Source organism: Dielma fastidiosa, assembly GCF_003475485.1.
In the GTDB taxonomy this organism is placed as follows: Bacteria; Bacillota_I; Bacilli_A; order Erysipelotrichales; family Erysipelotrichaceae; genus Dielma; species Dielma fastidiosa.
The window spans coordinates 688453-745212 of the sequence record NZ_QRQL01000001.1 but is presented as its reverse complement, the minus strand read 5'-3'; the positions used below and the strand labels follow the sequence as shown (position 1 = coordinate 745212).

Here is a 56760-nt window from a genome sequence, read left to right as displayed (position 1 = left end):
TTTTTTAATCAGGGTACGAATTTTTTCTTCATCATCTACGATCAGCAGCTTAGCCATTTTTTCACCTCATTCTTTTCTTAATTATGCCATAAATTTGTGAAGACTGGCTGAAATTCTTAAAAAAAGTCCAAGTTTTTAGTTTCTTTAGAGTATAATAAGTAATGAATACAGAGTAAGGAGCTATCATGGGGAAATTTTTGAAAGGATTCATATCAATATGCTGTTGTCTGATCTTCACTCAGCCATTATCAATTTCGGCTGATGAGATTGCCAGTCAGTATTATGTTCTGATGGATGCGAAAACATCAAGAGTGATTGAGGGCAAGGGTGAAGATGATCTTATTTATCCTGCCAGTATGACAAAAATCATGACGCTGCTTGTAGCGGTTGAACAGCTGAAGGATTTAGATGAAAAAATAACGATCACAGATGAAATGCTGGCGGGTTTGGCGGAAGCAAATGCCAGTGTAGCCGGTTTTGTCAGCGGTGAAACAGTCAGTGTCCGTGATTTGTTTTATGGCCTGATGCTGCCGAGCGGGGCTGACGCGTGTGTGGCATTGGCTGTGCGGATTGCCGGCAGTGAAGCGGCCTACGTGGAGCTGATGAATGAGCGGGCAGCTGAACTAGGTTTGACGCAGACGCATTTTGTCAATACGACGGGGCTGCATGAGGACGCGCATGTATCAACAGTAAAAGAGATTGCTTTGCTGCTGAAAGCGGCGCTGCGAAATCCAGTATTTAAAAATATATTTGAGACAAAGGAAATTATCACTGAAACAACATGGGCCCATCCTGAAGGCATCTATCTGATCAGTTCGACCTTCCGCTATGCAGATCCATCTATGGATTATCTAATCGGCGGCAAGACCGGTTTTACTTATGAAGCGGGGCTTTGTTTAGCCAGTGCCGCTGAAAAAGAGAATATGAGTCTGATTCTAGTGACGGCAAAGGCGCCGGTTGAACTGGGTTATCAGCCTATTCATATTCAGGATGCGAAGCTGATCTATGACAGAGCTTTTGATGAGTATCATCAAGTGGTGCTGTTAAGTAAAGATGAGGCATTGCCGGCACTGACAATTAAACAGAAATTCAAAGCGAATGAGCTTGATTTAAAGGCACCTGAGACAATCACAGCCATTTTGCCGAAGAACATCGAGCGGGAAAGCTGCAGCTATACTTATCTGAATGAGTCACTGACACCGCCGATAACTCAGGGGGAATTGATTCAGACACTGACGATAACATGTCAGGGAGAAGCGATTGCCAGTCTGCAATTTACGGCCGAGGAGAATATTGAAAAGGATTTGCTTTTCCAGTTGTTTACTAAGGAGAATACAGCCCTGCTGTTTGTCATTCTATGTGCGGTAACCGCATTTATATATCGGTTTTTACATCGCAGGGATAAAATAAATAATGAAGCATAAAAGACGCATCAAGTGTCTTTTTCTTTATTTATTGGTTTAATGTTTAACTGAAAATTTCAGTTTTTATCATAGATGCAGCGTGTGCCCTGACGAGCCTGCATGCCGCCCAGACATTTCTTGTTGCAGGCCATACAGTAATGAATTTCATTTTCACGGCCGGCATTGACTTTATTCAGCCATTGATCATCAGCTAACAGCTGCCGGCTCATCGCGGCTAATTGAATGCGTCCTTCAGACAGCTGTTTTTCAATCATATCAGGATGTGTCAGACGGCCGACGCCGCATAAGGGTTTATCACTTAGTTCACGCACCTCATCACAATACTTCAAAAAGCAGCCTTCCGTTTTGAAGTATGGGTGAGTTAAGGGCGGTATTGTATCAGATAAATCAGAATGATTTGCTAAAGCGACATGAAAAGCATCAGCACCGGCGGCTTCAAGCAGCGGCACGAAAACAGCTAATTCACTTTCTAATACACCGGCATTGCCGTAATGGGGATTTTCCTGACGGATTGCCAGCTTATAATCGATAGGCATATCGGGTACAGCTTCACGCACCGCCATGATTGCTTCACAGGCAAAACGGGCGCGATTTTCAGGACTGCCGCCATATTCATCAATGCGATGATTATAAATGCTTGAAGACATACTGCCGCACATGCGGTCGCCATGGATCTGAATGATGTCAAAGCCAGCTTTCTGCGCCAGTTTTGCCGCTTTGCCAAACTGTTTAACAATTGTATTGATTCGATCAATCGGCATTGAGGTTATATAATCCGCTGTCAGATCATTCAGTAAAGCGCGCAATTGATTTGGTGAATAACGGCCAGCTTTAATATCCGGCATATATTTCATCATACCCTTAATGTCAGAATCAGACATATGCAGCTGAGCAGCGGTTAACGCGCCATTTTCATGGATATGCGTTATCAGTTTTTGATAGGTCATAAAGCCATTTTCTTCAAATAGGGAAGACCCGCGCGCCGGTTCAATAGCAACATCGCCAAGAATGATCAAGGCAGCTCCGCCCTTGGCAATACGGCCCAGCTTTTCCATTGCTTCATCGGCTGAAAGTCCCAATGTCGTAGGGGCAAACACAAGCCGGTTTTTAAGTGTTACACCGCGCAGTGTAAAAGGTGAATTTAAAAAATCGTACATTCTTTATCTCCAATCCGCTGATCCTTTGATCAGAACTTTATTTATTGAGAAGTATTTGATTTTTATGAAGCAGAAGCTTGTCAATAAATACTTGACAAAGTCAATAATACACCTTTATATGACTAAGTCAAGTAATTTAAAATCGGATTGAAGAACAAGGGATTCTAAAGCTTAAAAAGGGATATCTACCGACAGTCGATTGTAATTTTTGTCTATGCACGGTACTATTTTAGCGAGGTGATACAATGGTACAGATCGACAATCAGAAAATCGGCGCTTTCATTGCGGCAAAGCGTAAAGAAGGGAATATGACACAGAAGGAGTTAGGGGATAAGCTGTTTGTATCCGATAAGACGGTAAGTAAATGGGAGCGCGGCTTAAGCATTCCTAATGTGGTTTTATTGATTCCGCTTGCCGAGGTCTTGCATGTCAGTGTTACTGAGCTTTTGCGGGGTGAACAGATCAATGAGGATCAGGTATTGAATGCTGATGAGGTAGAGCGTTTAGTTACTGATTCTTTGGACTTAACGCTGCAGCATACGATAAAACAAAGACGTCAGGGCTGGCGGCTGGCTTATTTGATCAGTCTTTTAATTGGGGCTGCTGAAATTACTTTACTGCTGCGGATCGGCTTGACATGGCATGCATTAGCGGAAAATGTTTTGCTGTTTATGGGCATGATGTATTTGTTTGCCGGCTGGTTCTGCTTCTTTGCCAAAGAACTGCTGCCAAGCTATTATGATGAAAATAAGATTAATTATTATGCGCAGGGTGTCTTTCGCATTCATCTGGCAGGTCTGCGATTTAATAATAGTAATTGGCCGATTATCAGCATTGTTATGAAAGCCGGCATGCTTTTAGGCGCGCTTCTTTATCCATTCATTTGCTTAGTGAGCGTCACATATTTTGGCATCGCTTTTTGGGATACAATAAAAATTTTTGTGATGTTTGGTTTATTGCTTGCATTGCTGCTTGCTGTTTATGCGGCTGGCAAGAAATATGAATAAGAAGGGCTGATATTTGAAGAATCAAAGGGAGGTGCTTGTGTCAAGCATCTTTTTGCTTTTCTGTTATAAAAAATCCGACAAACTTTACTGAGCGCTTCCATTATACTCATAAGGGAGGTGAAACATGGAAAGTTATGTGGAGGTTGCTTTCATTCAAGCGCTTCTGGTCAATCTGGTAAGCGTGCTGACTGCCCTCTATGCGGCGGCCTATCCGCTCGCCTTGAGAAAATGTGTGAGCTATGCGGTTTTACTTGCGGTCCTTGCCAGCTTTTGTTTCCATCCTTGGGCTGCCGCTTTGCTGCTGATCATCGAAGGGCTGTGCGCCTGGCTGTTTTTTCGATATCGGCTCAGCGCTTATTTCGCATCAATCGCTTTGCGCCTATTGATAACTGGTAGCTGTTTCAAGCTGGCCGGTGGCAGTATCTATAACTTTACATGGTTTCCGCCCCTTGATTATAATCCGTTTTTGTTCTGGCTGCTTTTGCTGATCATATTAGCGGCTTTGATTATGAAATGGGGACATACTTTGAACCAGCTGGCTTTTGTCTATGCGGTTGAATGCTGTTCACTGACGCTTCGCGGTTACTTAGACAGCGGCAATAACTGTGTGATTCAAGGCTATCCCGTCATGTTTGTACGTCCTAAAGTTTTTGAAAAAATCAAAGGCAGAGACATAATCAAGGGAAAAATGCATACATTGTCTAATGAAGTAGAAATAGAAGGAAAATTGAGTGATGTCAGGGTCAAAGGAGGAAACTGGATGAGTGTAATGGTAGTTGTTGGTGATCAGCATTTCCCGATGCAGGCAGACTGCTTGCTGAATCTGCGGCAGATAAGTGAGGTGGATAAACATGAAATTCATAAAACGAATCTTTGATTTTTTATTTCGGGAAAAGGCTGAGCAGGAGGTTTATTACATTCAGGGAAGTGATGTATTGCCGCAGCCGTTAAGCGCACAGGAAGAAAAGGAAGCAATCAAACGCTGGGAAGATGGCGATCTTGAAGCCCGCAATCTGCTTGTGGAACATAATCTTCGATTGGTTGTTTACATAGCCAAACGTTATGAAACCAACCCGATTTTTATGGAAGATCTGATCAGTATCGGTTCTATTGGTCTGATTAAAGCGGTGAACACCTTTAAGAGTGATAAAAATATTAAGTTAGTAACTTATGCGTCCCGCTGTATTGAAAATGAAATTCTGATGTTTTTGCGCAAGAAAAGCAAACGGCGCAGTGAAGTATCGCTGGATGAACCGCTGAATGTCGATTATGACGGCAATGAATTACTGCTGAGTGATATTATCGGTACAGATGATGATTTAGTAACTAAGGAATTTGAAAAGAATGAAAATAAACGTGAGCTGCTGAAGGCAATGGATTCCTTGAAGGACAGAGAAAAGCTGATTCTGCAGATGCGCTATGGCATTGAACATGATGAATGTACACAAAAGGATATCGCGCAAAAGCTTGGTATTTCACAAAGCTATATCTCCAGACTTGAAAAAAGAATTATCGCTCAGCTTAAAGTGCAGCTGAATCATACAAAATAGATTGTTGATCCCCTTATTTTGTGCTAAACTATTCGCAATATTATGCGGAGGTTAGATATGAAACAAAAGGGGATTTTTTATACGATATTATCAGCGGTTTCTTTTGGCATCATGCCATTGCTTTGCTCACAGGCTTATGATTTGGGAGCCAATGCGGAAACGCTTGTATTTTTGAGAAATGTATTTGCGATTATGATTCTTTTTGTGCTGATGAAACTAAAGCACATTTCCTTTGCTATCAGCCGCAAGGATTTTAAGAATACGGCTCTGGTTGGCATCTTTGGCATAACGCTTACCGCTTTGCTGCTGTATAATGCTTATTCTTATATCTCACTGGGAACAGCGACGACCCTGCACTTTCTTTATCCGGCCTTTGTAGCTTTGATTAATTATGTGTTTTATAAAGAACATTTAGCAAAGTCAACGGTGTTGGTGCTGCTGGCTGCAACGCTGGGTATCTTCTTCTTTTTTGAACCAGGCAACGGTAATTCTTCAATAGGTATCCTTTTAGCTATTGCCTCCAGTATCTCCTACGCGTTTTATATGACGGGTGTGGAGCGGCGCGGCTTAAATCAGTTAAATTCATACAAGCTGACATTTTATCTGGCGCTGATTGCCTGCTTTGTGATGTTTTTCTACAATTTAGTGTTAAATAAGATGGTTTGGCAGCTGCCGCTTGCCGCTTATGGGTATGCTTTTTTGATTGGTTTTGGCTGTTCGTTCTTCGCGGTGTTTACTTTACAGCTAGGCATTAAGTATCTGGGTGCTTCTACGGCGGCTATTTTCTGTATGTTTGAGCCAGTAACGGCAGTGCTTGCGGAATGGATGTTATTCGGCGAGGCATTAAGCGTTAGTAAAATCATGGGCTGTCTGTTGATTTTGGGAGCGGTGAGCGTACTGATTTTATTGGATAAAAAGCAGTCATCAGCAAGCCGGGAGGAGCTGATTGAACAATTTGCAGATTAAAACGCAACAAGGGGTTGCTTGCCGGGCAGCTTTGGCAATGATAGAATGAGATAAAGGAGGCATTATCATGGAAACAAAAAAGGTAATCCTTGATTTACGCAAAAAACTGAAATTGTCTCAGGATGAATTTGCGGCTAGATTATTTGTCACAAGACAGGCAGTCTCACGCTGGGAGACAGGCGAAACGATTCCCAATATTGATACGTTAAAGCTGATTGCGAAAACCTTTGACATCTCTGTGGATGAACTATTAGGTCAGCCAGTCAGCATTTGTCAAAGCTGCGGTATGACAATGACGAAGGAAAGTGATTTAGGGAGTGAAAGTGATGGCCGCTGTTCTCACGAATACTGCGCGTTTTGTTATCAGCACGGCGCCTTTACAGCAGATCTGACAATGGCTGAATTGGCTGAACAGAATTTACAATCACTGGCTGAATGGAATAAAGAAAACAACTTGAACCTGAATGTAGAAGAAGCGAGAGAACAATTATTGGCATATCTGCCGACATTAAAGCGCTGGCAGGGGAAATAAACTAATGAGAATGGGCATTTAATGCTCATTTTTTTGTGTTAACCGCTTTGATGCAGTATAATAAAAATATAGAAAACAATGAATGAATTATTATTGTTGGACAGTGGGAGGAATGTGTATGAAGAAGTACCTTATATTAAGTATTGCTGCAGTTATTCTATTTACCTCCGTATATTTCTACATCACGTTTAATCAAAATCCTATAACGCTTAATATTTATATTGAACCAACAAATATTTCTGAACAGAATATCAGTACGGTAACCTTTTGTACAGAGTATGATCAGAATGCGAAATTCAGTCAGACCATTGACGCGGATTTAATTCTTCAGCTGATGGAATTAGCACCTGAAGGCAACCCTAATAATCAGACGCCGTCAGCGAAAAATCATTGTACAAGTGCAACAAAGATATTAATTGATATGAACAAAACAACAAATGATGAGCTGATTGATCTATTAGCTCAAAAAGAAATTTTATATGGTGTTGATGATGAAAAGGGCACGATAGTTATCGGAAAAGATATGATTCACGTTTTGGATTAAATATAAAATATATTAAGATAGAGTATAGACCCTGAAAGGAGAGGGTTTAATGAAACGATATATTTTGGTCATGCTTGGCTTTTTGTTATTCAATTCCTCAGCATTATCTCAAAACGATCTACACAAGATTCATCCGGAAAATGATTATGTCTACTATTTAGATGCGGCAGTGCAAAACGAAATGGAAGGTGACTGGTTCAAAACAAGGACCGGTTCATTTTACTTGCCTTTTATCAATGTTGATAATGAAGAAATACACAAATTTAATCAGAATCTTGAATTATTGTATAATACATTTTATCCATATGTGGTAAATCATACTGATGATGAACAGGTGTATATTTTAGAAGCAAAGCAATTTCAATCAGAGGACATGGTAACTGTATTATTTAAGTTCATAAGAACTTACATCTATTATGATAGTATCATAGACACAGCTTTCACAATATTGCCTATTAATATTGATTTAAATAATAATCGCATACTTACCCAAGAAGAAGTATTAAAGCGTTCAGGCTACACTATGTCTGAAATGATTGACTATATCGAAAAACAGATTTTGTTGAAGGGATATTATATTAATGAAACAAATGTATTTCCTTTAGAATTAGAGGACGGAGTTTTGCTTTGGGATAAATATACTCACCACTTACAACAATCACAGCGGCTTGAGTATTTTAATAGTAGTCCTTCTACTATTCATTTGTTTTTTGATGATAACGGTCAGCTTAATATTATCGTGCCAATCAAGAGTATGCGTAATCAATTTATAGATCACCTGCCTGTTTATTATGAAAGCTTTGTAATGCCGCTGAAGGAGGAAGCAGAATGAAATATATAATGATTTTTCTGCTTCTGATGCTAAGCGGCTGTCAAAGTAGCGTAAATCATATAAATGTACGGCAGAAAGCTATTCAGCCAGTGTATGTATTATTAAACGTGGATAAAAACAAACGGCTTTCCAGTACAGAGATTACCCCGCAAAATCAGGTGCAGCTAATAAACTCTCCCTCTGAAAAAGATGCGGTGAAAATAATTCCTGATCAAGAATATGTGTTTGTTTATAATGTTGCACAAGAAAGTACAGGTGTCTGCGAGGATTGGCTGAATTGTACAACCGGTGCTTTCATCTATCCATTCATCAATATCAATAATGAAGAAGCTTCACAAGTGAATCAAATGACATATCGCAGAGTAAGCGGAACTTATCAAAAAGACAAATTTATAGAAAATGATATAAAGGCAGTCCATGAATTTAAAACATATGAGAATGATCATTGCTTATCTGTGTTATTGAAATGGCAGAGTTTCTATTCAAAAGCAGCTGGTGGTATGTCGAATATTGATGATGATCGAATTTTTATAGCCTATAATTATGATTTTAGCACGCATAAAACATTATCAAATCTTGATTTATTAGCTAAGTTTGGTTATACGGCGGAAACCTATGAACAGAAGATAACTGAACAATTAGCGGAAATGGAAATTAATGTAGTTGATATTCCATTGGGCGTTTTTGATAAAGATGTAGAAGAAAATGAACATTATGTTTACTATTCAACAGAAAAATATCAGTGGTTTGATCCGTATGGTGTACAGCTCAATGAAGAAAGTTCTTGCCTTTATATTGATGAAAACGGTAAACTATCTGTGATTCTTGGGGTGAATATTGGTGAAGATGTTAATAAGCGATACTATATCAAAATGAATGTCTAAGTGAATCAATAGACAAAAATGGTCAGCTAATATGCCTGACCATTTGTTATTTATGCTGTAAATAAAAGAAAATGCCCTGATTGAATATCCTTAGCAAGTTAGGTTTTTCAATCAGTCAAATAAATTCTTCATTTCTTAGTTTTAAAGTTTTTAACAGCTGTGCCTATCGCTATGCCAACAATCATCCCCAAAACAAGTCCTAAACACATAAATGTCCCCATCTTGCCGTGAGAAATGCCTGCAAAACAGCCTATTGCCAGTCCAGCCAGCATCCCTGTAAACATCCAAATTGTAACCAATTGATTATTGCTGTTCATAAACGCTCCTTTTGATTTATCAAGATTGCTTTACTTTAACGTTTTAAACAAATCTGATTGTGTTTTCTCAATTATATAACTGCTGAAACAATCCGTCAATTGCGGTACAGTTTGCATAAAAGGGTGATTTTGCATGTTTAGCTTTTACTATTGGTGCTATTTTGAATATTATATTTTACAAATAGTTCTCTACTGATTATCCAAGTTTTCCTGCGCAAAAAATATACCGTTTTAGACAGTGAGAATGCTGTCACACAATTTAGAGTTTTTATTTAGGCAGCAAACAGGCTAGCAGAGTATTTTTAGTTGTTTTTATATACTTATCTCTATTCAAGGCGCTTTGCTTAATTTAATCTTATTATACAATACTTAAAATAAATTTTATTTTGAGACAATATTGAGAAAAATTATAATTTTTATTATTTATAATATAAATATAAAGCCTATAAGTTAAAACTTATATACTGAAAGGGAGGAATGGGCTTATGTTTTTAACACTTGATATTATCGCAGAAACAGAACAAAGATTGGAAAAATGGGATGAATACAAAAAATTAAGTAAGTTGTTATTTGAAAATGATGCTGAAGAAGAAAAGATTAAAAATGAGTGCATGATACTGTATAATACAAGCGAAGACATGATTAAAAATTTGAATCGTGATTATTTGAATCTTAAAGTAAGCATTATTTTAGAGGAATTAGAACTAGGTATGAATTTATTAGACAAGCAGGAACAAGAATTAATTACCCTGACATATTTGAAAAAGCATACTTTGCCAATGATTTTCTGTGAAATGTATATTGATCGATCAACTTATTATAGAATCAGAAAAAGGGCTATAATAAAAATGAGTGAAGTACTTTCATATTATATTTAGTTCCTAACATAACAATAAAACATCAAGGAAATAAATCTTGATGTTTTATTTGTAGACGATGCTAATATTATAGAATATACTAAAATTAGGAAATAATTATATTGGAAGGGGAGGACATAATGAAACGATATATTTTGGTCATGCTTGGCTTTTTGTTATTCAATTCCTCAGCATTATCTCAAAACGATCTACACAAGATTCATCCGGAAAATGATTATGTCTACTATTTGGATGCGGCAGTTGAAAATGAAACAGAAGGTGATTGGTTCAAAACAAAGACCGGTTCATTTTACTTGCCATTTATTAATGTTGATAATGAAGAAGTATCCAAATTTAATCAGAATCTTGAATTGTTGTATTATACATTTTATCCATATGTGGTAAATCATATTGATGATGAACAGGTGTATATTTTAGAAGCAAAGCAATTTCAATCAGAAGATATGATGACTATATTAATTAAATTTTATACAAATTTATTTAATTACGATTATTCTGTAACTTCTCTTTTTACTCAACTACCGATTAATATTGACTTGAAAGAAAACCGCATACTTTCTCAGGAAGAAGTGCTAGAACGTTCTGGATACACACTAACTGAAGTGCTTGATTATATTGAAAGAATGACTAAGATTTTGGGGTATGAGAATTATGCAAGTAATGAAATTTTACCTGATGATGCTGTTTTATATTGGGAAAGATTAGAATATGTAAATTCAAGTGTTGAATGTGTTTTTCCACGAAATTCTTATTCAAGAATTGCATTTTATAAAGATAATAATGGAAATCTTAATGTGTTAGTACCAATTATTTCTCCTAAGACATGGAGCCATTTTCCAACCTATTATGAAAGCTTTGTAATGCCGCTGAAGGAGGAAGCAGAATGAAATATATAATGATTTTTCTACTTCTGATGCTAAACGGCTGTCAAAGTAATGAAAGTGTAAATAATATAAATGTACGACAGAAAGTTTTTCAGCCAGTGTATGTATTATCAAAAAAAGATAAAAACAAACGGCTTTCTAGTACAGAGATTACATCGAAAAATCAGGTGCAGTTAATTAATCCACCATCAGGAAAAGATGAAGTGAAGATAATTCCCAATCAAGGATATGTGTTTGTTTATAATGTTGCACAAGAAAGTACAGGTGTCTGCGAGGATTGGCTGAATTGTACAACCGGTGCTTTCATCTATCCATTCATCAATATCAATAATGAAGAAGCTTCACAAGTGAATCAAATGACATATCGCAGAGTAAGCGGAACTTATCAAAAAGACAAATTTATAGAAAATGATATAAAGGCAGTCCATGAATTTAAAACATATGAGAATGGTGATTGTTTGTCTGTGTTATTGAAATGGCAGAGTTTCTATTCAAAAGCAGCTGGTGGTATGTGGAATGTTGATGATGATCGAATCTTTGTAGCCTATAATTATGATTTGGTCACGAATAAAACATTATCAAATCTTGATTTATTAGCTAAGTTTGGTTATACTGTTGAAACCTATGAACAGAAGATAACTGAACAATTAATTGAAATGGGAATCAATGTAGTTGATATACCAATGGGCATTGGTAATATAAATGTAGAAGAAAATGAACATTATGTTTATTATTCAACAGAAAAGTATCTGTGGTTTGATCCGTATGGTGTGCAGTTCAATGAAGAAAGCTCCTGTCTCTACATTGATGAAAATAGAAAATTGTCTGTTATTCTTAAGGTGAATGTTGGTGAAGATGTAAATAATATATATTATATTAAAGTAGATGTTTAAACTTTAGAAAGAATCATAATAGAAAATGATCCAGTCATTAACTGGGTCATTTTCGTGTAGGTAAAGTATTGAGAGATTTGCTCTACTTTTTCTTTTGTTTATTTTTTAATTGATAACAATGGGGTCAAATAAGAATAGGTTTGTTCAAAATTTAAGTTAGTGCAAAAACCAGAACTATTAAAGGTATAGGATCTGCCACCGATTGTTTTGGTTGTATTTGCATACATAGCACCATCAGATCCCACATACATATATGCCTGATACATTCTGTCTCGAATCCATGTGTTTGATGCCATAATGCCATTTGCAGGATTTAAGTAGTACCATTTACTGCCAGAAGCTCTCCAACCTTTTTCCATAGCACCTGTTACTGGATTGCTGTAATACCAACTGCCGCTAGTATCTTGGAACCAGCCTTTTTTCGGAACAGTGTTTTGGATATAGTACCAAGTGTTATTTTTCTGAACCCAACCATTTGTTGAAGAATGTAAATCATAAATTACCCAATCAATATATGGCTGATATGGCACACCAGCATTATTATAAGTAATATTGTCACTTTCCTGTACAAAGAAGATTTTCTCAACGTTACAATCATTTATAAAGGCATACGTACTTTCAATGTTTCCTGATAAGGTTGGCATATCATATTGTTTTTCTAAAGAGAAGTTATTATCAAAATCTGTAGTATCATATGTACCCTTTTTAGCGTTTATATGGATATGTTCACCTACATTACCATCAGTACCGCTATGATACATCAGCCCTCCCTGACGGATAATGTCCCTTTCTTGCAGTTGAGTTAAAGTTGTTGAACCATCTTTTTCGATTAAAATTGAGTAGCCGCCATGTACCATTAAGAAGGTTACTTTACTATATGTACCATCGGCACAGAATACCGGGTTTAAGGATTCAAACACAGTCATCCATGCATCACCTTTTAGTTGATGTAAAACACATCTACAATCAAATGGTGCATAAGCAAGTCCATGTTTTTCACCTTCCAGTTTTGGTGGTACAATATCCATTGCCCGATAATACTGATGAGACATGCTGCATGTATCATTACCTAAGCCATTCCATGGATCAGTTGAAATAGCTTTCATGGTGTCTTCATCAGCTTTATCTGCGTGATACATATTGAAGTTTACACCACAAAATCCACAGTAACCTGGTCCTTGGGTAATTGTCATTCCATCAGTAGGCCATAAAGCTACCTGATAGGTTGTGCCATCTTTAATGATGGTCTTTTTTTCATGTTGTTTCATACTTTTTTCCTTTCTGAGTATTTTTTTTACTTCTAGTTTGTAATGTGCGTTGGCCAACTTGATTACACATATATTGTAAAGTATAAAATCATAATTTTATTCTCATACCCGTCGCATCCAAATCAATGGTTTAATTTATTGGATTGTTTGTATAATTGATTTGAATATACAGTCAATCCAGCTAATATTATGCCTTGTGTGATAGCAGCAAATATACATGAAAATATATCTTTATAATCTTCTATAACATTTGTTGAAAGACTATATATGCTTACTAACAGGACAGCAATAACCGTTAATATATAGGGTATTCTTTCATCCCTAATGCGGGAATTTTTTAAAGCTAAACCAATAAAATAAAGTACAGGAATCATAACACTTAATTCTGGTTTAATATATTCGATGAGTTTTTCCATATGTACCTCCTTTCTCATAACATTTTACCTTTTTGCATCGTTTAAAATATCTGACATATGTCGCAATTATCCTCTTTGAATTCGGTGCCTGCTGCCGCTGTAAATAAAAGGAAATGCCCTGCCTGCTGAATATCCCTAACAACTTAAGGGGACAATGAAATCATGCAGGAGGGATCGTTGTGAGTCGTTATAAAGTAGATATTTGTGGCATCAACACAAATGAATTGAAGGTTTTAAATAATGCGGAAATGGTACGTTTGTTCCAAGCCTTGCAGGCGGGGGATCTAAGTGCCAAGGAAACATTAATTCAAGGTAATTTAAAACTGGTATTAAGCATTGTACAGCGTTTCGCATCGCGCTGTGATAATATGGATGATTTATTTCAGGTTGGCTGTATCGGCTTGATTAAATCAATCGATAATTTTGATTTAAAGCATGAGGTGCGTTTTTCGACTTATGCGGTACCGATGATTATGGGTGAAATTAAGCGCTATCTGCGTGATAATCAGGTCATGCGGGTATCTCGTCACTGCCGGGATTTGGCTTATCAGATCTTCAAAATAAAAGAAGCCTATATGCATGAAAACAGCTGTGAACCAAGCATTGAATATCTGGCGCAGGCGTGTGAGGTCAAAGTCAAGGATGTTGTGGAAGCATTGGATTCAGTACAGAGTGTCGTTTCTATTTTTGAGCCGATGTATAACAGTGACGGTGATGAGATGATGCTTGTTGATCAGATTAAGGACAGCAAGGATGAAATTGCTTTGCTGAATAATCTGCTGACTTTAAAGAAGAGTATGAAAAATCTTCAGCCTAAGGAATTAGAGATTCTGCGTAAACGCTATTTTCTCGACAATACGCAAAGTGAAATAGCCCGCGAAATGGGGATTTCACAGGCTCAGGTGTCAAGGCTGGAAAAGAGTGCGATTGCCTGTTTAAGAAAAGAATTTGATTAAACAGGAACTTTTTTTAAATTTCACCATAGACTAGAATAGGTGATCATATGAAGCTGAATGAATTGCTGCACAAAAAAGTAATCAGTGTTGACGGCAAGGAGCTTGGCCTGATCAGTGATATGGAGCTGGATCAGTGTCTTTGTGTAAAAACGATTTATGTCTGTGAAATAAAACGGGGAATTGCACGTTTTTTGCCATGGCTGTTTAATGACTGCTGTGAAAAGATTAATGTCGAACAGATTACCAATATCGGAGAAGATGTCATATTAGTGAAGAAAGAACGTGTCTTTGTCGATAAAAGTCGATGAAAATTCTGTGAAAGAAAGGAAAGTTTTGACTTTTCCTTTTTTTTATTGGAAGGGATATGATATAATGAAAAAGCATATGGAGGAGTCATTATGGGAATCAAAGATAAATTTAAAGAATTTATAGCTCCAATGGATGAAGATGAAGTACTGGAACTAGACCCTGAGGAAGTTCAGGCAATCAGTAAATACGAAGCACCTAAGTCTAAAGTTGTTTCTAATGCCAGTTTTGATACAAAAATGGTATTGTTTGAACCACGTTCTTTTGATGAGGCTCAAGAGATTGGACGCCGTTTAAAGGATAATAAAGCTGCCGTGATTAATTTACATAAGTTACAGCGTGATTATGCTCAGCGTACGATTGACTTTTTGACAGGTGTTGTTTTTGCACTTGATGGAACGATTCAGAAAATTGGTCAGAATGTTATCCTGTGCGCGCCGAAATCAATTGGTGTAAACGGTAAGATCAACGTTGATGGTGAAGATGAACAATGATTGGCTGATTCATTTTAAAGGATATGAAGAACAAGCAAAACGGTTTGATGATCTAGTAGATGCGGTTGTGTTTAAGCATCGTCAGATTATCACACCTTTTTTAAATGAACCTGAGCAGGAAGTGCTGAAGAAGGTTGTTGGCAGCCGCTGTTTTATGAAGCTTGACGGCGGTTATCCAGAAGCGGAGAAAAAACGGGCGCTGCTATGTTTTGATGAATCAGAAGATCAAAAAGTCGATCTGACACTTTTGAAGGCGGAGTATGCTCAGACCTATGTTAAGCTGAGTCATCGTGATGCGCTGGGTGCTTTGCTGAATATTGGCCTGCGCAGCGATCAGTTTGGTGATATCAGTGTTAAAGAGGGTGTGATTTATGTATATACTGTCAGTGAGGTAGCACAATATATTATTGATGAATGCCGTAAGATTGGCCGGGCTTCAATCCGCTTTAAAGTCTGTGATCAGCCGGCTGTCATTGAAAAGGATATCCGCTGGATGCAGAAAATTGTCTCCGGCAATCGTTTGGATACCTTGGTTGCTGCTTGCTGCAATTTATCCAGAAGCAAGGCTGCGGCTTTAATTAAGGGCGGAAATGTGCAGGTGAATCATCTTCTGCTTGAAGATTGCAGCGCATTGTGCAATAATAATGCTGTGCTTTCAATCCGCGGATATGGACGTTTTATCTATAAAGGTATATGCAAGCAGACAAAAAAAGATAACTATGTGATTGAACTGGGACTATTTCAGTAAGGGGTGAGCACAATGTCAAAGATACAATTTGAAACAATGCGTAACGGTTATAACCGCTATCAGGTCGATGATTGCATCGGGCGCATGAGTGATGACCTTGACGAACTGAAAAAAAAGCTGGAGCTGTATACGGATCGCTGTGAAACATTAGAAAAGCAATGTCAGGATATGAAAGAAAAATATACGACATTGTCAGGTGAACTGCGGATGAAGGAACAGGCGGCTGAAGATATCGCACGGATTGCTTTGCGTGAGGCAAATGTGATCGTAGCGACGGCCCAGGATAATGCGGATGTGATCATTCAGGAGGCATTGGCTTCGGCTAGGCAGATTCTGCTTGAAGTCAGCAAGCTTGGTGAAGAAACCGGTGAGGTAAAAAGCCGGATGATGGAACAGCTTGAAGAACTGACGAATGCATTGGAATCGTTTGAAGTTCCGCCGCTGCCGGATTTGAGTTTATTAAAAGATTAAAAGTAAAAGCTGTGAATAAGACGTGCCTTATGAATGAATGCATAGAGATCTGATGGCTGGTGGAAATCAGAGTGAAGTTCATATGGAGATCACTTAGGAGCTGATTTTCTGAATTGAGTAGGGAAATCCGTAAAGCCTTGCGTTATAGGGGAAAGAGTGCACAGTGCAAGCTGTGAACTAAGGTGGTACCACGTTGTCAGCGTCCTTAGATGAGGACGTTTTTTTATGTTTCAGGGAGGAAAAGAGAAATGGATTTTAAAGACACATTACTGATGCCCAAGACTGAATTTGAAATGAGAGGGAAACTGCCAAGCAAAGAACCAAAATTTCAAGAGCGTTGGGAATCAATGCATCTCTATGAGAAGATGCTGGAAAAAAGAGCGGGGGCAGAGGATTTTGTATTGCATGACGGGCCTCCGTATGCCAATGGCGCTATGCATATCGGTCATGCGCTGAATAAGACATTAAAGGATATTATCAATCGTTCTAAGTTTATGGAAGGCTACCGCGTTGATTTTGTGCCGGGCTGGGATACTCACGGCTTGCCGATTGAAAATGCGATGCAGAAGCTTGGTTATGACCGTAAGAAAATGGAATTAGCTGAATTCAGAAAGCACTGCTATGATTATGCGATGGAGCAGGTAGCGAATCAGATGAAGGATCAAAAGGCACTGGGTACAGTCGCTGATTATGATCATCCTTATATTACATTACAGAAGGAATTTGAAAGCCGCCAGATTGAGATTTTTGGCAAAATGGCGATGGATGGTTTAATTTATAAGGGGTTAAAGCCTGTTTATTGGTCACCATCCAGTGAAAGTGCGTTAGCTGAGGCTGAAATTGAGTATCATGATATCAATTCACCGACTATTTTCGTGAAGTTTAATGTTGAAGACGGCAAAGGCTTGCTGAATCCAGAAACTGATAGTTTTGTTATTTGGACAACAACCCCGTGGACTATCCCGGCGAATCTGGCAATCTGCTTAAATGAACGTCTGGAATACGCTTTAGTGAAGAGTGAAAAGGGTAATTTGGTTGTCTTAAAAGAATTGGTTGACAGCTTATGGGAAAAATTTGGTTTACAGGAAAAAGAAATCCTGAAAACATTTAAGGGCAAAGAGCTTGAAATGATTACGACCAAGCATCCGTTCTATGACCGCACCAGTGTGATTATTCTGGGTGATTATGTTACGGCGGAAGCTGGTACAGGCTGTGTACATACGGCTCCGGGACATGGTATGGATGACTTCATCGTTGGCTGTAAATATGGCTTGCCTGCCCTGTGTCCGGTAGATGAGCATGGCTGTCTGACGGCTGAGGCCGGTGATTTCTTAAAGGGGCAGTTTGTGGATGACGCCAATAAGACAGTTGTGATGAAATTGGATGAATTAGGCGCATTGATGAAGATGGAATGGATCACTCACTCCTATCCGCATGACTGGCGTACCAAGAAGCCAATTATTTTCCGTGCAACGGATCAGTGGTTTGCTTCCATTGATAAGATTCGTGAAAAGCTGCTGGAACAAATCAAAGAAGTAAAATGGACACCGGCATGGGGTGAGACACGCCTTTACAACATGATTCGTGACCGCGGTGACTGGTGTATTTCCCGTCAGCGTGCATGGGGTGTGCCAATTCCTATTTTCTATGCTGAAGATAATACGCCGATTATGGATGAAAAGGTGTTTAAGCATGTAGCTGGCCTGTTCCGTGAATTCGGCAGTAATGTATGGTTTGAGCGTGAAGCGAAGGATCTGCTGCCGGCAGGCTTTACGCATCCTGGTTCACCGAATAACCAATTCCGTAAAGAACTGGATACGATGGATGTTTGGTTTGACTCCGGTTCATCACATACTGGTGTATTAGTTGAACGCGGCATGAAATTCCCGTCAGATCTATATTTAGAAGGCAGTGACCAATACCGCGGCTGGTTTAATTCATCTTTAATTATTGCTGTTGCGATGTACGGTGTTGCACCTTATCGCCAAGTATTAAGCCATGGCTTTATTCTTGACGGCAAGGGTGAGAAAATGTCTAAATCAGGCGGTAATTCAGTATCACCGGAAAAGGTAATGAAACAGTATGGTGCTGATATTCTCCGCTTATGGGGCGCTTCTATCGATTATCAGGCAGATGTTCGTGTATCTGATGATATTTTGAAGCAATGTGCGGAAAACTATCGTAAGGTTAGAAATACTTTCCGTTTCTTGTTAGCCAATATCAATCCTGAAGATTTCACGGAGCATGAACTGGTAGCTGTCAAGGATCTTACAGATATTGATAAATACATGATTATCAAGCTGAATGAAGTAATTGAAGAGGTTATCAAGAGCTATGATGAATTTGATTTTGCGAATGTAACCAGCACTTTAACAAATTACATGACGAATGAGCTGAGTGCTTATTATCTGGATTTCACAAAAGATATCCTGTATATTGAAGCGAAGAATGATCCGCGCCGCCGTCAGGTACAAAGTGTTTTAGCTATGTGCTGTGATGCGCTGCTGCGTCTGTGGGCGCCGATTCTCGTTCATACAGCTGAAGAGATTAATGATTTCTTTAAGCCGGGCAGTGAAAGCATCCATCTGCAGACTTTCCCTAAGACTATGGAAATCGAAAATGCGGAAGCGATTAAAGCGAAGATGGAACGTCTGCTGCTGATTCGCTCGGATATCTTTAAGGCATTGGAAGAAGCCCGTGCTGAGAAGATTATCGGTAAATCATTGGAAGCTAAGGTTCTTGTGAATCTGAGTGAAGAAGATGCGAAAATCGTTGATGAAATGCTGGGCGGCAAGTTTGCGCAATGGCTGATTGTCTCAGAAGCGGTATTGACAAATACAGCCCTGAAAGCCTATGAGGTATGTTCAGTTGCCGTTGAAAAGATGGACGGCATCGTATGTCCTCGCTGCTGGACTGTTCATAATGATACCAATGAGCATGGTCTGTGCGACCGCTGTGCTGAGGTTGTAAAGAGGGAATATCCTGAATTCAAACCTGAATAGAAATAAAAGAATCCTCTTGATAGGCTGGTGCCTGTCAGGAGGATTTTCTTGTTAAGAAAAAAGAACTGATTGACAGTTCTTAGCAAATAAAATATTGTTAGAATAATTTTGAATTTTCATATGAGATTAAGTAGGGGCTGATTAGAGGAAACAGCGATTATCGCCAAACCATTCCTCTCTTTCTGATATCAGCCTTTTTAAAATCATTAGTTTTTCAGCAAGCATCTCTTTCTTTTTAACCATGTCTTCATTATCGTAATCTACAAAGGCTGCCCATTCATCTAAATTCTGACTTATATCATCATAAAGCGCTTGGCAAAATTGCAGCATATTCGTATGAGAAAGCTCATTGATGACATCTTTTTTATTTAACGGATAGCGTTCATCATCTTCACATATAATATGACAGTTCCAGTAGCTTACTGTACATAAAAAGCGGTTTGGTTCTAAAAATCCCTTAACACAGAATGGCAGCATTGTTTCAAGACCGTGGATTGCCTGCGTCACCCATTCGATTGCAATATCATCAAGATAACTCAATCCATACACAGAAGTTCCGGCTAATTGAAAATCACTCCAGCCATGCATTGGTTTTGTCAGCATTAATTCAGCCTCCCCTTAAATTGCGTGTTTATCCTCGCTTAGTTGATTTATGCTATTGGTTATTGCTGATTAAGAAGTTATTAAAGGTTTTCAGATTAATCAGCTGGAAATCATCGACCGCTTTGAATTTTAATCCCTTTGCTAATTCTTCATAAGCGTCTCTTGGATAACTGATAAAGGCATGCTCATGGCCGAGAATCTGAAAAGACAGCTTCTTATCGGAAAGGGCGGCAAAGTAGACGCCTTGACTTTTTTGAAGATTTTTCTCTTTCTGAAGCATGACCGCTTTAATTAATTCAATAACAATATCATTCAAATGATTTTCAAAAATCAAAATCTTTTCGATAAATTCAAAATAAGTACCGGCTATGCGGTATGTATAAGCCGTATCACTTGTATCCGGGAATGTCAGCTGGGCATTCTTACTTTCGTTAGGAATATAGTAAATCATGAAATGATTAGTTTTATCGGTATAAAGCAGCGGATAGTTTAAATGATACATCATCTTGCAATGCGGACATACAGCTTTAAATAACTTACCGGTCTTTACATCTTCTTTAAACTGCATCTCGGCATTCTCATCTATGGTAATGCTGTCCCAAAAAACAGCTTCTATGGCTTCCTGACAGGTTGGGCATTTTAATGTTTCTTTATGAAATTTACTCATTATTATTAATCTCCTTGTTCGTAATGATTATAACATAATGAGCTGGAGTTATCTATGCCGGCTGATTAAAGTCAAAGCTTAAGATTGTTTTGGCATTTTATTACGTTGATGATTGGAATTTATGGTAAAATATCTAAAGGTGATAAAATGAAAAGCTTATATGATTTAACCTTTAATCAGCTTCGTGATTTTTGTGTTGATCAGGGATGGAAAAAGTTCCGCGGTCAGCAGATTTTTGAATGGCTGTACCGGAAACGTGTCAACAGCATTGATGAAATGAGCGATCTGAGTTTAGATACAAGAGAAAAACTGAAAGAAATGTTTACGCTTGAAGCATGCGTCGTCAAGGAAAAACAAGTTTCAAAAGACGGCACAACAAAATATTTGTTTGAATTAAGTGACGGTTCGTTGATTGAAACGGTCATGATGGTGTATGAATTCGGCAAGAGTGTCTGTGTAACATCACAGGTTGGCTGCAACATGGGCTGTGATTTCTGTGCTTCTGGTTTATTGAAGAAGAAACGGAATCTAAGCAGCGGTGAAATCGTTGCCCAAGTGCTGGCGGTGCAGAAGGATCTTGATGCTGTGAATGATCGGGTGTCAAATATTGTAGTAATGGGTACCGGTGAGCCGTTTGATAATTTTGAGAATGTCATGGCTTTCTGTGAAATTGTCAATCATGACCGCGGGCTGGCTATCGGCGCTCGGCATCTGACGATTTCTACATGCGGTATTGTGCCGAAAATCAGAGAGTTTGCGAAGATGCAGGTACAGTATAATCTGGCTATATCGCTGCATGCGCCTAATGATGAGCTGCGCGATAAGCTGATGCCGATTAATAAGGCTTATCCGCTGAAAGAGCTGATGGCGGCGATTCGAGAATATTGTGAATTGAATAATCGGCGTTTAACGTTTGAATATATCTTACTGAGAGGAATCAATGATCAGGATAGTCATGCGGCTCAGTTGGCTAAGCTGATTCATGGCTTGAATGCGTATGTGAATTTGATTCCTTATAACGAGGTAGATGAACATGGTTATCGCAGTGTTGACCGTGCAAGCGCGATGCGTTTTTATGATAAGCTGATGAAGCAAGGTGTCCGTGCGACGATCCGCAAGGAGCATGGCGGCGATATTGACGCGGCCTGCGGTCAGCTTCGGGCGAAGCATGAGCAGCAGAGGATGGAGGGTGAGTAATGCATTTTTATGGAATGAGTGATATTGGTCTTGTACGCAGTGTCAATCAGGATAGCTTTTGTGCTACCTTTAATATCAATAACGACTTTATGGCCATTGTCTGTGATGGCATCGGCGGCGGTAAGGCCGGCGATGTGGCAAGCTCCTTGGCTGTTGAAAGTATGCGGGCCAGTTTTTTAAAGAATCCGAGCTTGAATAATGATGAGGATGTACAGCGCTGGCTGCATGAAACAATCAATGAAGTGAATGACGCGATTTTTACGCAATCGACAAGCAATCGTTCTCAGCATGGCATGGGTACGACGATGGTTGGCCTATTAATTACCAGTTTAAATTCATATGTGTTTAATATCGGTGATTCAAGAGCTTATGCGATGTATGATGATCTGATTTGTCTGACCGAGGATCATAATCTTTTAAGTGACTTACTGCGCAGCGGTGAAGTGAGCCGGGAAACAGCGCATAATCATCCGCAGCGACATGTGCTGACAAATGCCCTGGGAATATGGGATAATGTCCGGGTGGATATTGCCCGCATCAACAATGATTACAGTCAGCTGCTGATTTGCAGCGATGGTTTGCATGGCTATGTCAAGGAAGGGGTAATCCGTGAGATTCTGCTGATGAATGAGGGAATCAAGGTTCGCACCCGTAAGCTGATTGACAGTGCTTTGGCAGAGGGCGGTTTGGATAATATTACGGTCATTCTGATTGATCAAAGAGAAGGTGACCTGAATGGATAAGATGATTGCCGAGCGTTATCAAATCATTAAATCATTGGGAGAGGGCGGCATGGCTGATGTCTATTTAGCTGTCGATACGATTTTAAACCGTGAGGTAGCGATTAAAATGCTGCGCGGTGAGCTAAGCAATGACCCGGTAACCTTGCTGCGTTTTCAGCGTGAAGCGAATGCTGCCAGCAAGCTGAATCATCCCAATGTGGTTCAGGTATATGATGTCGGAGAATATGAGGGCCGTCACTATATCGTGATGGAGCATGTGCGGGGCCGGACGCTGAAACAGCTGATTCAGCTGCGCGGCGCTTTGCATAAGGAAGAAGCGGTCAATATCATGAAGCAGGTTGTATCGGCGGTTCAGCATGCGCATGAGCATCATATTATACACCGCGATATCAAGCCTCAAAATATAATGATCAAGGATGACGGCACCGTTAAAATCACTGATTTTGGTATCGCGCTGGCTCATGATGCCGTTCAGCTGACACAAAGCGATTCAGTGCTTGGTTCGGCTCACTATCTGGCACCGGAAACGACACGCGGTGAACCTGCTACCAATCAGATCGACATCTATGCCTTGGGTATCGTCTTCTATGAATTGCTGAGCGGTGATGTACCGTTCCATGGCGATAATCCGGTACAGATCGCGATGAAGCATTTAAGTGAAGAAATTCCAAGCATTCGTGAATTTAATCCATCACTGCCGCAGGCGGTAGAGAATATCATTATCAAGGCAACCGTTAAGAATCGCGCGCAGCGTTACAAAACCGCTCAGGAAATGTATGAGGATCTGTGCTGCTGTCTGCTTCCGGAATATGCGGATGTGCCTAAAACCACCTTTGATGAAGTTGTGAATGAAGGCGCTAAAACAATGGTGCTGTCGCATGTCAGTGAGGCACCTGCTGAAAGTGAAAAGGAAGCACCGGCTGCCAATCGATTTATGAGTGTCGTCGGCGTGCTGCTAATTGCTATTACTATTGTCGCGACGGCAGCGATTATATACTTTTCAGGAATGTTTGGCAGTATGTTTGGCCCGGAAATGGTAAACATTATTGATGTGACGAATATGAATGTAGAACAGGCGCAGAATGAGCTTGTGGCCGCTGGTTTTGATGTTGTCATCAGTCAGCAGTATGAGAATTCAGATACGATTCCTGAAAATAATGTCATCCGCACCAATCCAAGCGTAAATACCGAGGCGGCAAAGGGTTCTACCGTTACGCTGACGATTTCCAAGGGCGCGCTGTTTACGGTTGAAGATTATACCGGCAGACAATTTGAAGAGGTTGAACAGCTGCTGCGTGAGAAGGGAATTAAGGTAACACCGGTTCAGGTTCAGAAGAATCCATCGGATGTTGAAACAGGCACGATTATATCCCAGGATCTGCTTAAAGCGGGCGACCGTATCGATCCGTCAAGCCGCAACAATGTCATCCGTTTGGAATATGCTGTAGAGCCTGAATTTACAATGATTAACGTGGTAGGCTTATCCATTGAGGATGCGATGCGGCAGCTGATTGAAAAAGGGGCCACACCGATTCCTAACCAGCAGTCAACCGATGGATTAAGTGATGAGGAATTGATGAATATCGTTCCCGGAAAGGTAACAAAGACTGATCCTGCCCAAGGTACCTATTATAAACAGACCAAGGACAGTGTAATCGCTCTTTACTATTACTAATATGATTAAAGGAACAATTTTAAAAAATATATCCAATCAGTATATCGTGCTATTTGAAGATGGCACGAAGCAGCTCTGTGTTGCGATGGGAAAGCTCAGACAAGACCGCAAGCCGCTGGTCGGTGATCATGTATGGGTGGATGAATTTGACCATCAATTCGGTATTCAAAAGATTGAGGAACGTAAAAACTACTTGATTCGTCCGGCAATTGCCAATGTTGATCAGGCGGTAATCGTCATGTCCAGCAAAGATCCTGATTTTTCCACGGTGCTGATCGACCGGCTGATTTTTCAGATTGTCATGGCGAATATTACACCGGTACTCTGCGTCAGCAAGATGGATCTGGTAAGCGCTGATGATCCGATCCATGAAGCAATTGAAGATTATCGCCGCAGCGGTTATGAAGTATATGTCACCGGCCATGATTTTGATGAGAATGAACTAGTGGAATGCTTCAATGATAAAATATCGGTCTTAACCGGTCAAAGCGGTGCCGGCAAATCGAGTCTGCTGAACCGCATCAATCCGGAATTTGAATTAAATACTCAGGAGATCAGTAAGGCGTTAGGCCGCGGTAAGCATACGACACGGCATTGTGAGCTTTATGCTATCGGCAGCGGCTGGGTAGCGGACACACCGGGCTTCTCGTCTTTGGACTTTTCAAAAATGGATTTGTTGGAGCTGTCACATCGTCTGCCTGATTTTAAGGATGCAGCGATGCATTGCCGGTATCGTGACTGTGTGCATTTAAACGAGCCGGGCTGTGAGGTAAAGCAGGGCGTGGAGAATCAGCGTATTTCAGCAATCCGATATCAGAACTATGTAGACGTAGCGGCACTGATCAAGCAAGGCCGCAGGAGGTAATTTATGAGTGAATTAATCATTGCGCCATCGATTTTATCGCTGGATTATTCAAAATTTGAATCACAGTGTGATGAATTGTGCGCCAGTGAAGCAAAATGGCTTCATTTCGATGTGATGGATGGACATTTTGTACCAAATCTGACATTTGGCCCGGATATTTTAAAAGGCTATAAGAAACGCTGTCCTGACTTAGTGATGGATGTGCATTTAATGGTTGAAGATCCGACTTTCTTTGCGCCGGTGTTTATCGATGCCGGAGCGGATGTGATCACCTTTCATTATGAAGTGTTTAACGATGAAGAAAAATGTATTGAGCTGGCAAGAAAGATTCATGCCTTGGGTGCTAAGGCAGGTATTTCCATCAAGCCAAAAACACCGGCTGAACATTTAAAAAACATCCTTCCGGAAGTTGATTTAGTGTTGATTATGTCGGTAGAGCCGGGCTTTGGCGGTCAGGCATTCATGGCGGCGATGCTGGATAAGGTAAGGGTGCTGCGTCAGCAAATCGATGCGGATCAGTTAGCCTGTGTTATTGAAATTGACGGCGGTATTAAAGATCAGACCGGTAAATTGGCGGTTGACGCGGGTGTTGATGTTTTGGTAGCCGGCAGTTATGTGTTTAAGGGCGATATCAAAGCCAATGTGCATACGTTAAAATGTCTCAAATAGTGCTTTTGGCCGGGTTGTGCAAACAAGTTCCCGCATTTGAACTGCCGCTGATCGGTATTGACCGCGGTGCGGTTACCGCCATGCGTTTGGGCTGTGAGCTGCTTGCGGCAATCGGTGACTTTGATTCCATCAGTGATGATGAGCTGCTTGAGCTTAAGGCCTATACGAAGGTGATACAGCTGAATACTCACAAGAATGAGACTGACAGTGAAGCGGCAATCAACTACGCGCGTTCGCTTGGCTATGATGAGATCATTCTTTATGGCGGCTTAGGCGGCCGCATCGATCATGAATTGATTAATCTTTCATTACTGGTTAATCAAAGCAATATCACTCTGATGAATGAGCGTAACCGAATCCGCCTGATTGATCCTGGTACCTATCATCAGCAAAGGGACTATCACTATCTCTCTTTCATGCCGCTTGAGGAATGTGTGATTACACTGAAGGGTGTTGCGTATCCTTTAGATCATTGTATCGTTCATCCATGGGATACGTTTACCACCAGCAATGAAATTATCGATGAAGCAGAAATAATTGTTCATCAGGGGCGGCTGCTGATGATAGAATGTGATGATTAATGAAGGGCTAGGCGATTAGTCCTTTTCTTTTTGCCTGTGTTTAAAAAGACTGTCAACCTAGATGTCAGCAGTCAGTAACCGTAAGTATAAATGTTATAATTCAAAACATTTATTTATTATACCTTCACCAATAGAACCAGATACTGAAATATACATATTTAAAGTACCATCTTTTATGAATATACATGATTCATTATTAAGCTGGGTTCCGTAAATTTTCCATAATGCATCTAAATCAGTTTTCTCTTGATACCCAGCTTCATTTTCTAATAAACTGTTGATTTTACTTTGCAGCTCATCGATATCCAATTCCTTTCTTTTAAGAAATTGTTCATTGTCTAAAACCTGTTTTTCTGCTTTATCGATATGATAGCAAGCATAATTTTTCTTTGACGGTCCACCTACGTGATTTGCATATATTATGTCTTTTATGATAATTGTCAAAATATCACCTGTATCATAGAGTTCAACCTTGCGGGCTGTAAATACACTCCAATCATCCTTTAACATATTCAAATCATTTTCTTGAATAATTGCATTAACTTCACTTTGTAAAATATCATTTAAAAATGCTAACTCTTCCGCAAGAAAAACAATGGTTTGAACATCAGTATATTCATTTCGCAGATAATCATCAAATATGTATACTTTATCATATATTTCATAATTAAAAATTTCTTCATCAGTTGCACTAATCGTTTCATCAATAGGGTTTTCAGTATTCTGATTTATTTCCGGTATTTGATTAGAGGGCTTTTCAATAATATTGGGATTATTCGAGGTACAGCCGGTTAAAAATAAGAAGGCAGTTAAAATAAGCATGTGTGCTTTCATCACAATCACTCCTTTATCAGGTTAATAAATATAAAATGCGGCCTCTTTGATGCAATTATAACATTTGCTTAATAGTTAGCAAATTGAAAGATAAGTTATAAATAGTTTTACTAATTATTTCTTAAATTAAAAACTGGTTTGACATTAAATACGATTTATCTTAATATTTCAACATAACGATAATGCTGTTTGCAAGGAGAAAAAAGATGGAAATTACAAATTGTTCGACAATCTATGATGTCAGAAAATTAACGGTTGATGATATAGGTATGATTTATGAGCTGTGCCATAAGAATGAACTCTTTTATAAATATCATCCGCCCTTTGTGACTGCTGCCAGTATCGCTGAGGATATGCAGGCTCTGCCGCCGAATAAACAGCTTGAGGATAAATATTATCTTGGCTTTTTTGATCAGCAGCTGATCGCGGTGATGGATTTGATTCTGGATTATCCGCAGGCAAAGACGGCTTATATCGGCTTCTTTATGGTTGATAAGAAGGCTCAGGGAAAAAATATTGGTTCTAAGATAATTGAAGACTGTCTTAACTTTTTAAAATCAATGGGCTTTGAAAAATGCCAGCTTGCGATTGATCGGGGCAATCCGCAAAGCGAGGCCTTTTGGCTCAAGAATAAATTTGTGAAAATGAAAGAAGAGCGTCCTAATGCGCATTCTGTTTATGTATCGATGCTTCGTCAGCTTTGATTTTGCCTTTCGGTGTTAATTCACTGATCAGCGCTGCGCAAATGATTAATAAACCGCCGAAGAGCTGAATCGGCACAATGGTCTCATGAAGAATCAGCGCTGAAGTGAGAATCGCCGTCAGCGGGTCGATATAGGTCAAAAGCGCCGCTTTTTGTCCCGGTAATTCTTTGATTGCGGAAAAGAACAGGAAATATGCAAAAGCGGTATAGATAACACCGAGAATGAATAGATTCAGCAGGCTGGGAAGCGTTATTGATTGAATGCTGATGCCGTTAAATGAACAGTAGGGCAGCAGAAATACGATGGATATACTTAACTGAATCAGGGTGCGTTCCAAACCGCTGGTATGATGAATCGTTTTATTTGCCAGCATGATAATGGCATAGAAAACAGCGGCGCTCAAGCCAAAGAAAATACCCTTAAGCAACGCCGGCTGCTGATCTAAATAACTGACATTGATAATCAGAATCAGCCCCAGAGTGGAGACAATGAAACAAAGCCATTGCCGGCGGTTCATCACTTCATGAAAAAGGAGGGCACTGAACAAAATAATCAGTGTAGGCGCGAAGTAGTAGCAAAGCGTTGCGACAGAGACGGATACATATTGATAAGCGCTGAACAGCATCGTCCAGTTAAGCCCTAAAGCAGAACCGGATATCAACAGTCCCAGCCAGTCTTTTCGGCATGCCTGCCAGTCGATTTTCTGATGCAGAAGCACACGCAGCAAAACCAGTGTCACCACCGCGATGATTGCTCGGTATAACGCTATTTCAGCCGATGTCAGATTGATATTCTTTACAAACAGCGACATGGTGCCCCACAAGGCCATGGCGCTTAATAATTTGATTTGTGCTGTCCGCATATCATCATCTCCTAATAGTACCTTGTACCTAGTTTACCACGATGTCACGTAAGCGTAAAATAAAAACAGCCGCAGCTGTCTTATTGATTATATTGACGTTCACCAAAAATCTTAGAACCGACACGGATTAACGTTGTCCCATATTCAAGAGCCAGCGGATAATCATTGCTCATGCCCATTGATAAAGTATCCAGCTGATATTTCTTTTGATAGGCGGTATAAAAATCATGGGCCTGCTGAAAGCTCTTGCGGATCAGTGCCTCATCCTCACTGTGCGCGCCAATCGTCATAATGCCTTTGACCTTGATATTCGCAAAGCGCTGGGCTAATTCTAAGGCTAACGGCGCTTCTTCCACCGTAAAGCCGGATTTAGTTTCTTCATTGGCGAAATTAATCTGCAGCAGCACCGGCATGCATTTATTCTGCTTTGCCGCTTCCTTATCGATAGCAGCTAACAAATGCAAAGAATCAACGGAATGGATCAGGGAAGTCAGGCGCACGGCATCCTTTACTTTATTAGTTTGCAGATGACCGATCATATGCCATTCAAAAGGATCATTTTCATGCACCTTTTCTTTCAGCTCCTGAACCTTATTTTCACCAAATACATGAATCCCTGCCTGCCATGCTGCTTCTACTTCAGCGCGGCTGCGGGTCTTGCTGACTGCCATCAGACATACATCAGCCGGTAATTCAGACTTGATTTTCATTACTTCATCCTGTATCATAAATACCTCCGTGAATAGAAAAAAAACAGGTTGCCCTGTCTTATATTCCTTGTTTTTTTAATGTTCTCAATGCACGAGCGGATATACGGATCTTTTGAGGTTTACCATCTACCATGACATTGACTTTTTGTAAGTTCACATTCCATTTACGACGTGTAGCACGTAATGAGTGAGAACGCTTGTTTCCAGATAAAGGACCTTTACCAGTAATTGCACAAACTTTTGACATACCGTAACCCCCTTTCAGCTTACTTGTACATGACTTGCCTAATTACTATATCATTTAATTTTTATAAAAGCAAGTAAAAGTGAAGAAAAAAATTCCGATTTTTAGTAAAAAAGGTTTATTATGCTTAAAACATCGCAGAAATTGATCTCCTTTTCCTTAAACCCATCGTAAATTCTATACATTAAGGTCGATATTTGTTACAATAAAACCGTTATGGAGGATGCACGATGATTAAAAAAATACTAACAGGATTGCTGGCTTTTGCTTTGTGTGTCAATACGGCAGGTCAAGGGCTGCCGATCAAGGCCGCTTCTTCACCTGATGAGGTAGCGATACAATTGCATGGCAGCGGAACATTAAATATATATAAGGATGCCAGCTGTACGGGTACTGTTTTAAGCTACATTAATATGTCAGGCAGCTATGGCGGCGATATGGCGTTGATTGAAGAAACCGCTTCTGCTTATAAGATAAAGATTGCCGGTGTGACTGGCTGGGTATCTAAAAACAGCGGTTTAACACCGTTAAGTATCAGTGAGGCTAAATATCCTTCTTATTACGGGGTTAACAGCAGCGGTGAAATATATCATCAAATCAGCGGTGATCCTACAATTAAGAAATATATGTCAACACAGGTAATGGGGCCTAAGCCTTCTTATCTGAAAAGTGGTACAAATTATTACAGCTATGACGGTAATTATTTCTATACCGATTATGAGGATATGATTGAAGATTACCGCAATGATACCTTTAAGCATGCGGTTAATACGGATGATCCTTATTATAATTATTATCAGTATCTGCCGGTTCACAGCAAGACGAATCTGAGCGCTGATGATATCAATGATTATGTGCGCAAGAGTTTGGGCTATACATCGATTCCTTCAAGCTATAAGAGCATGGGCTCAAAGGAGTCGATGCTGGTTGAATCCGGACAAGCTTTCCTTGATGTGGAAGATGTTTATGGTACTAATGCGGCATTAATTTTTGCGATTGCTTTAAATGAAAGTGCAAGCGGCCGCAGCGAATATGCGGTTGACCGCAATAATTTGTTTGGTTTGGGTGCTTTTGATGCTTCGCCAACCGACGCAAAAAAATATGCTTCTATTGAAAAATGCATTGAAACCTTTGCCAGTATGCATCTGAACTGGGGTTTTTTGGATTATTATGACAGCCGGTATAACGGCGGCCATGTCGGTGATAAGAACAGCGGGCTGAATGTAACCTATGCTTCTGATCCATATTGGGGAGAAAAGGCAGCCAGTTACTATTATAAATTGGATAAATACAGCGGCTTAAAAGATTACGGCAGTGAAACAATTGCTATTCATCCAACGGCTGAACGTATGCCGATCCGTAAGGAAGCATCAACGACATCAGCTTCGATCGGTTCAGTTGCCAGTGTCAGCAATCTTTCTTATGTCGTACTAGGAGAAGAAGGCAAGTTCTATAAGGTACTGCTTGATTTCCATTTAGATAAAAACCGCAATGTTATGAAGCATGATGAAAGTCTTTGGTATGAGCCTTATGATTTCAGTAATAATTATGGCTATATCTTAAAGAGTGATTTAGAAATTGTTAACGAGGGAAGCGGCTCAACGATTCCTTCCGGTTCAGATAAAGAGATTAGTTTCAGTGACAGTAATTTATTAAAGGCTGTTAATAAAGCGCTGGGCAGTACACGTTTGGCGGATCAGCCAGTCACTGAGAAAGAAGCGCAGACAATTACGGCTCTGACTATTGATGATGCTGTTGCATCTTTTAAGGGCATCAGCGCGTTAAACAAGCTGACTACTTTAGTGATGAATCAAGTACAGGCTGATGCGGATATGAGCGAATTAAGTGAGCTTGGACGCTTAAGTGATTTAAGTGTTACCGTTAAAAAGAGCGCTGAGCTTGATTTTATCAGTAAATGCACTTCACTGCATAAGCTGACAATCAAGAGTGATTTCATCAGCAGCGGTGATGAATTACCGTCATTAAAGAAATTGAAGAGTCTGACTACTTTAATTATTGACGGCGGTAAGGTGAGTGATGTTTCTGCATTTGAAACACTGCCGGTCACAAGTATTGAAATTATCAATCAGCTTATTGCTGTTGAATTAAAGAATAACTCATTTACAAATCCATTAAAGAACGCGAAGGGCAAGAGTATTGATTTAAGCGATGCGGATGCGACTGCGTCCTTCAGCTATGAAAATGATTTGGTTACAACTTCTGCCGCTTCGATAACAATTAATTTTGATGAGAACTTCAGCGGTACAGTCAGCCGTTTCAGCGGCAAGCTGACAAGCGGTACAGCAATTAATGCGAATCTGAATCAGCCTGGCTGGCAGCAGTTTGATACTGAATGGGTTTATGTGGAAAATAGTGCCTTGGTTAAGGGCTGGAAAAAGGTCGGCGATACTTGGTATTATTTCAAAGAGAATGGTTTAATGGCTAAGGGCTGGATTCAGGACAGTTCAAAGTCATGGTATTATCTGGATTATACGAGCGGCAAAATGCTGACTGGCTGGCGGGCTGACGGTTCTAAATGGTATTATCTGAATCCGGCGAATGGCATCATGCAGACGGGCTGGCAGACGATTGACGGCGCTCAGTATTATCTGTCACCAATGGGTGATATGGCAGTTGGTGATGTAGTCATCGATGGTCATTCTTATACATTTACCGATAAGGGGGTCTATGTTCGTGATAACGGTGTTGTCAATGAGCCTATCCCGAATGATCCAAATTCACCGGCCGATCCTATCGATCCAGCACTGCCGGTTAATCCAAGCGAGGAAGTGCCAAGTGAAAATACACCGATTGAATATCCAAAGGGTACATGGGTTAATAACGGTTCATATGTGTATCAGCTCGCGGACGGCTCGAACTATAAGGGCTGGCTGCTGGAAAACAATTGCTGGTATCTGCTGGATTATGATACGGGCGTGATGAAGACAGGCTGGGTAGCTTCAGGCTCAGTTTGGTACTATCTGAATCCAGCGAACGGCATCATGCAGCTTGGTAAGTGGATTGATGATAACGGCAGCTGGTATTATGTTGATATTACGGGTGCGATGGTAACCGGCAGCAAGGTTATTGACGGTGTAAACTATACGTTTGCGGCAAATGGCGTGTTAGCAGAATAGCCGTTTAAAGGCAGGGGGAGGATTTTATGTTCAGCAAAGACAATATTAAATTTAATATCTTCTTTTATATGCTGATTTTCCTTGGATGGGCATTTATCAGTGATGGTGAGCTGCCACCCTTTGCCGCCTATTTTTTCCACCCAGTTATATTTGTTACGATACTTATTAATTCATTATGGATCTTAGCAAATGTAATGTATGATAAGCATGATAATTAATTTAAACCGGAAAGCTGAATCCAAAGCCTTCCGGTTTTATTTTAGAAATATTGAAGCACTCATATAAATTTGTTAAAATGAATTAAAGCCGTGAGGGGGAAGCTTTATGGAATATGATTATAAATATGATCTGCGTGAAACCGTCAGTGATTTGTTTAAGTGTCTGGTGTATAGCTATCTGTTATCTTTTCTTTTACTTATCCTGCGTACAATCATAGCGAGTTTGTTGCCGCTGCCGGCTGCCATGACGGAACAGCTGGAGCCAATATTAAGATATCTTGATTTAGGGATTCCTTTGCTTTATATGTTTATTCGCTTAGGCAGAAATTACAGCTTTGATACAAAAAGCTGTTTTAAGCGGGTGGCTATTAAAGGCCGTGAACTGTTGTCACTATGCTGCTTGGATGCCGGTCTGGTGTTATTAGTAATCTTAATCATTTCTTGTATCACAGTAGTCGTTATCATGTACATTCCAGAGGTTGGCGAAATTTTTGAGAACGTATCACCAACAAATGATTTACCGGCTGAAATAATTACAGCGGTGGTTTTGGCACCAATTTTTGAAGAAATCGTTTTTAGGGGAATCATGCTGAATCTGCTGAAGCCGCATGGCACCCGCTTTGCGATATTACTTGTATCATTCCTATTCGCCATTGGACATCCCGGCCCTTTTGGCATGCTCAGTGCTTTTATAGGCAGTATTCTAATGTGTCATATTGTTCTTTATTATCAATCGATATGGCCGACGATTGGCATTCATGCCTTACATAATGCATTGGGCTATTTCCCTGATGCATTATTTGTCGTATTATTTCTTGCCATTCCTTGTTTCTTCTTATATTTCTTGATTAAAGGCGACTATAAGAAATATTTTAAATTGCCGATGGTTCCCAATGATCCAAATTGCTGGGCAAGTTTGGTGAGTCCTGGCAAAATCATCCTGATGCTTCTTCTGATGATTAGTTCTTTAGTATTTGGTTAAACTTTTGATATTTTTGAAGATAAAAAGTATATCCCTGTATTACGGGTTTACGTCATTACAGAGCTGTATGGCTCTCTATTTTGATGGGCTTCATATCTGTGCAGCTAGTAGAATGCATAAGCGTTATAATTTACTGAATTCACCCTATCTTTATGAAGATTCAGTTTCTGATTCATTCAAAGTTTTAGGATGTGTTATAATATAAATATATGTGGGAGTTAACTTAAATGAATGGAGTGCGAATGTGAAGCAAACATGAAATCCATGGGGGATTCGCACTAATAATTAACGAATAATAGTGAAAGTAAAGAGGGTTTATAACTAAAAATAAAGAGTATGAATGTGATTTAATGATAAATTTGTTGGTTTATTGGTAATATTATTACTTTTTATGTATAATTTTGCTGTCAAGAGTCGTATGGCTCTTGTGGATTGAAATTCACCAATGGCGCTTTGTTGTACAGCTAATTGCTGTCAAGAGTCGTATGGCTCTTGTGGATTGAAATAGTATAAACGTTTGGCAAAAGGTGCTAAATCAAAGTCAAGAGTCGTATGGCTCTTGTGGATTGAAATAAAACAGAAACAGTTTTATAATCATTGATCACTGGTCAAGAGTCGTATGGCTCTTGTGGATTGAAATATCTAACAAGCCATTAAAGTTATCCTCATCATAGGTCAAGAGTCGTATGGCTCTTGTGGATTGAAATAATTGTTTTAGGCGGCGACCATAGGATTATGTTGTCAAGAGTCGTATGGCTCATGTGGATTGAAATGTTGAATAAGTTTAAATTTAGCGGTAGCACCTGACGTCAAGAGTCGTATGGCTCATGTGGATTGAAATATAAGACGGATAACGAAATATCTTATTTAAACCAGTCAAGAGTCGTATGACTCTTGTGGATTGAAATAGCAACTCAGCGATACAAATGGATACAAAGGGGCAGGTCAAGAGTCGTATGGCTCTTGTGGATTGAAACTGTTATTATGATGGTAATGAGTACCACGTATTCAGTCAAGAGTCACAAGACTCTTTTTAATTTGTTTTTATATTTTTTAGGAAAAATATACCAATTTTGTAAATATGTTGAACTATCCTGAATATAAGCATTAAAATAGAAACGGTATCCCTGCTGGCTGAGCAGTCTATGCGCAGGGTTTGCACTTCTTTGTATATGTTTGTACTTTTTGATTGACCTTTTATCAAAAAAAGCTGGGGAAATATGTTTTTCCTATTTTTAAGTCACTTGAATTATGTTATTATATTATAGAATGAAAGTAATAATAGTTAGGGGGCTTCCTAAGATATGTCGGATAAGCAAATTTATGCATCAGTCGAAATTGCCGATCATGAAGTTCGACTTGTTGTCGGCGAGTTTTATGAAACTCGTTTTAATATCCTGCGCGTAGAGAAGGTCCGTTTTAATGGTGTTGAAGATAGTATCATTGTGAATGAAAGCAACGTTGTAACAGCTTTGATTAAGGCGGTTGACAACGCATCAAATATTTTAGGCTACCGGATTGAGCGAATTTTGCTGGCTATTCCATGTGTTGATGTAAAGCGTCACAGCCGCCGTGTCAATGTTATGGTTAAAAGCGGTAAGGTGCGTTTAAGTGATGTTCAAAATGGCATCAATGAAGCGATTCAGTACAGCCCAGAGGAAAATCTGGAGCTGGTGAATGTCGGCTGCATTAAGTATGTCATTAATGGAATTTCATCAAGAAAGCTGCCGCTGAATGAGGTATGTGATGCATTTTCAATGGAAATCGATCTGTTCTATGCCAATAAACGGATTCTTTATTCGTATGCACGCTGTGTAGAGAAAGCGGGTCTGCAGATTCTCGATATCTGTCTTGACGCTTATGCAATTGCGGAAGAGGCAGCGATTTTTGAACAGACGATTGAGAATTATATTGTATTACTGAATTTATCTCGTCAGAATACGACACTTTCTTTATTTTCGCATGGTAAACTATTGAGTTGTGAAACCTTGAATGAAGGTTATGGTTCATGGGTTTCAGCGTTGAAGGAAGATTATAACATTAAAACTGAAAATGCGGTTCGTCTGATTAAAGAAAATGCAACCTTTCAGGATGAACCTAATGGGAATCGTCCGGTTTTTATTTGGGCTGAAAATGATAAGCAGTGTACGATTACTTTAAATCAATTGAATAAGGTGATTACACCGCATGCCCAGGCATGGATTGAACGGGTTAATGACGCCTGCTCGCCGATTCTGTCAATGGGTGAAATGAAATACATACTTACAGGTGATGGTCTGGATATTCAGGGCCTGCGTCATCTGTTTCCAAAATTAAATGCCCCGGCCAGTGTTTATGTGCCGCAGACGATTGGCGGCCGCAGCTGTTCAATGACGGTAAGCTTAGGGATGTTCTATGCTTGGCGTACATTAAATGAAATACGGCAGGATACAAGAATCTGTACAGGTCAGCAAGAGGTTGAACAAGGTATCTTGGGTTCACAGAATCAAGACAGTGAAGAACATGGCTTTACTAAAAAATTAAAAAATATATTAATGAATGAAAAATAGGAGAGAGTGAGGACACGGTTATGAGTGATTTACAGTTTGAACAGGTAGCAAATATAAAAGTATTTGGAATTGGCGGCGCTGGCGGCAATGCTGTTAACCGCATGGTCAATGAAGGTGTCAAGGGTGTTGAGTTTTATGTGGCTAATACCGATCTTCAGGTTTTAAATCGATCAGCAGTTGAAAATAAAATCGTTTTAGGCCGTGAAGTGACAAGAGGTTTAGGTGCCGGCGGCGATCCTGAAGTAGGACGCAAAGCGGCTCAGGAAAATGAATCTGAAATTCGGGAAGCGATGAAGGATGCCGATATGGTGTTTATCACAGCCGGTTTAGGCGGCGGTACAGGTACTGGCGCGGCACCGCTGTTTGCGAAAATTGCGAAGGAAGAAGGCGCGTTAACCGTAGGAATCGTTACTAAGCCTTTCTCTTTTGAAGGACGCAAGCGTTCTGAATCAGCAAATTCCGGCTTGAGTGAACTGCGTCAATATGTAGACTCACTGATTATCGTGTCAAACAATAACTTACTTGAAGTAATCGGCCGCAAGCCGGTCGGCGAAGCTTTTGAAGCTGCGGATAATGTATTGCGTCAAGGTGTGCAGACAATTACCGATTTGATTGCGGTACCGGCAATGATCAACTTGGACTTTGCTGATGTTCGTTCCGTTATGGAAAACCAAGGATCAGCGCTGATTGGTATCGGTATGGCGGAAGGTGATGACAAGGCTAGAGCGGCTGCTGAGAAGGCTATTCAGTCACCATTGCTGGAAGCTCAGATTACCGGTGCTAAGAATGCGATTATTAATGTTACCGGCGGCGAAAATATTACGCTTTATGATGCGGATGATGCCGCGGCTTATATCCGTGAAGCAGCCGGCAATGAAATTGATACGATTTTTGGTGTTGCCATTAATAAAAATCTTGGTGATGCAATTATTGTTACAGTTATCGCCACGGGCTTTGATGAAACTGCTAATGATCCTAAAACTGCTACAACACTGCGTTCAGCTGCTGTTAAGAAGGAACCGGTACGCAATAGTGCGCCATCCCGCAGTATTGAGGATTTGGATGACGGCGGTATTCCTAATTTCTTTAAGCATTAATCTATGAGACTGCTGTATATTGATTCTTCATTTTTTCTGGAAACGCCTAAATCAACAACAATGCTGATGCGGCTGGTGAAGTATCTGCAGGGGAATGAACCCGATGTACTGCTGATTAGTGTGACTCAACAGGTAGCGGTTAAGGAAGTGTTTCAAAGCTTTCTGCTGCTGATGGAACAGGTGGATCTGCATTTGATGGTATCACCGACCCGGATTCATCTTGGCAGCATCAATGGTGAAATCAATGAATTTTATGCAGGGATCAATGGCATTAAGCTGAAACCTAGAGAGGGTTCGGCAGTGGAGCTGATTGCTGAGGGTGATGATCTGAAGATTCAGCGTATTTATCTTGATTTTATGTATGAAGATAAGCGGGCGATTAAGATTTTTTCTGAAAAGGATTTGGAAGCTTTTTTAAAGAAGTATCTGTCAGTGCCTGTTAATCCTAAGAAATATTCATAACAGAACGGTTGATCCGTTCTTTTTTTTGTATGGAGTGCATAAAGTATCTGTAAAGGAGCGTGAATATGGCTTATCGAAACAGTATCAAGGAAATAGCGGTACTGACGGATACCAATCTCAATCAAGGTTTAAGTCAGTCCGAGGCGGAAAAACGATGGCGCCGGGATGGTGCGAATGAACTGGTAGAGGAAAAAAAGGAAAGTCCAATTAAAATCTTTTTGGAACAGTTTAAGGATCCGATGGTAATTATTCTGATTATCGGTGCGGCATTATCCGTAACATTGGGTGAAGCGATGGATGCCTGCATCATTTTGTTTGTGATTATTATGAATGCATTGATTGGAACAGGTCAGGTACTGAAGAGTGAGAAGGCATTGGCAGCGTTGAAGCAGCTGATTCATCCAACCTGTAAGGTCATTCGTGACGGTGTACTTACGGAAATCAACAGCAGTGAGTGTGTGGTCGGCGATCTGATTGAATTTGAAGCGGGTGACTGTATACCGTGTGATCTGCGATTGATTTCTACAACGCGCTTAAAGCTGGATGAAAGTCTATTGACTGGTGAGAGTGAACCAGCAGAAAAGAATGAGTTTTTTGTGGCTGATGGGCCTTTGGGGCCTGCGGATCAGCGGAATATGGCATTTATGTCTACATATGTTACAAGCGGCAGAGGGCGGGGCATTGCGGTACACTGCGGAATGGATAGTGAAGTAGGTAAAATTGCTGCCCTGCTGAATAAGAATAACAATGAAATGACCCCCATGCAGCGAAGAATGGCAGAGATGGGCAAGATGCTGGGACTGTTGTCAGTCGTGCTTTGCGCCGTGATGTTTGCGGTGGGAGTCATTCAGGGCAAGAATATTTTTGATATGCTGCTGTTGGCGATTTCTTTGGCGGTAGCGGCGATTCCGGAAGGGCTGCCGGCGGTTGTGACCATTGTTCAGGCAATGGGTGTTACCACAATGTCTTCACAGAATGCGATTGTGCGTAAGCTGCATGCGGTGGAGACCTTGGGCTCGGTCAGTGTTATTTGTTCAGATAAGACGGGAACGCTGACACAGAATAAGATGAATGTTGTATCTACTTACTCTGACCGTGAATTTGACCAACCGGTAACGAAGGAATTTCTGACGATCTGCGCGCTGTGCAACAATGTTGAGACACGCGGTGATACGCTGTTAGGTGATCCTAGTGAAAAGGCGCTGGTTGAATTTGCGCAGCGTCATGGCATTGTGAAGCAGCAGCTTGAATGTTCACAGATCCGCATTGATGAGATACCTTTTGACAGCAACCGTAAAAAAATGAGTACGATTCATGAGATAGGCCAGGAGAAGGTTGTTTATACGAAAGGCGCCGTTGACCGCATTATTAATCAATGCACCCATTTGTTGGTAAATGGTCAAAAGGTATTGATGAGCAGCTATGATAAAAAATGTATCATGGAGGCCAGTAAAATCATGGGGCAAAAGGCCCTTCGAGTGTTTGCCTTAGCGATGAAATCAGCCCACACACTGCGCGAGGATACACTTGAAAAGGATTGTACATTTGTCGGGCTTGCCGGGATGATGGACCCGCCGCGTGAAGAGGTAGCAGAAGCGATTGAAACATGCCGTAAGGCACAGATCAGAGTCGTGATGATTACCGGTGATTCACCGATAACCGCCTATGCGATCGGCCATCAGTTAAAGCTGGTAAGCCGGGAAGAGGATGTCATGAGCGGTGATGAAATTGATACTTTAAATGATGACCAATTGCTTCAGGCATGCAAGCGGGTAAGAATTTTTGCCCGTGTTTCACCGGAGCACAAGGTGAGACTTGTCGAAAGCTTTAAAAAGAATGGTGGTATTGTAGCCATGACTGGTGATGGCGTGAATGACGCGCCGGCATTAAAAAGCGCGGATATCGGTATCGCGATGGGTGAGAACGGCAGTGATGTATGCAAGAGCGCCAGTGATATTTTATTGACTGATGATAACTTTAAAACGATTGTCACGGCTGTGGAGGCAGGCCGCAATATTTATTTGAAAATTCAAAAGGCGGTTTATTATCTGCTATCCTGCAATTTAGGTGAAATCATGACTCTGTTTCTGGCCGTACTGTTATTGCCGCATGGCGTACCTGCCTTGTGTGCGATTCAAATACTGTGGGTGAATCTGGTAACGGATGCTTTTCCGGCTTTGGCTTTGGGTGTAGAACCGGATGATCGTCATGTTATGGAACAAAAACCCCGTGATCCTAAGGAAAGTCTGTTTGCCCATGGCGGTTATGCCTTTGTCGTATGCAATGGCTTATATATCGGCACGATTTCATTAGTTGCATTTAAATACGGTCTTGCGCACAGTACGGTAATGGCACAGACTATGGCGTTTATGGTGCTGTCAATGTCACAGCTGTTTCATGCGATGAACTGCCGTAATGACAAGGTATCAATGTTCAGCATCGGCTTGTTTAAGAATAAATGGCTGATTCTGACAATCGTTGTCGGTTTGGCATTACAGGTATTTGTCTGTCACTTCCCGCCGATGAATCTCTTGCTGAAGACGATGCCGCTGGCTTTAAAAGAATGGCTGATTGTGTTTGGTTTATCAGCCAGTACCATGGTTATTAATGAGGTCAGCAAACTTTTTAATCATTAATTGTGGTAATTGTATGTGATTTATGCTAAACTATCAAAGAACATAGGTCTTTAATGAAATCCAGAGAGGTTTCAAAGGCAAAAATCGTGATTTTTTTGCCAAAGGTTCTATGCTTTTGATAGGAGGAAAAATCATGGTAGAAGAAAAGAATAATCTGTTAATTGACGTGAATGAAAAGCCAAAGCCGGCACAATGGGCGCTGCTTAGCTTTCAGCACGTCTTTGCTATGTTTGGGGCAACGGTATTAGTTCCAATCATCACTGGTTTTCCAGTATCGGTTGCATTGTTTGCATCTGGTATTGGTACGCTGATTTATGTCCTTTGCACAAAAGGAAAAGTACCGGTATATCTTGGTTCATCATTTGCTTATATCTCAGCGGTCTTGATTGCCAAGGAAGCGATGGGCGGTGATGTCAGCGCGGCTCAGACAGGCTTGATCTTAGTGGGTCTGATTTATGTAGCGGTAGCCTTTATCGTTAAGGTTATCGGTAAGGATTGGATTGACAAGCTGCTGCCGCCGATTGTAATCGGTCCGATGATCGCGGTAATCGGTTTAGGCTTAGCGGCTAACGCGGTCGGCAATGCACAGTTTGTAGAAGGCGGTGACTGGCGCGGCATGCTAGTGGCAGTAGCAACCTTTATCATCACTGCTTTGGTATCTACCAAAGCAAAGGGCTTCTTTAAAATCATACCTTTCCTGGTCGGTATCATCTGCGGTTATCTGATTGCTTTAGCGGTGGGTATCGTTGATTTTCAACCGGTGAATGACGTATTGGCAAGCGGTAAGATTTTCTCTCTGCCGCAGTTTATCCTGCCGTTTAAAGTGGGTAATTTTGATACCTATCAGCTTTATTTCGGCCCGGAAACATTTGCTTTGCTGCCGGTAGCTATCGTAACGATCTCTGAGCATATCGGGGATCATACGGTACTGGGCAAGGTCTGCGGACGCAACTTCTTAAAAGATCCGGGACTTGACCGCACCTTGATGGGTGATGGTATCGCAACTGCGGTTTCAGCTTTTCTGGGCGGCCCGGCAAATACGACTTATGGTGAAAATACCGGGGTTATCGGCATGACTAAGGTTGCTTCTGTATATGTAACGAGCGGCGCGGCAATTATCGCTATCTGTCTGTCATGCATCAACATTGTATCTGCACTGATTGAAACAATTCCTAACCCAGTGCTGGGCGGTATGAGCATCCTGCTTTACGGTGTCATCGCCAGCAACGGTCTGCGGGTTTTAATTGACAATCAAGTAAACTTCGACAAACAGCGCAATCTGATCATCGCATCAGCAATGCTGGTAATTGGCTTAGGCGGCGCGGTATTGCCAATGGGTAAACTGATCACTTTATCAGGTACAGCATTATCCGCCTTTGTCGGTGTCGTACTGAATCTGATTCTGCCTAAAGAAGATTAAATATTATGCCTGAAATCATCTCGGTTTCAGGTTTTTATTTTTAAGCAAGAGTCTGCTTTGAAATTGCTTGAATCAGATTTCTTAATCAACAAAAAAATGCACTATCATGACATAGTGCATTTTGTCTATTATTTTATAAGATTGAAATAAACATTTCTTCGTAGCTTGGTACTGGGAAGTTTTCTTTAGAAATCTCACTCTCAATGCGATCTACGGCTTTACGCAAGCTGTGACGCGCTGATACGATTGTTTCAAATGCATAATAACCTTTTTCACGATTCGTCGCGCTCTTGCTGACGGCTGTAAGCAGGTTATTTAATTCATCATAGCGTTTCTGAACATTATCGAGGATTTCTAAGAGCGTATTGATTTTAGTTTCATAGAAAGCATTTTTAATATTCAAAGATGCGTATGCATCAGAATAGAATTTGATTTCCTTAATTAATGCCGGCAATAAGGTTTTCTTAGTCATTGCCATCAGTGTGTTTGATTCAATCAGAACCTTCTTATAATACTGTTCATAGAGAATGTCTGCACGGGCTTTCAGTTCAACCTCGGAGAGCACTTTATTGCGTTCAAACAAACCGATAGCTTTATCACTGATCAATGATTCAATAGAATAGATATATGCAGGGATATTTGGCAAACCGCGTTCTTCAGCTTCTTTGATCCATTCTTTTGAATAACCGTCACCGCTGAATAGAATACGTTTATGCTCACGAATAACACGCTGGCAGATTTCTAATGCCTTATCGCGTACATCCTGAATATATTTCAGCGGTTCAAGTTCATTGGCAAATTCACTGAGACTATCCGCGACAATGGTATTCAATACAATGTTTGTAGTAGCTGCGGAAAGTGATGAACCAACCATACGGAATTCAAATTTATTACCAGTGAAAGCAAAAGGTGAAGTACGGTTGCGGTCACTAGTATCTTTCGGTACATAGGAAAGGTTGCTGATTGAGAAAGGTGTTGTTTCAACATTATGCTCGATTTTTAAGCTCTTCTCAAGCTGGAAAAGGATTTGTTCGAGTTCCTGTCCCATACAGATGCTGATGATTGCCGGTGGTGCTTCATTCGCTCCCAAACGCAGATCATTATTAATATCTGAGCTGGCCATTCTCAATAATTCAGGATATGTGTCAACGGCTTTGATAACCGCACAGACAAAAAGCAGAAAGCGAATATTTTCATGCGGTTTATCACCAGGTTCTAACAGATTTTGACCGTCATCGGTTACCAATGACCAGTTGTTGTGTTTACCGCTGCCGTTAACGCCTTTAAATGGTTTTTCATGAAAAATACAAGCCAGATCATGCAGATCCGCTACCTTTTTCAATACATCCATGATCAGCTGATTCTGATCCACTGCGATATTAGCATCAGCAAACAGCGGTGCAATCTCAAACTGGCAGGGAGCCGCTTCATTATGTTCGGTTTTGGCATAGATGCCCAATTTCCATAATTCCACGTTAACTTCCTTCATAAATGCTTTTACCCGGTTAGGAATCGATCCGAAATAATGTTCAGCAAGATCCTGACCGATCGGCGGCACATTGCCAAATAATGTACGGCCGGTATTAATTAAATCACTGCGCTGCTGATACAGCTTTTTATCAATTAAGAAATATTCCTGTTCCAAGCCGACCATGGCGGTTACCCGCTTGATATCTTTATCCTTAAAAGCGTTGACGATGCGTGTCGCTTCTTTATTTAAGGCTTCTAAAGATTTCAACAGCGGTGCTTTCTTATCTAATGTTTCACCGTTATAGGAAACAAAAATAGTTGGGATACAAAGAATGTTATCGCGTACAAAGGCCGGTGATGTACAGTCCCAATACGTATAGCCGCGGGCTTCAAAGGTAGCTCGTAAGCCGCCGCTTGGAAAGCTGGAAGCATCGCCTTCACCCTTGATCAGTGATTTGCCGCTGAAACGGGAAATTGCCTGATAGTCGCCGGGTTCTACAAAAGCATCATGCTTTTCGGCGGTATTGCCGCTCATTGGCTGGAACCAATGGGAATAATGGGTTGCCCCTTTTTCCATTGCCCAAATCTTCATTGCATGCGCAATGGCATCGGCTGTATTACGATCTAAAGCGTCTTCCTTGCGGATCGCTGTTTTCCATTTAGTATAAACCGGATATGGAAGTCTTTCCTTCATGACCGACTCACTGAAAAGATTAATTCCAAAATCATCAAAAGGATGTTTATCATTCATAAGTTTGCTTGTCCTCCAATAGTTAGAATATACGGCATCATATCAAAAAAGTAAACAAAAAATTAAATAAATTTTATGTTTTATTGATAAAATGAGAAAAAAATGACAAAAAATTCAATTTAAAATCATAAATCTGAATTAAAAGCTAAATTAGCATTCTTAGCTTTACCCACATTTTTTATAGTTATATCCATTGAATGAAGACATAAATTGGGATATAATAACAATAAGGGTAAAATAAGGAAATACGTTAAAGTATATTCCTGGAAAGAGGTTAATATGAATTTAAAAGGAACTAAAACAGAACAAAATTTAATGACTGCATTTGCGGGTGAATCACAGGCTACAAATAAGTACACTTATTATGCCAGCAAAGCTAAAAAGGACGGTTATGTTCAGATTTCCGACTTATTCATGAAAACAGCCAACAATGAAAGAGAACATGCGAAATTATGGTTCAAACTGCTTCATGACGGTATGCCTTCAACAGTTGAAAATCTAAAAGACGCGGCAGCTGGTGAAAACTATGAATGGACTGATATGTATGCTACTTTCGCAAAAGAAGCAAGAGAAGAAGGCTTTACTGAAATTGCTGAAATGATGGAAGGTGTTGCGAAGATTGAAAAGCATCATGAAGAAAGATATCGTAAACTGTTAGCTAATATTGAAGGTAATGTAGTATTCGCTAAAGATGGTGTAGTTGTTTGGGAATGTCTGAACTGCGGTCATCTGCATGTAGGCAGTGAAGCACCTGAAGTTTGCCCGGTATGTAATCATCCAAAATCTTATTTCGCATTGGACGTAGAAAATTACTAAAATTGGAAATCCGGCTCATAACCGGATTTTTACTTTGTGAAAAGCTAAATTTATATTGATTTAATTTTTTTATTGTGTAGAATAGAGGGTACTTGTAGTAGCATTGAGTAATGCCTAGAAGGGGATGTGTATGAACTTTATACAAGAAAAGTTAGCAAAAATGCGAATTTCACGTAAAATAGCCTTAAGCTTTGTGGTAGTTATTTTGATGGGCGCATTTTTGCTGACATTGCCAATCAGTAACCGCGGCTGGACATGGCTGAATCCATTGGATGCCTTATTTACCGCAACCAGTGCAACGTGTGTGACCGGATTGGTGACTAAGGTAACCGCTGATCAGTTTACGATGTTTGGACAGCTTGTCATCCTGCTGATGATTCAAATCGGCGGTTTAGGCTTGATGACAATTGTCGCTATCTTTATTATCCATTTAAAAAGCCGTCTGTCATTAAATGACAGGCTGATGATGAAGGAGATGCTGAATCAGGACTCTTTATCTGATATGCACAATTTTATTCGCAGTATTCTTCGGTATACGTTAATCTTTGAAGGCTGCGGCGCCATTTTGCTGGCCATTCGCTTCATTCCGCAATATGCGCCTGAATATGGGATTGTCAGAGGGATATTCAACTCGATTTTTATTTCCATTTCGGCATTCTGTAACGCTGGTTTTGATACCATGAGCGCTACTTCGCTGATGCCGTATGTTGATGATCCATTGGTAAATATCGTAGTGATGCTGCTGATTGTTTTAGGCGGTCTGGGCTTTGCTGTCTGGTTTGATTTGCGTGATCGTTTCAGAGATATGCGCAAAGGCAAATTTACGCCGTCACGGTTTTGGAAATATTTATCTTTACATACGAAGCTTGTCTTGCTTATGACATCATTTTTGATTGTTGTACCGGCAGTGCTTATCTTTTGCGTGGAATACAATAATCCGGCTACATTAGGTGCTTTATCACTGCCAGGCAAGCTGTTTGCGGCTTTGTTTCAGTCGGTGACACTGCGTACGGCAGGCTTTGCATCCTTGGATATCGCGTCTTTGCATCAAAGCACTAAATTCTTGATGATTATTTGTATGTTCATCGGCGGTTCGCCGGGCGGTACGGCAGGCGGTGTTAAAACGACAACGATTGCGGTATTGGCGCTGCTGGTTTTAAATCAGCTGAAAAATCGTGATGAGGTTGTTGCGTTTAAGCGTTCAATTACCCAAAGTGTTGTGATCCGTTCCGCGATGATTTTATTTATCAATCTATTTTCGCTGGTGATTGGTTTGTTTATCCTGACCTTGAGTGAAAAGGCAACATTCCTACATTTGTTCTTTGAGGCAGTATCAGCGATGGCAACCGTTGGGCTCAGTGCCAATGTAACGCCGACCTTGACGGTTGTGGGAAAAGTGGTTATTATTTTATTGATGTATATTGGTCGTATCGGTGTTATCACACTGATCATTTCGATTATCAGAGGAAAAGGCAGTGCCCAGAAGACACTGAGTTATCCTTCTGGTCATGTAATCGTCGGTTAGGAGATCTAAATGAAAAAGCTAAATAATCGTACATTTGCAGTATTGGGATTAGGTATCTTTGGTTCAACGGTAGCTAAAACCTTAAGTGAATATAACTGTGAGGTTATCGCGGTTGATTTGGATATTAAATGCGTTGACCGCATGGCGGATATCTGTACAAGCGCTAATCAGGGAGATATTACTGATTTAGAAACGCTGAGAGCTGCCGGTATCGGTGATTGTGATGTTGCTGTCGTAGCGGTAGGGTCGCATCTTGAAGAAAGCATCATGGCAATCATGAATCTTCATGAGTTAAAGGTGCCATATATTGTTGCGAAAGCAAAGAATAAACGCTATATGGAGATTCTGAAGGCAATTGGCGCGGATAAGGTCATTCGTCCGGAGAAGGAAATGGGTGAGCGGGTTGCCAAGAGTCTGCTGAGTCAAAATATTGTGGATATGATCGATATCGATGATACTTATTCAGTTGTTGAAATGAACGCGCCTAGAAGCTGGGTCGGCAAATCGCTGATTGAACTTGATGCCCGTCGTAAATTTGGTATCAATGTTTTGGGTATCCGTAAAAGCAATGAGTCTCGTTTGAGTATTTCACCATCTGCGGAATATGTCATTGCTGCTGAAGATCATTTGCTGGTTATTGCTGAAATGCAGACATTTGAGAAGTTTGAATTTATTAATAGTATATAAAAACAAAGCTGAGGTCTTGTGACTTCAGCTTTTAATTATAGGACTTTGCAATACTTAATTATTTTTAACCATTTTAGACATGTCTTTCACAAAGCGGCTCATCAGCGGCAAATAGGTTGCAGCCATTAAGGTTGCGGCACCGACAGCGACAGTCTTGCGATGTTCCTTTTTAACACTTAAGCCAATCAAGACACCGATTGAGCCAAGACATAATTTTAACTGTCCCATTTCAGTAATGGTCATCGTTTTGATATACGCATCGGCACAGCTGAATAATTTTTTCATATTTTATCCTCTCTTTCTGCTTTTAGTATAGCACAGTAATTTAGGATTGGCGTATCTTTTAGGGCAAGAACGTTGACCTGGAAGGGATTGGAAAACTATAATTATTACATTATAAAGAAAGGGTACAAATTATGATAAGTAAACATGAATTTTCCGCAATTCGGATACCGATAGAAAAGGATAATCCAGCCATTGTGCGAAATGAAGAATTATGTATTAAATGCGGCCAGTGCCGTAAAGTATGCGAAGAGGAGATCGCAGTTGGCCGAATGTATGATTTAGCGGCTACTAATGATACAGCGGTATGCATCCATTGCGGTCAGTGTGCGAATGTCTGTCCGGTTAACTCAATCAGTGAGGTGGATGACACTTATAAGATCAAACAGGCAATGCAGGATCCGTCTATGCGGATCGTTGTTTCAACATCACCTTCAGTAAGAGTTGCCTTAGGTGAGGAGTTTGGCATGCCAGCCGGAACATTCGTGGAGGGCTTAATGGTTGCGGCTTTGCGCAGCTTGGGCTTTCATTATGTTTTGGATACAAATTTTTCAGCTGATCTGACAATTATGGAAGAAGCAGCTGAACTTGTGAAGCGAATCAGCACACATGGTACTTTGCCGCAGTTTACGAGCTGCTGCCCGGCGTGGGTTAAGTTTGTGGAAACCTTCTATCCGGAAATGCGCAATCATTTATCGAGCGCCAAAAGTCCAATCGGCATGCAGGGGCCGACAATTAAAACTTATTTCGCGCAGAAGCAGAAGCTTGCCGCTGATCGTATTTTTAATGTGGCGCTGACGCCATGCACCGCTAAAAAATTTGAAATTGGCCGGCCGGAGATGAATGCAGCCGCTGCTGAGCTGGATGATGTAAATCTGCGTGATATGGATGCGGTCATTACTACCCGTGAGTTAGCCCGCTGGCTGAAGGCGGAGGGCATTGATCTGAACGCACTGAAACCAAGTGAATATGATTCGTTTATGGGACCGGCATCGGGAGCTGGTATTATCTTCGGCAACACTGGCGGGGTTATGGAAGCGGCAATCCGGACAGCCTATTGGATGCTTACCGATGAGAATCCTAAGGCGGATCTTGTGAAGCTTACACCGGTTCGCGGCATGGATGGAATTCGTGAAGCCGAACTTGAAATTAATGGGATACCGGTCAGGGCAGCGGTCGTTCATGGAACGGAGAATGCCCGTCAGCTGATGGAAAAGATTAAAGCTAAGGCAGTTAATTATGATTTTGTGGAAGTAATGACATGCCGCGGCGGCTGTATTGGCGGCGGCGGTCAGCCTAAGAGTGCGGTACCGATGAATGATGAAATCCGTCAGGCACGTATTGATTCACTGTATCAAAAGGATGCGGACAGCACGATTCGTTTTTCACATGAAAACCCGCAGATTCAAGCGGTTTATAAAGAATTTTATTCAAAGCCTTTAAGCGAAAAAGCAGAAAGGTTCCTGCATACTGAATATGTGGACCGCAGTGCGATATTGAATGGTGTGCATCCTAAGGTAACGAATATACTGCCAAAAGCTGAACCGGCATCAAAAACAGCGACAAGCCGTTTTAAATGTATGATCTGCGGATATGTGGCGGAGATGGATGAGCTGCCTGAGGATTATAAGTGTCCGATTTGCTTTCAGGGCAGAGAGATGTTTGAAGAAATCAAAACCTCAAAGCCTGAAGCTGAACCAAAGCCTCAATCAGTGAAACGCCGCTTTAAATGTATGATCTGCGGATATGTGGCGGAGATGGATGAATTGCCAGAAGATTATAAATGTCCGATATGTTTCCAGGGCAGAGAAATGTTTGAAGAAATAGTGTAAAAAAAAACAAGGCGGAAAATTCTGCCTTGTTTTAATGATTGCGGTCATAGATCGTTTTCAGACCTTTGAATGTCAAATCAGGATCATAGGTATCAATCATTGCTGTGTTGCTGCAGATGATGCGGCCTAAACCGCCGGTCGCAATCACTTTCATATCGCTGATGCCCAGCTCCTTCTTAAACTGTGTGATGATATACTCGCATTGGCCGATGTAGCCGTAAACTAGGCCTGCCTGCATCGATGTGATGGTGTTTTTCGCAAGAATTGTATCCGGCTTCTTAATTTCAATTTCCGGCAGCTTGGCGGCCTGTGTCCATAGGGCTTTGGCACTGATTTCTATGCCGGGAGCGGTAATGCCATATTGGAAGATACCATCTTTGCTGACATAGTCATAGGTTGTGGCGGTGCCGAAATCGATGACCAGCGCGTTGCCGCCATAGGTTGCCATACAGCCTGCCAGATCGACAATGCGGTCAGCTCCCACTGAGCGGGGATCGTCAGTGCGGACGGAAATGCCGGTTTTTAAACCAGGACCAATGATGATCGGTTCTTTATGGATGTATTTGCGGATACTGTTGGTAAAGGCATGCATCACCTTAGGGACTACTGAGGAAATGATTACGTCTTCAATCGTATTGGCGTGAATATCAAAGGCATGCATGAAATTAATCAGATTGCTGCCATATTCATCACTGGTACGAATGGTTTTCGTTGTCAGACGGAATGTTGCCTTGATGGTATCCTCATCAAAAAAGGCGATGGTCATATTAGTATTGCCGATGTCTACTGTCATTAACATGATTTATTTCTCCTTTAAATGGGCTGCCGCGGTTTTTAATATAACTGCCGCGCAGTCATCTTTGCTCATCAAATCATAGGTTTTCTCCTCTGTTTCAGAGAGAATGGTAATGCGGTTGGTATCACCTTGAAAACCAGCGCCGCTTTCACTGATGGAATTGGCCACAAGCAGGTCGCAGTTCTTTAGGGCACGTTTTTTTCGGGCATTCGCCAGTACATTTTCTGTTTCCATGGCAAAGCCAATCAACAGCTGATGCGTCTTATGAGCGCCGCACCAAGCTAGAATGTCTTCGTTTTTTACCAATTGCAGTGTCAGTGTTTCACTGGCCTTTTTTATTTTTTGCTGCGCAGGCTGTGCACAGCGGTAATCACTGACTGCTGCGGCCTTGATTACAATATCCGCTTCATCAAATTGTGCCTTGATTGCTTCTGCCATGGCGGCGGCGTTGGGCGTGTGAATCGTTTTGATGAACTGCGGCGGCTGAACACTCATCGATGCGTGTATCAATGTCACATCAGCACCCATGCGCTGTGCCTGACGAGCCAGTGCGCAGCCCATCTTGCCTGAGGAATGATTGGTGATAAAGCGTACCGGATCGATGGCTTCCATTGTAGCACCGGCGGTGATGATTACTTTTTTACCAGCTAATTCATCACTGCTATGCAAACATCGATCAATGGCAGCCTTCAATGTCTCAAGATCTGCCAGCTTACCCATGCCCGCATCACCGCATGCCAGATGGCCGCTGATCGGCTCAATGATCTGAATGCCATAATGCTTCGCCAGCTTCAGATTATCCTGGGTGATGGGATTTTGAAACATAGCGGTATTCATAGCCGGTGCAATCAGTTTCGGACACTGGCAGGCGAGAAAGGTTGTTGTCAGCATATCGTCTGCCTGACCATGAACAATTTTCGCAATTACATTGGCGGTAGCCGGTGCGATGATGAAGCAGTCAGCTTTTTTCGCGATGCTGATATGCTGAGTTGATTTTTCAAAACGATGATCAAAAGTATCCACCATAACGGTATGATTCGTCAGCGCTTCAAAGGCCAGCGGCTGAATAAATTCACAGGCATTTTTAGTCATAATAACCTCGACATCAAGATCGAGCTTTACTAAATCACTGACCAACTGAACAGCTTTAAAAGCTGCCACACAGCCGCTGATGCCGACAACTACACATTTACGCATGAGATACTCCTTTCAAAAGTGGTTTAATCGCTTTATATATCGCAGATACAAGTATCAGTGCCAAGACTGCTTCCAGGATGCCATTGGTTGTGATGGTGCCCCAGATTACTCCCATCAGCGCGTCATAGGCTATGCCTTTTACCGCCGCGTAAGCCGGGCCGAAGAAAATATAAATACCTGCCAGAACTAAAACCGTATTGCATAAGGAGCCAATGATGGCGGCGGCAGCTACCGCGATGTTTTCATTGACCTTCAGCTTTTTTAAGCCAAGCATGACTAAGCCAGAGCTGACGCCAATCAAAATTCTTGGCACAAGGGCTACAAGCAATGAATTGAAATTGCCATGTAATTCACCGAATGAATAAAAGGGAGTAAATACAAAGCTGACTGGTGTTGGTGTGAGTGTATTCATCACTACACTGGTTAAACCAAAAACAGCGCCTAAAACAGCGCCTTCTTTCCATCCGCAGGCGACGGCGATTAAGATTACTGGGATATGAAGGGTTGTCGCTTTCAGCGGGCCGATGGGAATATAACCCAGCGGCGTAAGCATAAGGACTAGCTCAAAACCAATAAAAATACCTAATAAGGCCATTCTGCGTGTCTGCATTTTATTTTTCATGATGTTCTCCTTACTGTCACTCTTATAAAAGATGCAACGTAATAATGCGCATACATTATAAAACAGACTGATTTAAGTTTCAAGAAATAGTGTATAATTATTGTAAAGGAAGTGTTTTATGCGTAAAAGATACTGTTGGGGAATTGTGACCATTGCCGTGCTTATTTTGATATGGGGGAATTCGATGCTGCCGGGCAGCATTTCAGGAACCATTTCTTCTGAGGCATCACAGGGAATCCTGAGTGTGATTTATAAGCTGATTCCTAATTTTCCTTTTGATTTTGACAGCTTTCATTCCTTTATCCGCAAAGCTGCGCATTTTGGTGAATATGCCCTGCTTGGTATTTGTTTCTATCAGTTTGTATGTACTTATCGCATAAAGCATCCGCTGATTTATACTTTAATGTTATGTGCCGGCTGTGCGTGCATCGATGAATTGATTCAGGCATTTACACCGAATCGTTTATCAAAGCTGAGTGATGTGATGCTCGATAGTATTGGTGCGTATTGCGGTATGGGTTTATGTCATAGAGTGAAAAGGAGGATGAATGATGCAAGTAATGGATGGCAAAAGAATGCGGGAAGCTGATGCGATCGCTTTAGAGGAATATCAGATTCCGACGCTGCTTTTAATGGATCGCGCCGCCGATGCGCTGATGAAGGAAGTTTTGCGCTGGCATGTGAAGCGTGTCTGTATTTTATGCGGTTTGGGCAATAATGGCAGTGATGGGCTGGCGTTAGCGACGCAGCTGCAGCGTTTTACGGATATTAGTGTCAGTGTTGTTATGCTGGGCGAGGGTAATCAGATGCCGGCGGATGGTCAAGTCTATTATCAGATCATGCGTGCCTTGAATATCCGCTCTTTTATTCAGCCGGGTTTAGAGGATCTGCGGCTTTTGCTGCATGAGTCTGAGCTGTTGGTGGACTGCTTGTTTGGCACGGGGCTGAACCGTGGGATTGATGGTTTATTTTATGATGTGATTGAAAGTGTAAATGCCAGCGGCAAGCCGGTGATCAGCTGTGATATTCCCAGCGGAATTCATGCCGATACAGGCCAGATTTTAGGCACGGCGGTGAAGGCAAAAGTGACGGTTACTTTTCAAAATCCTAAGCTCGGTCTTTATTTAGAGCCAGGCAGCCTGTACTGCGGGGATATTGTGATTGCGGATATCGGTGTGCCGAATGTGGTGATGGAAAGGCTGAAAAGCGGCTTTGAATTATTGGATCAAGAGCTTGCGCACCGGCTCTTGCCGCCAAGAGCGCGCAATGCGAACAAGTATACGTGCGGTACAGCGCTGATAATCGGCGGTTCCAAAGGGATGAGCGGGGCTTTGCAGATGTGTGTAAAGGCATGTCTTTACAGCGGCTGCGGACTGACGACTTATGCGGCGCCGGCTTGTATTATGAATGCGCTGACTTCATCGCTGCCGCAGGCCATGAGCATTGCTGTTTCTGATAAGCAGGGGCATTTTGATAATGAATTTTGTGATGAACTGTTTAAGGCGGCACAGAACGTTGATGTGATTGCCTTTGGCTGCGGAGCGGGGCGCAGTGAGGATGTGGAGCGTATACTGGAACGGCTTTTGCTGATTGATAAACCGCTGATCATTGATGCGGATGGTTTATGGGCGTTAAGCCGCCGGCTGCCGCTTTTGAAGAAGCGCCGCAGTGCGACAATTCTGACACCGCATATGGGAGAGATGCAGCGGCTTTGCGCTGTCGATAAGAATGCTCTGCAAAGTGATGTTTTGCGCTATGCCTTTGATTTTGTGAACGAGTATCCGGTGACATTGGTCTTAAAGGGTATGCGTACCTTGATTTTAGAGAAGGGCCGCCTGAGAATCAACACGACGGGAAATGAGGGGTTGGCAAAGGGCGGCAGCGGCGATGTGCTCTGCGGCATGATTACCGCTTTGATGGCTCAGCAGAAACAGGCGTTTGATGCCGCTTCTTTAGGTGTTTATCTGCATGGACTTGCCGCTGATCTGCAAAGTCAGCACACAGCGTTTTATGCAATGACAGCGAATGAATTAATTCAAGGAATCTCTGATGCTTTCCTTGCCGCTATGGATGAATAACAATATTGACAGGTTTCCGCAAGGAACCTGTTTTTTCTAATTGATGACAGTTTAGTCATTCATTTAGATAATTATCTAAATGTTATTGACAGTGACGCAGCTCTTCTCTATACTGAAGATGACATGGAGGTGAGGGCTTGAGTTTTCAGGAAACATTTAAAGCATTATCCGATCCTACCCGCCGCGAGATCTTGGAAATGCTGAAGCAGCATAAAATGAGTGCTGGGGACATTGCTTCTCATTTCAATGTGAGCAACGCAACGATTTCGCATCATTTAACGATCTTAAAAACTGCTGGTTTGATTGATGATGAAAAGGTTGGGAAATATATTTATTATGAGATTAACTTAAGTGTTGTTGAGGAAATACTCGGCTGGCTGGCCGGCTTAAGTGATACGAGGTGATAAGATGAAGATCAAATTTAACAGGCGGCTCATGCTGCTGCCGTTCATTAATTTAGCTGCAATACTTTGTCTGCTGCCATTTTTGCCTGAACAGATACCGATGCATTTTAATTATCAATGGGAAATTGATGGCTATGGGTCAAAACTTTCGTTTATGCTGATGCCGCTTTTGCTGATTGGCTTAGGGTTGCTGTTTCAGCTATTGCCGCATATTGATCCCTTAGGCAAAAACTATGCGCGATTTCAAAAAAGGGTTGATCATTCATTCATCGCTCTGTCATTGTTTATGATTGGTACTGAACTGATTATGATTCTGGCTGCTACTTCAATTGATTTTATAAAACCAGATATTTTATTTCAAGGTTTGTTTGGCTTATTATTTATGTTTTTGGGCAATATCTTCCCTAAAATCAAACATAATTATTTTATGGGAATAAAAACACCATGGACCATCAGCGATGAGGATAACTGGACAATGACACACCGCTTTGGCGGTAAGCTATGGTTTCTTGGCGGCTTTCTTGCCATCTTGTTCATTGTGCTGCCCAAAGAGCTGCGTACCATTGCTTTAGTGATTGACCTAATTGTTATCACTTTAGCGCCGGTGATTTATTCATATATTTATTTCAGAAAGACAAGAGGATATGAAAATGCTTGAAATTAAAAATTTTTCTAAAAGTTATGGTGATAAGAAGGTTGTTGACAATTTGAATCTGAGCGTTGAAAATGGTGAGATATTCGGCTTCATTGGCCATAATGGTGCCGGCAAGACCACAACAATTAAGAGTATTGTGGGCATTCTTGACTTTGAAGCCGGTGATATCTTAATTGACGGCAAATCAATTAAGAATGATGAAATGGCATGTAAGCGGATTATGGCCTATATTCCTGATAATCCGGATATTTATGAATCTTTGACCGGAATTCGTTATCTTAATTTTATCGGTGATATTTATAAGGTGGATGCAAGGCTGCGGGAAACTTTGATTCGGCAGTATGCGGACGCGTTTGAATTGACGGCCAATCTGGGTGATGTGATTGCTTCTTATTCACATGGTATGAAGCAGAAGCTGATGATTATTTCCGCATTGATTCATCAGCCGAAGCTGCTGATTCTCGATGAACCGTTTGTCGGTTTAGATCCTAAGGCTGCGCATATCTTAAAGCAGCTGATGCGTGAGCTGTGTGATCAGGGTGGTTCGATCTTTTTCTCTACTCATGTTTTAGAGGTGGTGGAGAAGCTTTGTGACCATGTCGCAATTATTAAGAATGGGTCTATTATTACTGAGGGAAGCATTGATCAGGTTATGGGTGATCAAAGTCTTGAGGAAGTATTCCTGGAGCTGACGGATCATGAGTAATTTTATAAATCTTGTAAAGCTGCAGACGAGGAATTTATTATTCAGCAGTATCCGGCATACAAGAAGCAAGGGGAAACAAGCAGCGGGGATGGGCTTTTTAGCCTTTATGGTGGTTACCTTATTGGCGGTGTCCAGCTTTTATTCAATAACGCTGCTGAATGCGCTTCAGGGTGAGGAGCGGCAGCTGGCTCTATATACGATGGCTTTGGTGGCTTTTGTACTGCTGCTGGTTTTTGCGGCATATAACTGCGGCAATCATCTGTTTGGCAGCAAAGACTATGACCTGCTGCGTTCAATGCCGATTTCTAAAACGGCGCTGGTTGCCAGTAAGCTGCTGTCGTTTTTATCTCTGCAGTATTTCTATGCCTTGTTTCTGCTGCTGCCGGCAATCCTGCTTTATGGTTTATTTACAGGACAATCATTATTTTACTATCTGGGCGGGGTTGGGATGTTTTTAGTCCTGCCGATGCCGGCGGTGGTTTTATCAGCGTTGTTTTCGTTAGTGATTGGTTATGTCTCCAGTCATTTTAAATATAAGAATTTAGTCAGCAATCT

At 41.0% G+C, this 56760-nt stretch carries 59 protein-coding genes, 1 CRISPR repeat array and 1 other annotated feature (2 of these 61 cut by a window edge); of the genes, 43 read left to right on the top strand and 16 right to left on the bottom strand.

Features of this window, described 5'->3' with window-relative positions; genetic code table 11:
- Positions 1-57 carry the 5' end (the start) of a response regulator transcription factor gene (locus DWZ33_RS03850; protein WP_022936738.1) on the bottom strand. It extends 612 nt beyond the left edge of the window, so only the first 57 of its 669 coding nucleotides appear in the window; it begins with the start codon at positions 55-57; its stop codon lies off the left edge, out of view.
- A gap of 128 nt (positions 58-185) precedes the next feature.
- Here DWZ33_RS03850 and DWZ33_RS03845 point away from each other — a divergent pair, with 128 nt between their 5' ends.
- Entirely contained in the window at positions 186-1424 is a 1239-nt protein-coding gene (locus DWZ33_RS03845; RefSeq protein WP_118453858.1) for a D-alanyl-D-alanine carboxypeptidase family protein, read from the top strand.
- 56 nt (positions 1425-1480) lie between these two features.
- Here DWZ33_RS03845 and bilR read toward each other — a convergent pair whose 3' ends face one another.
- Complete coding sequence (gene bilR, locus DWZ33_RS03840) at positions 1481-2581, bottom strand: bilirubin reductase (protein ID WP_118453857.1); 1101 nt, start codon at positions 2579-2581, stop codon at positions 1481-1483.
- A gap of 245 nt (positions 2582-2826) precedes the next feature.
- Between bilR and DWZ33_RS03835 the strand changes: the two genes are divergently transcribed.
- From DWZ33_RS03835 to DWZ33_RS03800, 8 genes are all read left to right on the top strand, one after another.
- Positions 2827-3588, top strand: coding sequence for a helix-turn-helix domain-containing protein (locus tag DWZ33_RS03835; protein ID WP_118453856.1), 762 nt, complete (start codon positions 2827-2829; stop codon positions 3586-3588).
- Positions 3589-3712: 124 nt separating this feature from the next.
- Positions 3713-4465: a sigma-E processing peptidase SpoIIGA gene (locus DWZ33_RS03830; RefSeq protein ID WP_118453855.1), complete on the top strand. Its 753-nt coding sequence runs from the start codon at positions 3713-3715 to the stop codon at positions 4463-4465.
- The gene (gene sigK / locus DWZ33_RS03825) at positions 4440-5138 is read left to right on the top strand and encodes an RNA polymerase sporulation sigma factor SigK (protein WP_022936743.1); all 699 of its coding nucleotides are present in this window, start codon (positions 4440-4442) and stop codon (positions 5136-5138) included. Before DWZ33_RS03830 ends, sigK begins: the two co-directional genes overlap by 26 nt.
- Before the next feature lie 57 nt (positions 5139-5195).
- Entirely contained in the window at positions 5196-6104 is a 909-nt protein-coding gene (locus DWZ33_RS03820) for a DMT family transporter (RefSeq protein WP_182425502.1), read from the top strand.
- A 67-nt stretch (positions 6105-6171) separates the two neighbouring features.
- The gene (locus DWZ33_RS03815; protein ID WP_118453853.1) at positions 6172-6636 is read left to right on the top strand and encodes a zinc ribbon domain-containing protein; all 465 of its coding nucleotides are present in this window, start codon (positions 6172-6174) and stop codon (positions 6634-6636) included.
- A 118-nt stretch (positions 6637-6754) separates the two neighbouring features.
- On the top strand, positions 6755-7180 hold the full coding sequence (locus DWZ33_RS03810) for a hypothetical protein (protein ID WP_118453852.1): 426 nt from the start codon (positions 6755-6757) through the stop codon (positions 7178-7180).
- A gap of 49 nt (positions 7181-7229) precedes the next feature.
- Positions 7230-8012: a hypothetical protein gene (locus DWZ33_RS03805; protein ID WP_118453851.1), complete on the top strand. Its 783-nt coding sequence runs from the start codon at positions 7230-7232 to the stop codon at positions 8010-8012.
- Positions 8009-8896, top strand: coding sequence for a hypothetical protein (locus DWZ33_RS03800; protein WP_118453850.1), 888 nt, complete (start codon positions 8009-8011; stop codon positions 8894-8896). Before DWZ33_RS03805 ends, DWZ33_RS03800 begins: the two co-directional genes overlap by 4 nt.
- 128 nt (positions 8897-9024) lie before the next feature.
- Here DWZ33_RS03800 and DWZ33_RS03795 read toward each other — a convergent pair whose 3' ends face one another.
- The gene (locus tag DWZ33_RS03795) at positions 9025-9213 is read right to left on the bottom strand and encodes a hypothetical protein (RefSeq protein ID WP_118453849.1); all 189 of its coding nucleotides are present in this window, start codon (positions 9211-9213) and stop codon (positions 9025-9027) included.
- 485 nt (positions 9214-9698) lie between these two features.
- Here DWZ33_RS03795 and DWZ33_RS03790 point away from each other — a divergent pair, with 485 nt between their 5' ends.
- The 3 genes from DWZ33_RS03790 (at position 9699) to DWZ33_RS03780 (ending at position 11868) form a co-directional block, all read left to right on the top strand.
- Complete coding sequence (locus tag DWZ33_RS03790; RefSeq protein WP_118453848.1) at positions 9699-10091, top strand: DUF1492 domain-containing protein; 393 nt, start codon at positions 9699-9701, stop codon at positions 10089-10091.
- 119 nt (positions 10092-10210) lie between these two features.
- The gene (locus tag DWZ33_RS03785; RefSeq protein WP_118453847.1) at positions 10211-10978 is read left to right on the top strand and encodes a hypothetical protein; all 768 of its coding nucleotides are present in this window, start codon (positions 10211-10213) and stop codon (positions 10976-10978) included.
- Complete coding sequence (locus DWZ33_RS03780) at positions 10975-11868, top strand: hypothetical protein (RefSeq protein WP_118453846.1); 894 nt, start codon at positions 10975-10977, stop codon at positions 11866-11868. Before DWZ33_RS03785 ends, DWZ33_RS03780 begins: the two co-directional genes overlap by 4 nt.
- A gap of 98 nt (positions 11869-11966) precedes the next feature.
- Here the strand turns inward: DWZ33_RS03780 and DWZ33_RS03775 are convergent, their stop codons facing one another.
- Both DWZ33_RS03775 and DWZ33_RS03770 read right to left on the bottom strand, forming a co-directional pair.
- Positions 11967-13136, bottom strand: a complete 1170-nt coding sequence (locus DWZ33_RS03775; RefSeq protein WP_118453845.1) for a hypothetical protein — start codon at positions 13134-13136, stop codon at positions 11967-11969.
- Between the two features lie 122 nt (positions 13137-13258).
- Positions 13259-13552, bottom strand: a complete 294-nt coding sequence (locus DWZ33_RS03770) for a phage holin family protein (protein ID WP_182425500.1) — start codon at positions 13550-13552, stop codon at positions 13259-13261.
- 179 nt (positions 13553-13731) lie between these two features.
- Between DWZ33_RS03770 and DWZ33_RS03765 the strand changes: the two genes are divergently transcribed.
- From DWZ33_RS03765 to ileS, 6 genes are all read left to right on the top strand, one after another.
- A complete protein-coding gene (locus DWZ33_RS03765; protein ID WP_022936750.1) occupies positions 13732-14508 on the top strand; it encodes a SigB/SigF/SigG family RNA polymerase sigma factor in 777 nt (258 codons plus the stop codon).
- A gap of 47 nt (positions 14509-14555) precedes the next feature.
- On the top strand, positions 14556-14816 hold the full coding sequence (locus tag DWZ33_RS03760; protein ID WP_022936751.1) for a hypothetical protein: 261 nt from the start codon (positions 14556-14558) through the stop codon (positions 14814-14816).
- Positions 14817-14906: 90 nt separating this feature from the next.
- Complete coding sequence (locus DWZ33_RS03755) at positions 14907-15308, top strand: cell division protein SepF (protein ID WP_022936752.1); 402 nt, start codon at positions 14907-14909, stop codon at positions 15306-15308.
- Positions 15298-16056 carry a YlmH/Sll1252 family protein gene (locus DWZ33_RS03750; RefSeq protein ID WP_118453843.1) on the top strand — a complete coding sequence of 253 codons (759 nt, stop codon included), beginning with the start codon at positions 15298-15300 and terminating at the stop codon, positions 16054-16056. The genes DWZ33_RS03755 and DWZ33_RS03750 overlap by 11 nt, the downstream gene beginning before the upstream one ends.
- Positions 16057-16068: 12 nt before the next feature.
- Positions 16069-16527, top strand: coding sequence for a DivIVA domain-containing protein (locus DWZ33_RS03745; protein WP_118453842.1), 459 nt, complete (start codon positions 16069-16071; stop codon positions 16525-16527).
- A 2-nt stretch (positions 16528-16529) separates the two neighbouring features.
- Positions 16530-16737 (top strand) — a binding site (T-box leader).
- A 38-nt stretch (positions 16738-16775) separates the two neighbouring features.
- Positions 16776-19529 carry an isoleucine--tRNA ligase gene (gene ileS, locus DWZ33_RS03740; protein WP_118453841.1) on the top strand — a complete coding sequence of 918 codons (2754 nt, stop codon included), beginning with the start codon at positions 16776-16778 and terminating at the stop codon, positions 19527-19529.
- Between the two features lie 141 nt (positions 19530-19670).
- On the opposite strand, the gene DWZ33_RS03735 is transcribed toward ileS, so the two are convergent.
- Together DWZ33_RS03735 and DWZ33_RS03730 are read right to left on the bottom strand one after the other, a co-directional pair.
- Positions 19671-20132 (bottom strand): hypothetical protein, encoded by a 462-nt coding sequence (locus DWZ33_RS03735; RefSeq protein WP_118453840.1) that lies wholly within the window; start codon positions 20130-20132, stop codon positions 19671-19673.
- Positions 20133-20184: 52 nt separating this feature from the next.
- Complete coding sequence (locus DWZ33_RS03730; protein WP_118453839.1) at positions 20185-20799, bottom strand: CpXC domain-containing protein; 615 nt, start codon at positions 20797-20799, stop codon at positions 20185-20187.
- 147 nt (positions 20800-20946) lie between these two features.
- On the opposite strand from DWZ33_RS03730, the gene rlmN reads away from it, so the two are divergent.
- Genes rlmN through DWZ33_RS03700 form a run of 6 tightly spaced genes read left to right on the top strand, consistent with a single transcriptional unit; the run spans position 20947 to position 26529 of the window.
- Positions 20947-21996 (top strand): dual-specificity RNA methyltransferase RlmN, encoded by a 1050-nt coding sequence (gene rlmN / locus DWZ33_RS03725; protein ID WP_022936758.1) that lies wholly within the window; start codon positions 20947-20949, stop codon positions 21994-21996.
- Positions 21996-22739 (top strand): Stp1/IreP family PP2C-type Ser/Thr phosphatase, encoded by a 744-nt coding sequence (locus tag DWZ33_RS03720; RefSeq protein WP_118453838.1) that lies wholly within the window; start codon positions 21996-21998, stop codon positions 22737-22739. The genes rlmN and DWZ33_RS03720 overlap by 1 nt, the downstream gene beginning before the upstream one ends.
- The gene (gene pknB, locus DWZ33_RS03715; RefSeq protein WP_118453837.1) at positions 22732-24414 is read left to right on the top strand and encodes a Stk1 family PASTA domain-containing Ser/Thr kinase; all 1683 of its coding nucleotides are present in this window, start codon (positions 22732-22734) and stop codon (positions 24412-24414) included. Before DWZ33_RS03720 ends, pknB begins: the two co-directional genes overlap by 8 nt.
- Position 24415: 1 nt before the next feature.
- The gene (gene rsgA / locus DWZ33_RS03710; RefSeq protein ID WP_022936761.1) at positions 24416-25279 is read left to right on the top strand and encodes a ribosome small subunit-dependent GTPase A; all 864 of its coding nucleotides are present in this window, start codon (positions 24416-24418) and stop codon (positions 25277-25279) included.
- Between the two features lie 3 nt (positions 25280-25282).
- Entirely contained in the window at positions 25283-25948 is a 666-nt protein-coding gene (gene rpe, locus DWZ33_RS03705) for a ribulose-phosphate 3-epimerase (protein WP_118453836.1), read from the top strand.
- Positions 25936-26529, top strand: coding sequence for a thiamine diphosphokinase (locus DWZ33_RS03700; RefSeq protein ID WP_022936763.1), 594 nt, complete (start codon positions 25936-25938; stop codon positions 26527-26529). Before rpe ends, DWZ33_RS03700 begins: the two co-directional genes overlap by 13 nt.
- Positions 26530-26622: 93 nt before the next feature.
- On the opposite strand, the gene DWZ33_RS03695 is transcribed toward DWZ33_RS03700, so the two are convergent.
- Entirely contained in the window at positions 26623-27363 is a 741-nt protein-coding gene (locus DWZ33_RS03695; RefSeq protein ID WP_118453835.1) for a putative periplasmic lipoprotein, read from the bottom strand.
- Between the two features lie 206 nt (positions 27364-27569).
- Between DWZ33_RS03695 and DWZ33_RS03690 the strand changes: the two genes are divergently transcribed.
- Positions 27570-28067 carry a GNAT family N-acetyltransferase gene (locus DWZ33_RS03690; protein WP_118453834.1) on the top strand — a complete coding sequence of 166 codons (498 nt, stop codon included), beginning with the start codon at positions 27570-27572 and terminating at the stop codon, positions 28065-28067.
- Here the strand turns inward: DWZ33_RS03690 and DWZ33_RS03685 are convergent.
- The 3 genes from DWZ33_RS03685 to rpmB form a co-directional block, all read right to left on the bottom strand.
- Positions 28024-28929 (bottom strand): DMT family transporter, encoded by a 906-nt coding sequence (locus tag DWZ33_RS03685; RefSeq protein WP_118453833.1) that lies wholly within the window; start codon positions 28927-28929, stop codon positions 28024-28026. The genes DWZ33_RS03690 and DWZ33_RS03685 overlap by 44 nt on opposite strands.
- 80 nt (positions 28930-29009) lie before the next feature.
- On the bottom strand, positions 29010-29657 hold the full coding sequence (locus DWZ33_RS03680) for a YggS family pyridoxal phosphate-dependent enzyme (protein WP_118453832.1): 648 nt from the start codon (positions 29655-29657) through the stop codon (positions 29010-29012).
- Between the two features lie 40 nt (positions 29658-29697).
- The gene (gene rpmB, locus DWZ33_RS03675) at positions 29698-29886 is read right to left on the bottom strand and encodes a 50S ribosomal protein L28 (protein ID WP_022936768.1); all 189 of its coding nucleotides are present in this window, start codon (positions 29884-29886) and stop codon (positions 29698-29700) included.
- Between the two features lie 227 nt (positions 29887-30113).
- On the opposite strand from rpmB, the gene DWZ33_RS03670 reads away from it, so the two are divergent.
- From DWZ33_RS03670 to DWZ33_RS03635, 8 genes are all read left to right on the top strand, one after another.
- Complete coding sequence (locus DWZ33_RS03670) at positions 30114-33020, top strand: glucosaminidase domain-containing protein (protein ID WP_118453831.1); 2907 nt, start codon at positions 30114-30116, stop codon at positions 33018-33020.
- Between the two features lie 26 nt (positions 33021-33046).
- Positions 33047-33238, top strand: a complete 192-nt coding sequence (locus tag DWZ33_RS03665; RefSeq protein WP_118453830.1) for a hypothetical protein — start codon at positions 33047-33049, stop codon at positions 33236-33238.
- A gap of 106 nt (positions 33239-33344) precedes the next feature.
- Complete coding sequence (locus tag DWZ33_RS03660; RefSeq protein WP_118453829.1) at positions 33345-34220, top strand: CPBP family intramembrane glutamic endopeptidase; 876 nt, start codon at positions 33345-33347, stop codon at positions 34218-34220.
- Positions 34221-34626: 406 nt separating this feature from the next.
- Positions 34627-35198: direct repeats of the CRISPR family, unit length 34 nt; unit sequence GTCAAGAGTCGTATGGCTCTTGTGGATTGAAATA.
- Positions 35199-35524: 326 nt separating this feature from the next.
- Positions 35525-36769 (top strand): cell division protein FtsA, encoded by a 1245-nt coding sequence (locus DWZ33_RS03655; protein ID WP_118453828.1) that lies wholly within the window; start codon positions 35525-35527, stop codon positions 36767-36769.
- Between the two features lie 20 nt (positions 36770-36789).
- A complete protein-coding gene (ftsZ, locus tag DWZ33_RS03650; protein ID WP_022936773.1) occupies positions 36790-37866 on the top strand; it encodes a cell division protein FtsZ in 1077 nt (358 codons plus the stop codon).
- Between the two features lie 3 nt (positions 37867-37869).
- Entirely contained in the window at positions 37870-38328 is a 459-nt protein-coding gene (locus DWZ33_RS03645; RefSeq protein ID WP_118453827.1) for a hypothetical protein, read from the top strand.
- 65 nt (positions 38329-38393) lie between these two features.
- Positions 38394-40964: a cation-translocating P-type ATPase gene (locus DWZ33_RS03640; RefSeq protein ID WP_118453826.1), complete on the top strand. Its 2571-nt coding sequence runs from the start codon at positions 38394-38396 to the stop codon at positions 40962-40964.
- 133 nt (positions 40965-41097) lie between these two features.
- Positions 41098-42384, top strand: coding sequence for a uracil-xanthine permease family protein (locus DWZ33_RS03635; protein ID WP_022936776.1), 1287 nt, complete (start codon positions 41098-41100; stop codon positions 42382-42384).
- Positions 42385-42517: 133 nt separating this feature from the next.
- Here DWZ33_RS03635 and DWZ33_RS03630 read toward each other — a convergent pair whose 3' ends face one another.
- Positions 42518-44605, bottom strand: coding sequence for a glutamine synthetase III family protein (locus tag DWZ33_RS03630; protein ID WP_118453825.1), 2088 nt, complete (start codon positions 44603-44605; stop codon positions 42518-42520).
- A 279-nt stretch (positions 44606-44884) separates the two neighbouring features.
- Between DWZ33_RS03630 and rbr the strand changes: the two genes are divergently transcribed.
- From rbr to DWZ33_RS03615, 3 genes are all read left to right on the top strand, one after another.
- A complete protein-coding gene (gene rbr, locus DWZ33_RS03625; RefSeq protein ID WP_022936778.1) occupies positions 44885-45421 on the top strand; it encodes a rubrerythrin in 537 nt (178 codons plus the stop codon).
- 130 nt (positions 45422-45551) lie between these two features.
- Positions 45552-46946, top strand: coding sequence for a TrkH family potassium uptake protein (locus DWZ33_RS03620; RefSeq protein WP_022936779.1), 1395 nt, complete (start codon positions 45552-45554; stop codon positions 46944-46946).
- Positions 46947-46955: 9 nt separating this feature from the next.
- Entirely contained in the window at positions 46956-47633 is a 678-nt protein-coding gene (locus DWZ33_RS03615; protein WP_022936780.1) for a potassium channel family protein, read from the top strand.
- A gap of 54 nt (positions 47634-47687) precedes the next feature.
- On the opposite strand, the gene DWZ33_RS03610 is transcribed toward DWZ33_RS03615, so the two are convergent.
- Entirely contained in the window at positions 47688-47918 is a 231-nt protein-coding gene (locus DWZ33_RS03610) for a permease of phosphate ABC transporter (protein WP_118453824.1), read from the bottom strand.
- 131 nt (positions 47919-48049) lie between these two features.
- On the opposite strand from DWZ33_RS03610, the gene DWZ33_RS03605 reads away from it, so the two are divergent.
- Positions 48050-49747: a [FeFe] hydrogenase, group A gene (locus tag DWZ33_RS03605; RefSeq protein ID WP_118453823.1), complete on the top strand. Its 1698-nt coding sequence runs from the start codon at positions 48050-48052 to the stop codon at positions 49745-49747.
- Positions 49748-49778: 31 nt separating this feature from the next.
- Here the strand turns inward: DWZ33_RS03605 and DWZ33_RS03600 are convergent, their stop codons facing one another.
- The 3 genes from DWZ33_RS03600 to DWZ33_RS03590 are packed head-to-tail and all read right to left on the bottom strand — an operon-like array spanning position 49779 to position 52362.
- Positions 49779-50546, bottom strand: a complete 768-nt coding sequence (locus DWZ33_RS03600; protein ID WP_118453822.1) for a type III pantothenate kinase — start codon at positions 50544-50546, stop codon at positions 49779-49781.
- Positions 50547-50549: 3 nt separating this feature from the next.
- Positions 50550-51740: a bifunctional phosphopantothenoylcysteine decarboxylase/phosphopantothenate--cysteine ligase CoaBC gene (coaBC, locus tag DWZ33_RS03595; protein WP_118453821.1), complete on the bottom strand. Its 1191-nt coding sequence runs from the start codon at positions 51738-51740 to the stop codon at positions 50550-50552.
- Complete coding sequence (locus tag DWZ33_RS03590; protein WP_182425498.1) at positions 51733-52362, bottom strand: ECF transporter S component; 630 nt, start codon at positions 52360-52362, stop codon at positions 51733-51735. Before DWZ33_RS03590 ends, coaBC begins: the two co-directional genes overlap by 8 nt.
- A gap of 118 nt (positions 52363-52480) precedes the next feature.
- Here DWZ33_RS03590 and DWZ33_RS03585 point away from each other — a divergent pair, with 118 nt between their 5' ends.
- The 6 genes from DWZ33_RS03585 to DWZ33_RS03560 form a co-directional block, all read left to right on the top strand.
- Positions 52481-52951 carry a VanZ family protein gene (locus tag DWZ33_RS03585; RefSeq protein WP_118453819.1) on the top strand — a complete coding sequence of 157 codons (471 nt, stop codon included), beginning with the start codon at positions 52481-52483 and terminating at the stop codon, positions 52949-52951.
- Positions 52911-54440 (top strand): NAD(P)H-hydrate dehydratase, encoded by a 1530-nt coding sequence (locus DWZ33_RS03580; protein ID WP_118453818.1) that lies wholly within the window; start codon positions 52911-52913, stop codon positions 54438-54440. Before DWZ33_RS03585 ends, DWZ33_RS03580 begins: the two co-directional genes overlap by 41 nt.
- A 137-nt stretch (positions 54441-54577) precedes the next feature.
- Complete coding sequence (locus DWZ33_RS03575) at positions 54578-54844, top strand: autorepressor SdpR family transcription factor (RefSeq protein WP_022936788.1); 267 nt, start codon at positions 54578-54580, stop codon at positions 54842-54844.
- 4 nt (positions 54845-54848) lie between these two features.
- Positions 54849-55502 (top strand): SdpI family protein, encoded by a 654-nt coding sequence (locus tag DWZ33_RS03570; RefSeq protein WP_118453817.1) that lies wholly within the window; start codon positions 54849-54851, stop codon positions 55500-55502.
- Positions 55495-56205 carry an ABC transporter ATP-binding protein gene (locus DWZ33_RS03565; RefSeq protein WP_022936790.1) on the top strand — a complete coding sequence of 237 codons (711 nt, stop codon included), beginning with the start codon at positions 55495-55497 and terminating at the stop codon, positions 56203-56205. Before DWZ33_RS03570 ends, DWZ33_RS03565 begins: the two co-directional genes overlap by 8 nt.
- Positions 56198-56760, top strand: the 5' portion of a protein-coding gene (locus DWZ33_RS03560) for a hypothetical protein (protein ID WP_118453816.1). It continues 1024 nt past the right edge of the window; only the first 563 of its 1587 coding nucleotides appear in the window; its start codon is at positions 56198-56200; the stop codon falls past the right edge of the window. The genes DWZ33_RS03565 and DWZ33_RS03560 overlap by 8 nt, the downstream gene beginning before the upstream one ends.

Bases quoted from the DNA above. Each gene is read 5' to 3' on its own strand.
- DWZ33_RS03845 (WP_118453858.1), top strand. From the start codon at position 186: ATGGGGAAATTTTTGAAAGGATTCATATCAATATGCTGTTGTCTGATC.
- bilR (WP_118453857.1), bottom strand. From the start codon at position 2,581: ATGTACGATTTTTTAAATTCACCTTTTACACTGCGCGGTGTAACACTT.
- DWZ33_RS03835 (WP_118453856.1), top strand. From the start codon at position 2,827: ATGGTACAGATCGACAATCAGAAAATCGGCGCTTTCATTGCGGCAAAG.
- DWZ33_RS03830 (WP_118453855.1), top strand. From the start codon at position 3,713: ATGGAAAGTTATGTGGAGGTTGCTTTCATTCAAGCGCTTCTGGTCAAT.
- sigK (WP_022936743.1), top strand. From the start codon at position 4,440: ATGAAATTCATAAAACGAATCTTTGATTTTTTATTTCGGGAAAAGGCT.
- DWZ33_RS03820 (WP_182425502.1), top strand. From the start codon at position 5,196: ATGAAACAAAAGGGGATTTTTTATACGATATTATCAGCGGTTTCTTTT.
- DWZ33_RS03815 (WP_118453853.1), top strand. From the start codon at position 6,172: ATGGAAACAAAAAAGGTAATCCTTGATTTACGCAAAAAACTGAAATTG.
- DWZ33_RS03810 (WP_118453852.1), top strand. From the start codon at position 6,755: ATGAAGAAGTACCTTATATTAAGTATTGCTGCAGTTATTCTATTTACC.
- DWZ33_RS03805 (WP_118453851.1), top strand. From the start codon at position 7,230: ATGAAACGATATATTTTGGTCATGCTTGGCTTTTTGTTATTCAATTCC.
- DWZ33_RS03800 (WP_118453850.1), top strand. From the start codon at position 8,009: ATGAAATATATAATGATTTTTCTGCTTCTGATGCTAAGCGGCTGTCAA.
- DWZ33_RS03795 (WP_118453849.1), bottom strand. From the start codon at position 9,213: ATGAACAGCAATAATCAATTGGTTACAATTTGGATGTTTACAGGGATG.
- DWZ33_RS03790 (WP_118453848.1), top strand. From the start codon at position 9,699: ATGTTTTTAACACTTGATATTATCGCAGAAACAGAACAAAGATTGGAA.
- DWZ33_RS03785 (WP_118453847.1), top strand. From the start codon at position 10,211: ATGAAACGATATATTTTGGTCATGCTTGGCTTTTTGTTATTCAATTCC.
- DWZ33_RS03780 (WP_118453846.1), top strand. From the start codon at position 10,975: ATGAAATATATAATGATTTTTCTACTTCTGATGCTAAACGGCTGTCAA.
- DWZ33_RS03775 (WP_118453845.1), bottom strand. From the start codon at position 13,136: ATGAAACAACATGAAAAAAAGACCATCATTAAAGATGGCACAACCTAT.
- DWZ33_RS03770 (WP_182425500.1), bottom strand. From the start codon at position 13,552: ATGGAAAAACTCATCGAATATATTAAACCAGAATTAAGTGTTATGATT.
- DWZ33_RS03760 (WP_022936751.1), top strand. From the start codon at position 14,556: ATGAAGCTGAATGAATTGCTGCACAAAAAAGTAATCAGTGTTGACGGC.
- DWZ33_RS03755 (WP_022936752.1), top strand. From the start codon at position 14,907: ATGGGAATCAAAGATAAATTTAAAGAATTTATAGCTCCAATGGATGAA.
- DWZ33_RS03750 (WP_118453843.1), top strand. From the start codon at position 15,298: ATGAACAATGATTGGCTGATTCATTTTAAAGGATATGAAGAACAAGCA.
- DWZ33_RS03745 (WP_118453842.1), top strand. From the start codon at position 16,069: ATGTCAAAGATACAATTTGAAACAATGCGTAACGGTTATAACCGCTAT.
- ileS (WP_118453841.1), top strand. From the start codon at position 16,776: ATGGATTTTAAAGACACATTACTGATGCCCAAGACTGAATTTGAAATG.
- DWZ33_RS03735 (WP_118453840.1), bottom strand. From the start codon at position 20,132: ATGCTGACAAAACCAATGCATGGCTGGAGTGATTTTCAATTAGCCGGA.
- DWZ33_RS03730 (WP_118453839.1), bottom strand. From the start codon at position 20,799: ATGAGTAAATTTCATAAAGAAACATTAAAATGCCCAACCTGTCAGGAA.
- rlmN (WP_022936758.1), top strand. From the start codon at position 20,947: ATGAAAAGCTTATATGATTTAACCTTTAATCAGCTTCGTGATTTTTGT.
- DWZ33_RS03720 (WP_118453838.1), top strand. From the start codon at position 21,996: ATGCATTTTTATGGAATGAGTGATATTGGTCTTGTACGCAGTGTCAAT.
- pknB (WP_118453837.1), top strand. From the start codon at position 22,732: ATGGATAAGATGATTGCCGAGCGTTATCAAATCATTAAATCATTGGGA.
- rsgA (WP_022936761.1), top strand. From the start codon at position 24,416: ATGATTAAAGGAACAATTTTAAAAAATATATCCAATCAGTATATCGTG.
- rpe (WP_118453836.1), top strand. From the start codon at position 25,283: ATGAGTGAATTAATCATTGCGCCATCGATTTTATCGCTGGATTATTCA.
- DWZ33_RS03700 (WP_022936763.1), top strand. From the start codon at position 25,936: ATGTCTCAAATAGTGCTTTTGGCCGGGTTGTGCAAACAAGTTCCCGCA.
- DWZ33_RS03695 (WP_118453835.1), bottom strand. From the start codon at position 27,363: ATGAAAGCACACATGCTTATTTTAACTGCCTTCTTATTTTTAACCGGC.
- DWZ33_RS03690 (WP_118453834.1), top strand. From the start codon at position 27,570: ATGGAAATTACAAATTGTTCGACAATCTATGATGTCAGAAAATTAACG.
- DWZ33_RS03685 (WP_118453833.1), bottom strand. From the start codon at position 28,929: ATGCGGACAGCACAAATCAAATTATTAAGCGCCATGGCCTTGTGGGGC.
- DWZ33_RS03680 (WP_118453832.1), bottom strand. From the start codon at position 29,657: ATGATACAGGATGAAGTAATGAAAATCAAGTCTGAATTACCGGCTGAT.
- rpmB (WP_022936768.1), bottom strand. From the start codon at position 29,886: ATGTCAAAAGTTTGTGCAATTACTGGTAAAGGTCCTTTATCTGGAAAC.
- DWZ33_RS03670 (WP_118453831.1), top strand. From the start codon at position 30,114: ATGATTAAAAAAATACTAACAGGATTGCTGGCTTTTGCTTTGTGTGTC.
- DWZ33_RS03665 (WP_118453830.1), top strand. From the start codon at position 33,047: ATGTTCAGCAAAGACAATATTAAATTTAATATCTTCTTTTATATGCTG.
- DWZ33_RS03660 (WP_118453829.1), top strand. From the start codon at position 33,345: ATGGAATATGATTATAAATATGATCTGCGTGAAACCGTCAGTGATTTG.
- DWZ33_RS03655 (WP_118453828.1), top strand. From the start codon at position 35,525: ATGTCGGATAAGCAAATTTATGCATCAGTCGAAATTGCCGATCATGAA.
- ftsZ (WP_022936773.1), top strand. From the start codon at position 36,790: ATGAGTGATTTACAGTTTGAACAGGTAGCAAATATAAAAGTATTTGGA.
- DWZ33_RS03645 (WP_118453827.1), top strand. From the start codon at position 37,870: ATGAGACTGCTGTATATTGATTCTTCATTTTTTCTGGAAACGCCTAAA.
- DWZ33_RS03640 (WP_118453826.1), top strand. From the start codon at position 38,394: ATGGCTTATCGAAACAGTATCAAGGAAATAGCGGTACTGACGGATACC.
- DWZ33_RS03635 (WP_022936776.1), top strand. From the start codon at position 41,098: ATGGTAGAAGAAAAGAATAATCTGTTAATTGACGTGAATGAAAAGCCA.
- DWZ33_RS03630 (WP_118453825.1), bottom strand. From the start codon at position 44,605: ATGAATGATAAACATCCTTTTGATGATTTTGGAATTAATCTTTTCAGT.
- rbr (WP_022936778.1), top strand. From the start codon at position 44,885: ATGAATTTAAAAGGAACTAAAACAGAACAAAATTTAATGACTGCATTT.
- DWZ33_RS03620 (WP_022936779.1), top strand. From the start codon at position 45,552: ATGAACTTTATACAAGAAAAGTTAGCAAAAATGCGAATTTCACGTAAA.
- DWZ33_RS03615 (WP_022936780.1), top strand. From the start codon at position 46,956: ATGAAAAAGCTAAATAATCGTACATTTGCAGTATTGGGATTAGGTATC.
- DWZ33_RS03610 (WP_118453824.1), bottom strand. From the start codon at position 47,918: ATGAAAAAATTATTCAGCTGTGCCGATGCGTATATCAAAACGATGACC.
- DWZ33_RS03605 (WP_118453823.1), top strand. From the start codon at position 48,050: ATGATAAGTAAACATGAATTTTCCGCAATTCGGATACCGATAGAAAAG.
- DWZ33_RS03600 (WP_118453822.1), bottom strand. From the start codon at position 50,546: ATGTTAATGACAGTAGACATCGGCAATACTAATATGACCATCGCCTTT.
- coaBC (WP_118453821.1), bottom strand. From the start codon at position 51,740: ATGCGTAAATGTGTAGTTGTCGGCATCAGCGGCTGTGTGGCAGCTTTT.
- DWZ33_RS03590 (WP_182425498.1), bottom strand. From the start codon at position 52,362: ATGAAAAATAAAATGCAGACACGCAGAATGGCCTTATTAGGTATTTTT.
- DWZ33_RS03585 (WP_118453819.1), top strand. From the start codon at position 52,481: ATGCGTAAAAGATACTGTTGGGGAATTGTGACCATTGCCGTGCTTATT.
- DWZ33_RS03580 (WP_118453818.1), top strand. From the start codon at position 52,911: ATGATGCAAGTAATGGATGGCAAAAGAATGCGGGAAGCTGATGCGATC.
- DWZ33_RS03570 (WP_118453817.1), top strand. From the start codon at position 54,849: ATGAAGATCAAATTTAACAGGCGGCTCATGCTGCTGCCGTTCATTAAT.
- DWZ33_RS03565 (WP_022936790.1), top strand. From the start codon at position 55,495: ATGCTTGAAATTAAAAATTTTTCTAAAAGTTATGGTGATAAGAAGGTT.